At 62.6% G+C, this 51,900-nt stretch carries 46 protein-coding genes and 1 pseudogene (1 of these 47 cut by a window edge); 24 read left to right on the top strand and 23 right to left on the bottom strand.

Features of this window, described 5'->3' with window-relative positions; genetic code table 11:
• Positions 1–870: 870 nt before the first annotated feature.
• Positions 871–1,611: an ion channel gene (locus tag FQ755_RS16695; RefSeq protein WP_144155957.1), complete on the top strand. Its 741-nt coding sequence runs from the start codon at positions 871–873 to the stop codon at positions 1,609–1,611.
• Positions 1,604–1,993 (top strand): hypothetical protein, encoded by a 390-nt coding sequence (locus FQ755_RS16690; protein ID WP_144155956.1) that lies wholly within the window; start codon positions 1,604–1,606, stop codon positions 1,991–1,993. The genes FQ755_RS16695 and FQ755_RS16690 overlap by 8 nt, the downstream gene beginning before the upstream one ends.
• 49 nt (positions 1,994–2,042) lie before the next feature.
• Here FQ755_RS16690 and FQ755_RS16685 read toward each other — a convergent pair whose 3' ends face one another.
• Positions 2,043–3,452 (bottom strand): MFS transporter, encoded by a 1,410-nt coding sequence (locus FQ755_RS16685; RefSeq protein WP_260858631.1) that lies wholly within the window; start codon positions 3,450–3,452, stop codon positions 2,043–2,045.
• A 109-nt stretch (positions 3,453–3,561) separates the two neighbouring features.
• Here FQ755_RS16685 and FQ755_RS16680 point away from each other — a divergent pair, with 109 nt between their 5' ends.
• Positions 3,562–5,385: an IlvD/Edd family dehydratase gene (locus FQ755_RS16680; protein WP_144155955.1), complete on the top strand. Its 1,824-nt coding sequence runs from the start codon at positions 3,562–3,564 to the stop codon at positions 5,383–5,385.
• A 49-nt stretch (positions 5,386–5,434) separates the two neighbouring features.
• Here FQ755_RS16680 and FQ755_RS16675 read toward each other — a convergent pair whose 3' ends face one another.
• On the bottom strand, positions 5,435–6,496 hold the full coding sequence (locus FQ755_RS16675; protein ID WP_144155963.1) for a LacI family DNA-binding transcriptional regulator: 1,062 nt from the start codon (positions 6,494–6,496) through the stop codon (positions 5,435–5,437).
• Positions 6,497–6,648: 152 nt separating this feature from the next.
• The gene (locus FQ755_RS16670; RefSeq protein WP_144155954.1) at positions 6,649–7,131 is read right to left on the bottom strand and encodes a hypothetical protein; all 483 of its coding nucleotides are present in this window, start codon (positions 7,129–7,131) and stop codon (positions 6,649–6,651) included.
• Between the two features lie 247 nt (positions 7,132–7,378).
• Between FQ755_RS16670 and phaP the strand changes: the two genes are divergently transcribed.
• Positions 7,379–7,873: a TIGR01841 family phasin gene (gene phaP, locus FQ755_RS16665; RefSeq protein WP_144155953.1), complete on the top strand. Its 495-nt coding sequence runs from the start codon at positions 7,379–7,381 to the stop codon at positions 7,871–7,873.
• A gap of 169 nt (positions 7,874–8,042) precedes the next feature.
• Here the strand turns inward: phaP and FQ755_RS16660 are convergent, their stop codons facing one another.
• A complete protein-coding gene (locus FQ755_RS16660) occupies positions 8,043–8,648 on the bottom strand; it encodes a J domain-containing protein (RefSeq protein WP_144155952.1) in 606 nt (201 codons plus the stop codon).
• A gap of 178 nt (positions 8,649–8,826) precedes the next feature.
• Here FQ755_RS16660 and FQ755_RS16655 point away from each other — a divergent pair, with 178 nt between their 5' ends.
• Positions 8,827–9,228: a RidA family protein gene (locus FQ755_RS16655; RefSeq protein ID WP_144155951.1), complete on the top strand. Its 402-nt coding sequence runs from the start codon at positions 8,827–8,829 to the stop codon at positions 9,226–9,228.
• A 47-nt stretch (positions 9,229–9,275) separates the two neighbouring features.
• Here the strand turns inward: FQ755_RS16655 and FQ755_RS16650 are convergent, their stop codons facing one another.
• Both FQ755_RS16650 and FQ755_RS16645 read right to left on the bottom strand, forming a co-directional pair.
• The gene (locus FQ755_RS16650) at positions 9,276–9,929 is read right to left on the bottom strand and encodes a hypothetical protein (RefSeq protein ID WP_144155950.1); all 654 of its coding nucleotides are present in this window, start codon (positions 9,927–9,929) and stop codon (positions 9,276–9,278) included.
• 122 nt (positions 9,930–10,051) lie between these two features.
• Positions 10,052–13,543, bottom strand: a complete 3,492-nt coding sequence (locus tag FQ755_RS16645; protein WP_144155949.1) for an ATP-binding protein — start codon at positions 13,541–13,543, stop codon at positions 10,052–10,054.
• Positions 13,544–13,849: 306 nt separating this feature from the next.
• Here FQ755_RS16645 and FQ755_RS16640 point away from each other — a divergent pair, with 306 nt between their 5' ends.
• The gene (locus FQ755_RS16640; RefSeq protein WP_144155948.1) at positions 13,850–15,502 is read left to right on the top strand and encodes a PAS domain-containing methyl-accepting chemotaxis protein; all 1,653 of its coding nucleotides are present in this window, start codon (positions 13,850–13,852) and stop codon (positions 15,500–15,502) included.
• A 219-nt stretch (positions 15,503–15,721) separates the two neighbouring features.
• Here the strand turns inward: FQ755_RS16640 and FQ755_RS16635 are convergent, their stop codons facing one another.
• Positions 15,722–16,264: a methylated-DNA--[protein]-cysteine S-methyltransferase gene (locus FQ755_RS16635; RefSeq protein WP_144155947.1), complete on the bottom strand. Its 543-nt coding sequence runs from the start codon at positions 16,262–16,264 to the stop codon at positions 15,722–15,724.
• A 545-nt stretch (positions 16,265–16,809) separates the two neighbouring features.
• Between FQ755_RS16635 and FQ755_RS16630 the strand changes: the two genes are divergently transcribed.
• The 4 genes from FQ755_RS16630 (at position 16,810) to FQ755_RS16615 (ending at position 21,390) form a co-directional block, all read left to right on the top strand.
• On the top strand, positions 16,810–17,061 hold the full coding sequence (locus tag FQ755_RS16630; protein ID WP_074293959.1) for a hypothetical protein: 252 nt from the start codon (positions 16,810–16,812) through the stop codon (positions 17,059–17,061).
• A 246-nt stretch (positions 17,062–17,307) separates the two neighbouring features.
• Positions 17,308–18,294, top strand: coding sequence for a DedA family protein/thiosulfate sulfurtransferase GlpE (locus FQ755_RS16625; RefSeq protein WP_144155946.1), 987 nt, complete (start codon positions 17,308–17,310; stop codon positions 18,292–18,294).
• 159 nt (positions 18,295–18,453) lie between these two features.
• Positions 18,454–20,163 carry an FAD-dependent oxidoreductase gene (locus tag FQ755_RS16620; RefSeq protein ID WP_144155945.1) on the top strand — a complete coding sequence of 570 codons (1,710 nt, stop codon included), beginning with the start codon at positions 18,454–18,456 and terminating at the stop codon, positions 20,161–20,163.
• A 3-nt stretch (positions 20,164–20,166) separates the two neighbouring features.
• Complete coding sequence (locus tag FQ755_RS16615) at positions 20,167–21,390, top strand: winged helix-turn-helix domain-containing protein (RefSeq protein ID WP_144155944.1); 1,224 nt, start codon at positions 20,167–20,169, stop codon at positions 21,388–21,390.
• Positions 21,391–21,412: 22 nt separating this feature from the next.
• Here the strand turns inward: FQ755_RS16615 and FQ755_RS16610 are convergent, their stop codons facing one another.
• From FQ755_RS16610 to FQ755_RS16600, 3 genes are all read right to left on the bottom strand, one after another.
• On the bottom strand, positions 21,413–21,670 hold the full coding sequence (locus FQ755_RS16610; protein ID WP_144155943.1) for a hypothetical protein: 258 nt from the start codon (positions 21,668–21,670) through the stop codon (positions 21,413–21,415).
• Positions 21,671–21,767: 97 nt separating this feature from the next.
• Complete coding sequence (locus FQ755_RS16605) at positions 21,768–23,915, bottom strand: hypothetical protein (protein ID WP_260858634.1); 2,148 nt, start codon at positions 23,913–23,915, stop codon at positions 21,768–21,770.
• A 369-nt stretch (positions 23,916–24,284) separates the two neighbouring features.
• A complete protein-coding gene (locus FQ755_RS16600; RefSeq protein WP_144155941.1) occupies positions 24,285–25,181 on the bottom strand; it encodes a DMT family transporter in 897 nt (298 codons plus the stop codon).
• 160 nt (positions 25,182–25,341) lie between these two features.
• On the opposite strand from FQ755_RS16600, the gene FQ755_RS16595 reads away from it, so the two are divergent.
• On the top strand, positions 25,342–26,265 hold the full coding sequence (locus FQ755_RS16595; protein WP_144155940.1) for a helix-turn-helix domain-containing protein: 924 nt from the start codon (positions 25,342–25,344) through the stop codon (positions 26,263–26,265).
• Positions 26,266–26,314: 49 nt separating this feature from the next.
• Here FQ755_RS16595 and FQ755_RS16590 read toward each other — a convergent pair whose 3' ends face one another.
• From FQ755_RS16590 to FQ755_RS16575, 4 genes are all read right to left on the bottom strand, one after another.
• Positions 26,315–29,371: an FAD-binding and (Fe-S)-binding domain-containing protein gene (locus tag FQ755_RS16590; protein WP_144155939.1), complete on the bottom strand. Its 3,057-nt coding sequence runs from the start codon at positions 29,369–29,371 to the stop codon at positions 26,315–26,317.
• Positions 29,372–29,390: 19 nt separating this feature from the next.
• Positions 29,391–30,155: a 2-keto-4-pentenoate hydratase gene (locus FQ755_RS16585; protein ID WP_144155938.1), complete on the bottom strand. Its 765-nt coding sequence runs from the start codon at positions 30,153–30,155 to the stop codon at positions 29,391–29,393.
• Between the two features lie 47 nt (positions 30,156–30,202).
• A complete protein-coding gene (locus FQ755_RS16580; protein WP_144155937.1) occupies positions 30,203–31,489 on the bottom strand; it encodes an MFS transporter in 1,287 nt (428 codons plus the stop codon).
• Between the two features lie 214 nt (positions 31,490–31,703).
• On the bottom strand, positions 31,704–32,924 hold the full coding sequence (locus FQ755_RS16575) for a pyridoxal-phosphate-dependent aminotransferase family protein (RefSeq protein WP_144155936.1): 1,221 nt from the start codon (positions 32,922–32,924) through the stop codon (positions 31,704–31,706).
• A 168-nt stretch (positions 32,925–33,092) separates the two neighbouring features.
• On the opposite strand from FQ755_RS16575, the gene FQ755_RS16570 reads away from it, so the two are divergent.
• The 3 genes from FQ755_RS16570 (at position 33,093) to FQ755_RS16560 (ending at position 35,990) form a co-directional block, all read left to right on the top strand.
• Positions 33,093–33,818 (top strand): GntR family transcriptional regulator, encoded by a 726-nt coding sequence (locus FQ755_RS16570; protein WP_144155935.1) that lies wholly within the window; start codon positions 33,093–33,095, stop codon positions 33,816–33,818.
• Between the two features lie 369 nt (positions 33,819–34,187).
• Entirely contained in the window at positions 34,188–35,147 is a 960-nt protein-coding gene (locus FQ755_RS16565) for a GlxA family transcriptional regulator (RefSeq protein WP_144155934.1), read from the top strand.
• Between the two features lie 87 nt (positions 35,148–35,234).
• Entirely contained in the window at positions 35,235–35,990 is a 756-nt protein-coding gene (locus FQ755_RS16560) for an SDR family oxidoreductase (protein ID WP_144155933.1), read from the top strand.
• A 284-nt stretch (positions 35,991–36,274) separates the two neighbouring features.
• Here the strand turns inward: FQ755_RS16560 and FQ755_RS16555 are convergent, their stop codons facing one another.
• The 3 genes from FQ755_RS16555 to FQ755_RS37805 form a co-directional block, all read right to left on the bottom strand.
• Entirely contained in the window at positions 36,275–36,844 is a 570-nt protein-coding gene (locus FQ755_RS16555) for a hypothetical protein (RefSeq protein WP_313957461.1), read from the bottom strand.
• A gap of 23 nt (positions 36,845–36,867) precedes the next feature.
• On the bottom strand, positions 36,868–38,652 hold the full coding sequence (locus tag FQ755_RS16550) for a ShlB/FhaC/HecB family hemolysin secretion/activation protein (RefSeq protein ID WP_144155932.1): 1,785 nt from the start codon (positions 38,650–38,652) through the stop codon (positions 36,868–36,870).
• An 84-nt stretch (positions 38,653–38,736) separates the two neighbouring features.
• Positions 38,737–38,859: a hypothetical protein gene (locus FQ755_RS37805; RefSeq protein WP_222105739.1), complete on the bottom strand. Its 123-nt coding sequence runs from the start codon at positions 38,857–38,859 to the stop codon at positions 38,737–38,739.
• Between the two features lie 333 nt (positions 38,860–39,192).
• Between FQ755_RS37805 and FQ755_RS37385 the strand changes: the two genes are divergently transcribed.
• Positions 39,193–39,342, top strand: a complete 150-nt coding sequence (locus FQ755_RS37385) for a hypothetical protein (protein WP_186308546.1) — start codon at positions 39,193–39,195, stop codon at positions 39,340–39,342.
• A 42-nt stretch (positions 39,343–39,384) separates the two neighbouring features.
• Here the strand turns inward: FQ755_RS37385 and FQ755_RS16545 are convergent, their stop codons facing one another.
• The 4 genes from FQ755_RS16545 to FQ755_RS16530 all read right to left on the bottom strand — a co-directional run bounded on the left by FQ755_RS16545 (position 39,385) and on the right by FQ755_RS16530 (position 41,416).
• On the bottom strand, positions 39,385–39,633 hold the full coding sequence (locus FQ755_RS16545) for a hypothetical protein (protein ID WP_144155931.1): 249 nt from the start codon (positions 39,631–39,633) through the stop codon (positions 39,385–39,387).
• A 178-nt stretch (positions 39,634–39,811) separates the two neighbouring features.
• Complete coding sequence (locus tag FQ755_RS16540; protein WP_144155930.1) at positions 39,812–40,270, bottom strand: hypothetical protein; 459 nt, start codon at positions 40,268–40,270, stop codon at positions 39,812–39,814.
• A 65-nt stretch (positions 40,271–40,335) separates the two neighbouring features.
• Positions 40,336–40,854 carry a hypothetical protein gene (locus tag FQ755_RS16535; RefSeq protein ID WP_260858627.1) on the bottom strand — a complete coding sequence of 173 codons (519 nt, stop codon included), beginning with the start codon at positions 40,852–40,854 and terminating at the stop codon, positions 40,336–40,338.
• A gap of 286 nt (positions 40,855–41,140) precedes the next feature.
• Positions 41,141–41,416 carry a hypothetical protein gene (locus tag FQ755_RS16530; RefSeq protein ID WP_144155929.1) on the bottom strand — a complete coding sequence of 92 codons (276 nt, stop codon included), beginning with the start codon at positions 41,414–41,416 and terminating at the stop codon, positions 41,141–41,143.
• A gap of 316 nt (positions 41,417–41,732) precedes the next feature.
• Between FQ755_RS16530 and FQ755_RS16525 the strand changes: the two genes are divergently transcribed.
• Positions 41,733–42,035, top strand: a complete 303-nt coding sequence (locus FQ755_RS16525; RefSeq protein ID WP_144155928.1) for a hypothetical protein — start codon at positions 41,733–41,735, stop codon at positions 42,033–42,035.
• A gap of 555 nt (positions 42,036–42,590) precedes the next feature.
• On the opposite strand, the gene FQ755_RS16520 is transcribed toward FQ755_RS16525, so the two are convergent.
• Positions 42,591–43,508 carry a hypothetical protein gene (locus FQ755_RS16520; protein WP_260858626.1) on the bottom strand — a complete coding sequence of 306 codons (918 nt, stop codon included), beginning with the start codon at positions 43,506–43,508 and terminating at the stop codon, positions 42,591–42,593.
• Positions 43,509–43,872: 364 nt separating this feature from the next.
• A pseudogene (locus tag FQ755_RS16515) lies at positions 43,873–44,547 on the bottom strand (filamentous hemagglutinin N-terminal domain-containing protein); the annotation flags it as partial.
• A 567-nt stretch (positions 44,548–45,114) separates the two neighbouring features.
• On the opposite strand from FQ755_RS16515, the gene FQ755_RS16510 reads away from it, so the two are divergent.
• From FQ755_RS16510 to FQ755_RS16475, 8 genes are all read left to right on the top strand, one after another.
• The gene (locus tag FQ755_RS16510) at positions 45,115–45,831 is read left to right on the top strand and encodes an OmpA family protein (RefSeq protein WP_144155926.1); all 717 of its coding nucleotides are present in this window, start codon (positions 45,115–45,117) and stop codon (positions 45,829–45,831) included.
• A gap of 492 nt (positions 45,832–46,323) precedes the next feature.
• Positions 46,324–47,184 carry a polysaccharide deacetylase family protein gene (locus FQ755_RS16505; protein ID WP_144155925.1) on the top strand — a complete coding sequence of 287 codons (861 nt, stop codon included), beginning with the start codon at positions 46,324–46,326 and terminating at the stop codon, positions 47,182–47,184.
• Between the two features lie 277 nt (positions 47,185–47,461).
• Positions 47,462–48,163, top strand: coding sequence for a beta-ketoacyl synthase chain length factor (locus FQ755_RS16500; protein WP_144155924.1), 702 nt, complete (start codon positions 47,462–47,464; stop codon positions 48,161–48,163).
• Positions 48,147–48,941 carry a lysophospholipid acyltransferase family protein gene (locus FQ755_RS16495; RefSeq protein ID WP_144155923.1) on the top strand — a complete coding sequence of 265 codons (795 nt, stop codon included), beginning with the start codon at positions 48,147–48,149 and terminating at the stop codon, positions 48,939–48,941. Before FQ755_RS16500 ends, FQ755_RS16495 begins: the two co-directional genes overlap by 17 nt.
• Entirely contained in the window at positions 48,916–49,215 is a 300-nt protein-coding gene (locus FQ755_RS16490; RefSeq protein ID WP_144155922.1) for a phosphopantetheine-binding protein, read from the top strand. Before FQ755_RS16495 ends, FQ755_RS16490 begins: the two co-directional genes overlap by 26 nt.
• Before the next feature lie 3 nt (positions 49,216–49,218).
• A complete protein-coding gene (locus tag FQ755_RS16485; protein ID WP_144155921.1) occupies positions 49,219–49,470 on the top strand; it encodes an acyl carrier protein in 252 nt (83 codons plus the stop codon).
• Complete coding sequence (locus tag FQ755_RS16480; RefSeq protein ID WP_260858625.1) at positions 49,470–50,258, top strand: hypothetical protein; 789 nt, start codon at positions 49,470–49,472, stop codon at positions 50,256–50,258. Before FQ755_RS16485 ends, FQ755_RS16480 begins: the two co-directional genes overlap by 1 nt.
• On the top strand, positions 50,255–51,900 hold the 5' portion of the coding sequence (locus tag FQ755_RS16475) for an AMP-binding protein (protein WP_144155920.1). 58 nt of this gene lie beyond the right edge of the window; only the first 1,646 of its 1,704 coding nucleotides appear in the window; it begins with the start codon at positions 50,255–50,257; its stop codon lies beyond the right edge, outside the window. The genes FQ755_RS16480 and FQ755_RS16475 overlap by 4 nt, the downstream gene beginning before the upstream one ends.

Here is a 51,900-nt window from a genome sequence, read left to right as displayed (position 1 = left end):
CTTTCAGTTTTGTTCACCGGCATGAGGGGCCGGACAGAGACGTTTGCGAACTATTGATTTGAGATATGGCAGTACCCCCTGGAAGGTGAAACGCGTCGTGAGACGCGTGATCCGGGCGGCAATCCTTTCTTCAGTACTCAATCTGCCCGCGCAGCGTCTAGTGCAGGTCGTCGTTTCGGCGATGATCGTCATTCAAAAATTTCCAAAGCAAGATGACTTGTCCGGTGGACCGATTTTCGATAGCCGACACCTAGTCTAGTCGACTAGATGACGAATCGCCGCATCCAACGCGGCAGTTACGGGTCCTCGTTCATTCACTCCCCGACGGCAAAAGATAATAGCCGCTGTGCCGCCCCCGGACAGGACCGCTGCCCACTTCAACTTCAGTTGAACGACCACTTATCAAGCTGGTCACCGACTTCGGCGACTACATAGGGCCGTTATACGCCCCGCGGTCAGAGGAGGATTTCGATATAGTACGTACAACAGTCGAACTTCGGCCGACATCGTGCAACCAAGCTTTAATATTGCTGTTGCCCGCATGAGGGCTATTCACTTCGAGCCGCAATCCAACTTCCGCTACTACGCTTCTATCAACGAGCATCAAATAGTTATCCTATATTCATGCACGACGCATATTAATAATGCGCCACGCATTCCACCGAACCCCTATTATTCCGACATAAACCCTACCTGCATCTTTCGTGCGAATAGTAGATTAAAGTTTTCTCACACAATACCGTTATTTACTCTGCCAGGCGCAGTCATCAGGAGTGCCTGAATCGAAGACGCACGCGGACGATAATGGTCAACCAGCGACGTCATAAACATGCAATGCGGCACGCTTTCTAAAAATGGAGCACCGATACAATGAGACGTCCGGATATCTCTGATTTCGATGAACTTGACCCCGACAGCATCTCGCAACTGTTGCTAAAGGCTGATGAGCCCGTAATTCGGCAAATCGGGCAAAACGCGGCACTAGCGTGGCCGTTCTGGTTCGTACTCATTATCTGGTTTGCCATCGCGACCCTCTTCTGCCAATACGGCTTCGGTGACATTCAACCGAAATTTGCCGTTTCCGTGGTCGACGAAACACATCCCGGAAAACTCGGTACCACGCAAATCGTCTATACGAAGCTAAAGCGTCCGACCGCACTGTATTTCAACGCGGCAATGCTAACTTCCGTCGGTGCTACGGATATAACACCGCTCAACAGGCCGGCAAGAGCGGTATCGCTTATCGATTCCGCGGTCGGTTATTTGCTGCTTGCGTTGATTATGTCCGTCGTTGCCTTGTCCTTTGAAGGAACAACTTCAATTGGCCGCACCAACATTCTTGGCGCAATGATGGCCTGGTTTTCGTTCCGCAAAAAGAAGGAGGAAGAGAAAGCGCCTGCACCGGCAAACGCGGCAGAAAATGACGAACCGATAAACTTTCACGACCAGATCACCCGGTTGGTCCGCCAAATCCGCGTACCTGATGCCGAAAATGACCAGCAAGCGCGTACGCGCGCTCGGGCGCTAACGGCAAGGGCATATCTCGATCTGGCCACCGCCGCTCTGGCGGGTGCGCTGGACCCGCGCGAACTGGAGAATAACGATGAGTGACGTGTCTTTCAGCGAAAATCCCGGATGCCTTTGGAAAGCATTGGAACGTGTACGCAACCAGATAGCGCCCTACTCCTACGCCCCAATGCCCGAGAGCGTTATCGTCCCGCTTTGGATTCAGCAGGATATGACGATGTCGATGACGCTCGCGTCCAAACTGCTGGATTCAGAGGTACAGGCCAATACGGAGGCCGAGATCAATAATCTGATGCAAGCCACGATACCGTTGGGCGCAGATGCGCTCGTACAAAGCGCAGCCTTGAAGCGTGTCTGTGCTCAGCTTGCCACATTGGAAACGTCAATCGGTAGACTGCATCTGGACGCCGTCATCGAAAATCCGGCAGGCGACGGCTGTAAATGTCCGGGCAAGTTGAAAATTTGACGATACAAGCCGATACCGCACGCCGTCGGCTTACATCCCCCACACCGCCCTAAGAAATCGCATCCCTCAGATCAGTCAGATCACGCCCACGCGTCTCCGTCGAGAGAAACACCCCAATCAGCGTCAGCAGCGCCAATACCGCGGTATAGGCGCCCATAACCCAATACGCCCCGCCTGCAAGCCCCACCAGATAGATTCCGAGCACCGGCGCGAGACCGCCCGACAACACCGCGCCAATCTCGCGCGCCAGCGCAACGCCGGAATACCGGCAGCGGTTGCCGAACAGTTCGGCGAAATGCGCGCATTGCGCGCCCAGCATGCTGTTGGCGCCGAGCGCCAGGCCGCCGAACATCGCGAGCGCGATCCACAGCGGATTGCCCGTGCTGACCATCCACCACGACGGAATCGACCACAGCAGCATGAAAATCGCGCCCGTGCGATAGACCGCGATCCGCCCGAGCCGATCCGACAACGCGCCGAACAAGGGTGTGGTTATCGCGCTTGCCAGCGTCGCAATCAACGCGCCCGTCGTGCCGATCGCCGCAAGCGCCGCCGACTGCACGCCAAGCCGTGTCGCCACCGTGCCGCCGAGGTAGGCGATCACGATGGTCGTATAGATCGTCGAGCCGCCCTGCTCCGCAAAGCGCATCAGCACCGCGGCGAGCACTGGCCGACGCGCGGTTTTCAGCACGGTTCTCATAGGAGAACGCACTACTTCGCGCGCTCCTTCGAGATTCAGAAACACCGGGCTCTCGCGTAAGCGTAGACGGATCCACACCGCCACACCGATCAGCACGACGCTGGCCAGAAACGGCACGCGCCAGGCCCAGGCGAGAATCGCGTCGTTGCCGAGCGTGTGCTGCATCACGCTGAAAGTGGCCGTGGCGAGACCAAAGCCGGCAAAGATGCCGACGAACGGCAGCGCCGCGTAAAAACCGCGCCGCGGCACCGGCGAGACTTCCGCCATCAACGTGGAAGCGCCTGCCTGTTCGGCGCCCGCGCCGAAGCCCTGCACCAGCCTCAATGCAACCAGAATGACGGCGCCGACCGGACCGCTCGGCAGCAGGCCAACCAGCATCGTGGAGACGCCCATGGTCGCGATGGTCAATAGCAGGACGAACTTGCGTCCTTTGCGGTCGCCGAGCGAACCGAAGAACAAACCGCCGAAGGGTCGAGCGAGAAAACCCGCGCCATAGGTGCCGAAACTCGCCAGCAAACCCGCGTTTGCACCCAGCGTCGGAAAGAAGATGTGCCTGAAGACGAGCGCCGTTGCCAGCCCGAAGATCGCAAAGTCGTAGTATTCAAGTGCGCTGCCCACGCCGCCGGTGAGAATCGCACGCCTCAACTGCTCCGGCGAGACCGGTGCCTTGCTCGCCGCTTGAGCGGGCTCCGCGTCGTCGAGCGAGACGCTCTGGAGCGGCTGCGCTGCATAGCCGGATCCATATGCTTTCATACCCATTTGCTGTCTCCTTGGCAAACGTATGTGCAGCTGGGCGGGTGGACACCGGTGTTCGATTAAGTTATGGTTACCGGTAACCCGCGCGACCACTCTAACATGAGGAGATAGCATGCACAAGGCTGACTCACCCTCCCACGACGCCCCGAACGGCGACGAAGCCGGCAAAAAACGTCTGCGCAGCCGCCGCTGGTTCGACGACCCGGCGGACCCCGGCATGACCGCGCTCTATCTCGAGCGCTACATGAACTACGGCATCACGCGCGAGGAACTGCAATCGGGCAAGCCGATCATCGGCATCGCGCAGACCGGTTCCGATCTCGCGCCGTGCAATCGGCATCATCTGCAACTCGCGCAGCGCGTGCGCGACGGCATCCGCGATGCAGGCGGCATTCCGCTTGAATTTCCCGTGCATCCGATCCAGGAAACCGGCAAGCGGCCCACTGCCGCGCTCGACCGCAATCTGGCGTATCTCGGCCTCGTCGAAATCCTGCACGGTTATCCCATCGACGGCGTGGTGCTCACCACCGGCTGCGACAAGACCACGCCCGCATGCTTGATGGCGGCCGCCACCGTCAATATTCCTTCGATTGTGCTGTCCGGCGGACCGATGCTCGACGGCTGGTGGAAAGGCAAGCTCGCCGGTTCCGGCACCGTCATCTGGGACGCGCGCAAGCGCCTGTCGGCAGGCGAAATCGACTACGAGCGGTTTATCGAAGAGGTGTCGTCTTCGGCGCCGTCCGCCGGACATTGCAACACCATGGGAACCGCGTTGTCGATGAACTCGCTCGCCGAAGCGCTCGGCATGTCCTTGCCCAACTGTGCGGCGATTCCGGCTCCGCATCGCGAGCGCGGCTGGATGGCGTATCAAACCGGTAAGCGCATCGTCGACATGGTGGCCGAGAATCTGCGCCCGTCCGACATCATGACCAAGGGCGCGTTCGAAAACGCGGTCGTTGCCGCGGCGGCGCTCGGCGCGTCGTCGAACTGTCCGATTCACATGATCGCGATTGCGCGCCACATGGGTGTCGAACACACGCTCGACGACTGGCAGCGCCTCGGTCCCGACATCCCGCTTCTGGTGGATTGCCAGCCCGCGGGCCGTTTCCTCGGCGAGGCGTTTCATCGCGCGGGCGGCGTGGCTGCCGTGATGCGCGAACTGCTGCTGGCCGGCAAACTGAACGGCGACGTGCGCACCGTCACAGGCCGCACGCTGCAAGAGGATCTCGCCGGAGTCGAAGAGCCTGATCGCGAGGTGATTCGCGCCTATGACAAACCGCTCAAGGAAGCGGCCGGCTACGTGGTGCTGTCGGGCAACCTGTTCGATAGCGCCGTCATGAAAATCAGCGTAATCGATCAGGCCTTCCGCAAACGCTTTCTTTCGGACCCCGAACATCCCGATGTATTCGAAGGCAAGGCGATTGTCTTCGAAGGACCGGAGGATTATCATGCGCGGCTCGAAGATCCGGACCTGGGTGTCGATGACCACTCGGTGCTGGTGATTCGCAATTGCGGCCCGGTTGGGTATCCGGGCGGCGCGGAGGTCGTCAACATGCAGCCGCCCGCGGCGCTGCTCAAACGCGGCATCGACACCCTGCCGACCCTGGGCGATGGCCGGCAAAGCGGCACGTCCGCGAGTCCGTCCATCCTGAACGTGTCGCCGGAGGCCGCGGTAGGCGGTAACCTGGCACTACTGAGGACCGGTGACCGTCTGCGTATTGATCTCAACTCACGCAAAGTCGACGTGCTGATTGCCGACGAGGAAATGGCGCAGCGCCGGGCTGCCTACAAGCCGGCCCGGCTGGAGCACAAGACGCCATGGGAAGAGATTTACCGCAGCATGGTGGGTCAGCAAGGCTCGGGGGCGTGTCTGGAGCCCGCCACGCTGTATCTGAACATCATCGAAACGCGTGGGGAGTCGCGGCACAATCATTGATTGACGCAATCACGAGCGCCGCGCTGCATGGCTCTGCGCGGCGCTGTCGTCACGCACTCTCGCGTTGCACGACTTCGTAGTGGATCTTGACGAGCTTCGGCGTTTCCCGCCGCTCACGCGGCGGCACGTCCTTCTCGCGACGTGATTTGCTCGGGCTCTCGCCGTGATCGATCTCGTCGATTGCGGTGAGGAGCGACTCGCCGGCCGCATGACCGATGCCGTAAGCGTCGACGGACACCGTCGTGATGGTCGGATAGCAGTGCCGCGACACCTCGAAGTCTCCAAACCCCGCCACCGCGATATCGCGAGGCACGCTCAAGCCACGACGATGGCACGCCATGATCAAACCGAATGCGTGGATATCGCTCGCGCACATGACGGCGTCGGTATCCGGCCAACGTTCGAGCAACTGGGCGAGCGCCGCTGCGCCATGTCCCATTGCGGCGCCGTGGGCCATGTTGGTGGTCCACTCGGTGTGCGTGATATCGCGCGGTTCGTGGCGGCCCGCCGCGCGCACCGCTTTCAGATAGCCACGCCGCCGCGCGATGCCGCGCAAGTCCAGTTTCGACGCACTACTAACGAATCCGATGCGCTTGTAGCCGCGCTCATAAAGATAATGGGCCATGGCGCTCGCGGCTTCGGCGTTCGAGAAGCCCACCACCCGGTCGACCGGTCGCCGCGGCAATTCCCACGTTTCGATCACCGGAGTGCGCGCCCGCGTGAGCAGCGAGCGGGCTTCGCCGGTATGGTGGCCGCCTGCCAGCACGATGCCGCGCGGCTGATAGCGCAACAGCGTCCTGAGCAGCGCTTCCTCGCGCTCCAGCAGGTAGTCGGTATTGCCGAGCAATAGTTGCATGTTGCGCGTTTCGACGACGTCGTTGATACCGCGCACCATGTCGGAGAAGTTCGAACTGGACAGCGACGGCACCAGCACCACCACGAAATTCGACCGCCCCGACGACAACGCGCCGGCACCGGCATCGGCAACATAGCCCGTTTCCTCGACGACGCGCAGCACGCGCGCGCGTGTTTCGGAGCCGACATGTTGCCCGGTGAGGACACGCGAGACCGTCATCTTCGACACCCCCGCGAGGCGAGCGACGTCTGCCATCCGGACCGGTCCGGACGGCGCAACCAGAATCGGGGACTTGCTGTCTGTACTCATGCCAGGGTCAATGGAATTCGATCGAGGAATGGTACCGGAAGGTTTCGCAAGACCGAAACGCACACGCCATGCCGGCTATGGCCGACCGGGTTACGCCTTCATTTGCAGAGCGAAAATGCTTCGCGCGCGGCGATATCGCTGTTGCCGTAAATGCCGACCACCGTGCAATCCGCGGCCACGCACTCATAGGTGCTGTCCTGAAACGTGAACACGTAATGGCGAAAACCCTCTTCGGCGGCGTCCGGACCCCACGAGTCGGCCACCAGCGACGAATTGACGATCTCGTGCGCCGAATATGCACGCAAGCCCTGCGCCGCCAACGGATGCTCATGCAGCCCATGGTCATTAGGGGGACCGAACTGATGAAACGCGGCGGATGAAAATTCCACCGCGCAAAACGGGTCATCATCCTCGGCGAACGGACCGAAGCGCTCGAAGTCCGCCCTGGCGATCCGGTAGGCCACCACCACGCGTCTTTCGTTGGCCACTACAAACGGCTCTGGCGTATCGACGGCCGGACTCGGCACGCCGTCCAGCAGGACAACCTGGTCCTGCTGCTGGGAATCAAGGGTGCTGTTCATCGACGTCGCCCGGCTCCTTCCGAAATCGCTGGTGAATGCGTCGCACTATGCCACGGCGGCGCAGCGAGGGCTACGGCCTGTTGCCACGCCCTGCGAAATCGGTTGACTTCTCAAAATTCCCCCGTACAATGGGTTTTGTTGCACCGCAGCAATTCACGGCGCAGCCCCCCTTTCAGCCCTCGCGGCGCGCGGATCTTGTTTTAGTCAGAGCCACCTCGCACTCGCCGCCTTACCTTTTGGAGCAGTGATGAGCACGCCTACCCCCCAACAATTGATCGCCGCACAGCAAGCCAGCCTCGAAACCCTGTTCGGTTTTGCGAATCAGGCGTTTGCCACGTTCGAGAAGCTGGTTGCCCTGAACCTGCAAGTCGGCAAGACGAACCTGGCCGAAACGCAAGCTATCGCCACCAAGGCAGCCTCGATCAAAGACCCCAGCGAACTGGTCGCCCTCTCGGCAAGCCTGTCGCAACCGGCATCGGAAAAGGCCGCCGCTTACGGCCGCCACGTCCATGAAATCCTCTCGGACGCGCAAGCTGAATTCTCGAACGCAGCAACGGCGCAATTCCAGAAGGCTCAAAAAGAAACCCAAGGCTTCATCGAAAGCCTCGCCAAGAACGCCCCGGCTGGCAGCGAAGGCGCGGTAGCCGCGTGGAATTCGGCTTTCTCGGCAGCGAACGCCACCTACGAATCGGCCAGCAAGGCCGCCAAGCAATTCGTGGCAACCGTTTCTGCGGGCGCATAAGGTTTTTTTAGCCGCGGTCTGATCCGCGGCCAGCAGTTGATCGGTCATTTCAAAAAGCGAACTTCGGTTCGCTTTTTGTTTTTGTGCGGGTGGAAAGCGCCGAGCGTCGATGACGCCGCTCATGCTCGCGCGAGGCTCTTTTTGCCAGAAACCTGGCTGGCCAAGCGGACTACAGACGCAGACTGTTCAGGAATTGAAACCACAAGCCGCCGAGCGTGCTGCCGTTCGCGGCCGTGGCGTGATCGTCGCGTGCGCCGGCATGCTCGTCCGGCTGCGCCGGGTCTTCGGTGGCCGGTGCGTCGCTGGTGGCCACGGTCTCTTGCTGGCGCGACGCGTGCAGCGCCAGCACGCTATCCGCAATCTGCGCCGCGCGGCTCGCTTCGCAGGGCTGCGCCAGCAGCACGCCGAACACCACGTCGCGGTTGTAGCCTTCGTCCGCGAAACGCATGGCGAGCGAGACCAGCTTCGCATACGCGGCCTGGTCGGCGGCCCGCGCCGTTTCCTCGCGTTCGGCCCGCTCGCGTTCCTCGCGCTGATGATGCGCTTCCCACTCGCGCATCTGCTCGGCGAATACGGCGTCGTAAACCTGACGCTGAGCCGGATCGGACAGAATGCCATACGCGTCCTTGATGTCCTGGAACGCGGCGCGCGCCGACTCTTCCGCACCGGCATTGCGATCGGGATGCCAGCGCATCGCGGCCTTGCGATACGCCTGCTTGATCTCCGCCTCGGTGGCGTTCGCCGGAACACCTAGCTTGTCGTATAGGGTTGACATCGTCCGCTCGCCCCTCAGTCACGTCGCGGATCATCGTAGCATGCGAAAAATGCCGTCCGCGTGACACGGCGCCCGCAGTGGCGCCGCGCCTGCCTCGCGCATTTTGGCGAGTTACTTTGTGGACGCAGCCGGCGTGCCCGGCCCATTCAACGTCAACGATGCACATGGAGAAAGAGGTATGACGCAAGGCCCGACATTCTGGATGATCCCGAACGCGCCGACACCCGTGGCCCCGTTTTCGCACGCGAGCGAAAGCGACGGCTGGGTATTCGTGACGGGACAAATGCCCACCTCGCCCAGCGACGACGCCGCCCCGCTGCCCGACGGCGTGGTCGCGCAGACACGGCGCGTCATGGACAACCTGAAAATCGTGCTCGAAGGTCTTGGACTCGGACTCGAACACGTGCTCGTCGCGCGTATTTTCCTGACCGAGTTCAAGCGCGACTATGCGGCGATGAACGACGCTTATCGCGCCTACTTTCCGCAAGACAGGTTGCCCGCGCGGACCTGCGTCGGCGTGACAGGGCTTGCTCGCGACGCGCTGGTGGAAATCGATTTTGTCGCGAAACGGCCCGGCTGAAACCGGGCCGCGTGGGGTATGTCAGAAGCAGGCGCCTGCGTCGAAAATCAGAAATGGTATGTAACACCGATCTTCACGATCGGATAAAAGCGCAGGCGGTCCGCCGTGTTCTGCAGCGACTGCTTCTCCGCATCGACGTTGGCCTGTCCCGCTTCGGCCACGATGTCGGCGGGCACGTCGAAGTCCACGTGCGGCTTGCCGTAGGCGACGCCCGCATCGAAGAACATCGAAAAGCCCTTCGTCGCCAGCGGCGAATGGCCGAAGCCGATGCCCAGATACGGACGCAGCACCGGAAACGAGGCCTTCGCGTGAATGCTCTGGCCGAGCGTCGAATAGGCCACGCCGTTGATGGTGTAGCTGCCCGACGTGCTGGTGGCGTCCGCATCCACCTTGTCGCCGCCAATCAGCACACCGGCCGTAAAGCGAAACGGCACGACGCTCGGTGCCGGGAAAAAGTCGCCATAGAGACCGCCATGCGCGAGCGTGGCGGTGCCGTCATAGTGCAGACCGCCCGAGTTAAAGCTGTGGGAGAAACTAAAGCCGTTGAATTCCGCCCGAACGTTAGCCAGTGAGCCGAGCCCATGACCGTAGCCAATGCCGGCGCCTTCGGTGCCGATCTGCCCATACACTTCATCCGCCATCGCGAGCGGTCCATACAGCGCGGTAAGACCGGCGAGCACAGCGACAACCAGGCGTTTCATCGAAAGATTCCCGTGAGGTTGGGTCAGGCGTGGCGAGATGACTGAGGCGGGCAGGATTACCCGCTGAAGATGGCCGCATGCGTGATGCATACGCCCCAGACAAGCTCGTTTACGACGCGCCCTTAGGAATCTTGAGGGTTGGGTTGGAAAAGACCGTAGTGATCGCGCAGACCATCATGCAGTGCGATGGCGAAGCCAGCCATCTGTTCACTCCACTCGCTTTGCTGCTGACAGTAATTTTGCAGCTCGCGGCATTGCGCCGCGAAACGCGGTTCGCCCACGATCAGGAAGCCGCCCGCTGCACTGTGAGCCCAATCGCGCAGCGCGAGGCGATCGCAGGCCTCGATGATCGCGGACAGCCTCGGCAGATCCGCGGCAAGGTGCTCCTTTAGCATCGCTACATAACGTGCTCGTGTCTGCGCGTCGAGCGAATCGGCGAAATCCGGCGTGCTTTGTGGCTCGGCCGCTGGCTTATCCTCCATCGTGCTCAACGCGCCGAGCGCCGCTTCCAGTTCCTTGAGCGAAGTCGGCTTGGGGATATAGCCGGCAAAACCACGCTCGCGCCACTCGGCGGCTTGCTGCGTATCCGTGACAGCGCTAAACGCCAGCACCGGCAAACCGGGATGACGTTCGCGCAGCGTCGCGAGCAATTCATAGCCGCCCATGACAGGCATGTGAATGTCCGTCAATACGACATCAACTTCGTTCTCTTCGAGCGCGGCGAGTGCCTGGCGACCATCGCCGGCAAGAATCGGCTCACATCCTAGTGCCTGCAACTGTTCGAGAATCAAGGTCTGGTTCAACGGGTTGTCTTCGGCGACCAGAATCGCCAGACCTTGCAAGGCCAACTCCGCCGACGACGCGGATGACGCGGATGACGCGGATGACGCGGGCGCTGCCAGCGCGGACGGTGACCCGGCCGCGCGCTCATGCGGCGCGGCAACCGCAGCGGCAGCCGAGTCAGGCCGATCATGCATCTGGCTCGCCGCACGGTCCGCAGCCGACAGAATCGCCACGTGACTAAACTCGCTCACCTCCAGCACACCGTCGCCGCGCGGCGTCGGACGATCGAGTCCGGTGCGCGTAATCCATACCGCGTTCACCGGCCGCACCGCGCGCAGCGCGGCGATCACGTCGAGCCCGTATTCGCCGGTCACGACCAGCACGTCTGGCCGGTTGCCGCGCAGCCATTCTTCAGCGGCGGCAATCGACGTGACGCTATGGGAGAGCCATCCGTCACGGCCAAGACACCCACCGACGATCTGCCCGGACACGCTGTCCTGGCACAGCACCAGCACGTTGCCGCGACGCGTCGGTACAACCAGCGGCGCGCGCTTTGCCTCGGGTGGCAGCGTGAGCGGAATCGAGACGGTGAAAGCGCTTCCCACACCTTGCACGCTTTCGACTGAGATATGCCCGCCCATCAATTCGCACAGGCTTGCGCAGATCGACAGGCCAAGGCCCGTGCCGCCATAGCGGCTGGACGTGCTCACCTCGGCCTGCACGAACGGATGGAAGATACGCGACACAAGCAGCGGGTCCATGCCGATCCCCGAATCGCAGACGCGGCAGGTCAGGATGCTGCGGCCTTGTGTATCGATCACCACCTCGGCGCCCAACGTGATCTTGCCGAACGACGTGAACTTGAACGCGTTGCTCAGCAGGTTGTTGACGATCTGCGCGATGCGGGTCCGGTCGCCGCACAACGTTTGATCGAGGGTCGGCGAAAGATGGGCGTAGAAGCGGATCGGCCGCGTTCCGGGCATCGGCGCGTAGGAGAGCGCGAGATTCTCGAAGTCGTCGATGGGTCTGAAGGACTCCGTAACGATCTTCATCTCGCCGGCATCGATCTTCGAGAAATCGAGAATGTCGTTGACGATGCGGCGCAGCGCGTCGGCCGCCACGCCCAGTGCTCGCAGACGCTGTTCATGCGCATCGAGGCCCGGCGTGCGCGAGAACAACTCGAGGTTGCCCAGCAGCGCATTCAACGGCGTGCGAATCTCGTGGCTCATCGAAGCGAAGAAATTCGACCGCTCGCGCATGGTCGTTTCGGTCGCCCGCTGCGCGGCACGCAATTGCGCTTCGAGTGTGCGCTGCGCGGTGACATCGAGAATGGCGCAGAACAGCACGGCTTCGCCGCCGTGGCGCGCCGGGGCACAGTTGAACTGCAGAAAGCCGGCGTCCGCCTTGCCACTATGCTCCGGCAACGCGGCGACGGTAAACACGGAGATCCTGGCCGCGTCCGGGGCCGCGCCCGGCCCTGCGTCGAACTGGCCCCTGAGCGCCGCCGCGATATGCGCGGGCAAGCGGCTCGCCAACGGCTCGACATGCAGCAGTTCGACCGCGGTCTCGTTGGCCGTGAGGATCGAATAGTCGCTGCGTCGCACGATGCACAGGCCAATCGGCGTGGCGCTGACGAGGACATGGTTGATCGCTTCGTTTTCGAGCGCGCGCGCCGTTTGGTCGTGCGTGAGGCGCAGCAGGCGCAGTCCCCAGAAGCGGGTGGTCAAGGCGATGCCCGCCAGCAGAAATATCGCGGCGCAGACGATTGCCCAAAGCTGCCAGCCCAGCACAACAATCAGCCCATGCCACGAGAGAAACCCCACCAGCGAGGCAAAGCCGGGAGCGACGGATTCACGCAGGATGACGCCCTCGCGCGTGTAGCGATAGGTGTCGTCCTGCATCTGTGCCGCGCTCGCCTGCAGCATGCGGCCGGTCTCGGAGTCCAAAGCGGTGGAGGAGACCACCGCCCGGCGGTCGGCTGTCATCAGCAGCAGCACGCCCGGACGGGAGCGGCGGGAAAAACGGCTGAGCAGCGCATCGACGGGGATGCTCGTGGACACGAGGGTGGTCGGCGTGTCGCCGTCGTAGTAGGCGCTGAGCAGGGTCATCACCGGCGCATGCAGCAGGGGATCGGTGTACGGGCCGATCCATAGTCTCTGGTTTTTGGCCGGCACGCGCTGGCCGGTCTGCGCCTCGACCTCGCGCAGAAGAAACGCGCGCAGCCGGGTGGCGTCCCTCGCTTGCAGCGGCGCGACATTGCCCTGCGCGTTCGCTTCGACCGCCGGCACGATTGCCGCGTAGTCGTCCGTCAGACCAATCAGCATCGCCCGATGGCCCAGTTCGAAGGCCTGTTGGGTTACCAGCGTGGACTGCCCGGCGGCGTAAAGCGCGAGCAGTTTCGCGCCCAGCGCAGGCCCCCAGGCCTGCCGCGTAGCCTCGGGCACCAGCAGGTCGAAGTGCGCGCCGGTTGCGTCTGCCGTACACAGCGCCATGCCGCTTTGCCGGATCGAATCTTCGACGCCGGGCGGCAAGCTGCGCAGATCGCCGCTGTGCTGGTAGTACGCCACCGTGAGTTCGGTGCGCCGCAGGAACGACATCTCACCGTGCAACAACAGCGAGATATCGGCGGCGTACTGATTGGCGAGATTGCGGCGATAGTCCAGTTGCTTGCTGGCGGCAAGCCAGACGAGCAACAGCGCGGAGACGAGCACGATCGCCATCAGCGTGATCATCGCCGTCAGGTACAGCGCCTGCTGACGCCGGGCGTTTTTCGCCAGAGCGGCAAATGCTTCGGTGAGCGAAGCCTGGGTACGGTCGAGGATCTTCTGCATCGGGTCAGCTGGTTGACGTCGTTTGCACAGGCCGATCGCCGCTGAAGATGTTTGCTAGCAGGATCGTCTGCGGCCGCACCGCACTCTTCGGCGCAGTGTAGCGCGTTCGGGGCCGCCGGCAAACGCCGCGGTCAGCGCCTGCAAACCGTTCAGGACGCCGCCAGGCTAACTCTGCGATAACGGCAGATGGCCGGCTAATCCTGAGTGGAATACCAGGATAACCCTAAAGACCTCGGGGTTAATGCCGTTAAGCCTTGAAGCGACTTAAGGGTTGCGCCGTGTGCGCGCCCAACTGCAAGGAATGCCATGCGCAACAATCAGCCCGTCACCCAGCAAGAGTTCGAATTTCCCTCGTCACAGATGCTCGTCTCCGCGACCGACCTGAGCGGCCGCATCGAATACTGCAACCCGGCCTTCATCGCCGTGTCCGGTTATGCGAAAGACGAGCTGATCGGCCAGCCGCACAATCTGATCCGCCATCCGGACATGCCGCGCGAAGCCTTCGCCGACATGTGGGCGACCATCCGCGGCGGGCGGCCCTGGACAGCGTTGGTGAAGAACCGGCGCAAGAATGGCGACTACTACTGGGTACGCGCCAGCGTCACACCGGTGGTCGAAAAAGGCACGGTGGTCGGCTATCTGAGTGTGCGCGTCAAACCGGACCGCGCCGCCGTGCGCGCCACGGAAGCCCTATACGCGAGAATCCGCGCGGGCAAATCGCGCTCGCACAAACTGCATCGCGGCACCGTCGTGCGGACCGGTTTCGCCGGACGGCTGCAGGCCATGATGCGTCTGCCGGTGGCGAGCCGCGCGGCCTTTGGCTATGCACTTGCGCCGCTCGCCCTGCTGCTGACGGGAATCGCCGCATGGGGCGGACATCCGCCGCTGCCGTTCTGGATCGCCTTCGGCGTCACCGCGCTGATTAGCGTCGGCTCGTGGCAATTGCTGGCGCGCCATCTGGCCGAACCGGTGCGCGAGATGTCGGGATTCGCGACGCGTCTCGCCGCCGGCGATCTCACCGCCGATCTGGTGATCGCACGTCACGACGACCTGGGCGAGGTGCTGCAGGCGCTGAACCAGTTGAAAGCGAATCTCGCCGCGATCGTCTCCGATGTGCGCGCGCAAATCGGCGGCATGCTCGACGCGGCCCGCGAAATTTGCAGCGGCAATGTCGACCTGGCGCGCCGTACCGAACTGCAGGCGGCGTCACTCGAAGAAACCGCCGCCACCATGGAGCAGCTCACGACCACCGTCCAGGCCAACGCCGACGCCAGCGTGCGCGCGCTCGATCTGGCGCGAGAAGCGCAAGCCGCGGCGGCGGTGGGCGGCAAGATCGCGGGCCAGGTGGAGCACACCATGGCGGGCATCACCGCCGCCTCGAAGCGCATCGCGGACATCACCGGCGTAATCGACGGCATCGCGTTTCAGACCAATATCCTCGCGCTGAACGCGGCCGTCGAAGCCGCTCGCGCGGGCGAAGCGGGCCGCTCGTTCGCGGTCGTGGCCGGCGAGGTGCGCATGCTGGCGCAACGGTGCGCGGCGTCGTCGAAGGAAATCAAGTCGGTGGTCGAGGCGAGCGTCAGCGAAGTCGCGCAGGGCACCGAACTGGTGGCGCGCACCTCGTCGCAAATGCGCGTGATCGATGAAGCCGTCAGCCGCGTCTCGTCGATCATCGTCGAAGTGGCGAATGCCAGCAGTGAACAGGCCGAGGGGATCCGTCAGGTGAATCAGGCCGTCTCGCATCTGGACGGCGCCACGCAGCAGAATGCGACGCTCGTCGAGCAGGCCGCGGCGACAGCGCAACGCCTCGCCGAACAGGCCGACGTGCTGGACGAAGCCGTGCGCCTGTTCACGGTCGCCGACGTGGCGTCTGCCATGCCTTCATCGACGCCTGCCAGGCCCGCTAGACACGCGGCAAACACGCATCGGAACGAGTCGCGGGAAAGCACTTTGGTCTGATAGATCGGCGTTACTCCCACCTCGACAAAGGCCCGCGCGCGGCTCACGATGAGTCCGTCAGCGCCCTGGTTGTGCGGGGTTGGCTGACCCGAGTAATAACGGCGTTTTAGCGGCCCGTCCCTTCAGGGATGGGCTATTTTTTTGTCTGCGGTTTTGCGTGCTTTTGTCTGCGGTTTTGCTTGCGGTTTTGTCCGCAACTCACGCGAGAGCGGCGGCCGCTTATTGCATGTCGAGCGCATCGAGCAATTCAAGCTGCCGGGGTTGCGCCGCAGCGGGCCGCTCGAGCGTCAACAAAGCGGCCTTGCGTTCGATTCCACCGGCGTAGCCAGTGAGTTCGCCCGCACTCGATATCACGCGATGACACGGCACGATGATCGACACCGGATTGCGTCCGTTCGCAGCGCCCACTGCGCGCGCGCTGCCCGCAGGAAGACCGAGGCGCAGGGCAAGTTGTCCATAGCTGGCAATCTCGCCGAACGGAATCTTCACGAGTTCGTCCCACGCGCGCTGCTGGAATGGGGAGCCGGCCATCCGCAAACGCACGTCGAAGTGCTGCCGCTCGCCGGCGAAGTATTCGGCGAGTTGCTCCGCGCTTTGTGCCAGCACGCGTGACGGCGCACTGGCCGCCACGATGTCGGCCGCGCCCGGCGCATCCGGCGGGAAGTATTTCTGACCGACGAAGTACAGGCCGGTGAGCGCGTCCTCTTCGGCACGCAATAGCATTGCACCGAGCGGACTGGGAATGGTCAGGTAGTGTTTCATGCGGCGGGCGTCTTCTCTTTCTGGATGAACACGAGGCGCGCTGCGGCCTGCGCGCAAACCGGCAACTTGCGAACCTGAAAGGCCGCACGGGTGATCGGAAGCGGCAATAACTACCTGTCGGCGGCGCGGTCGAGATCCAGGTTGCCAATGTAGCGCATTGGCGCGCACGCGGCTCGCCGCATTTATCGATGCCTGCACGACTATTGCAGCGCGCCGGTCAACGGCCGCGAGGCCCGCATCGTTTATAGAAACAGCGCAGCCGGCGTGTGCCGCTACGCGCGAGTCATCGCCCTAACCCGCCCACGCGTCAGGGCCGTGACAATCGCGTGGAACCGTTGCACCGCCGCGGGGCACGAAAAATGCATCAATGCGTCGCGAAGAGTCGCGTTAAACTGATCGACACGACGCAGCCGCATCGCGCATAACATTGCGTGGCGCGGCTCTCCAAGGTGCGAGGGGTGTCGCGGCAGCGGTGACGCGCAAAAGCGCGGCGCGCCGCCTGCCCGTACAATAGTTTGATCAACAACGGAACGAGGACAACTTCGATGCGCACTACCGGGTCTTCCGGGTCAATGGCCCTGCTCACCGAATACGACGACGCAACGGCGCGCGAACTTCGCTCGCTGCGCCTCGAGTCGACAGAAGACGGCAAGGGTATTCTTCTGATCGAAGTCGACGAGCGCAAGCCGGGCATCCACCGCGAAGTGCGTTATGAAATCACGCCGGCGGAACTGATTGCGGCCATTCGCGCGCACGGGGCCGAGCTGCCGGGCGAACAACACAACCATCGTTCATAACAGGATGGCGGCATGGGCGCACGCACATGCCGCGCGCCGCGCCGTCGAAGTTCATCAGCACAGGTAACCGGCCAGATGGAGCGCCGCCGCACGCGCGTGCTGGCGTCCGTCCGGCCTGATCTGGCAAGGCTTTTCCCGCCTCATTCCCGCACCACATTACCGGACGCTTGCACGTCGCGCAAATGCGTCCATAATCGTTAAGTTCCCTCTTCTCTTCCTGCCGGAAACGGTTGCGGAAGTAAGCCGATGCTACATGACCTCGTCGAGCAGTACGGGCCTGCACTCGTGTTTGCCAATGTGCTCGCCGCATCGCTCGGGCTGCCCGTGCCCGCGATGCCGTGTCTCGTGCTATTCGGCGCGATGGCGGCCATGCATCCGGCCACGGTCGGCTCGCAACTCGCCTCGGTGCTGGTGCTGGCGATCTTCGCCACGTTGATCGGCGACAGCGTGTGGTATCTCGCCGGCCGCATCTACGGCGGCAACACGCTGAAAACGCTGTGCAAGCTGTCGCTTTCACGTGACACATGTGTGAAGAAAACCGAGCGTTTCTTTGGCCGCTGGGGGGTTCGCGTGCTCGCGGTGGCGAAGTTCGTGCCGGGCCTGTCGATCGTCTCCATCCCGATGGCCGGCGCCATGGGCACGACCTATCGCATGTTCCTGACTTACGACGGCATCGGCGCGACCCTGTGGTCGGGCACCGGTCTCGTTATCGGCGCCATGTTCGCGCCGCAGATCGACATGCTGATGGCGGGCGCGGGCCGGCTCGGCCGGATGGCGGGCGTCGTGGCAATCGTCCTGCTACTGCTCTACGCGACGTATCGCTGGATCCGCCGGCGTCAGCTCATCAACAAGCTGGCCACGGCGCGCATGGAAATCGAGGAACTCGACAAACTGATCGAAGCCGGCAAGCCGCCGGTGCTGTTCGACATCCGCTCGCGCGAGAAGCGCAAGCTCGACCCTTTCGTGATTCCGGGCACGCAGTTCGCCGACGAGCGCCAGCTCAGCGACATCATCGCCAGGTACGCGCCGGATCAAAAACTCGTCATCTACTGTTCCTGCCCGAATGAAATTTCGGCGGCGTGGATGGCCAAGCAACTCAACGAAGCAGGGTTCATCGACGTGCTGCCGCTGCGCGGCGGTCTCGACGCGTGGCGCGACTCGGGACGGCAACTCGAACCGCTGGACGAGGAGCCGGAGTCCGAAGTGCATCACGGCGTGGCGCCGGCGGTATAACTCGCGCCGGCGAGCTTCTCGCGGGACATCTGGCGGTTGCCGTTCGGCCGTTTTTTGGCCGCGCCTGGCCGCATTTAGCCGTGCTGGGCATTTAGCCTGCCGCGCCTGCCCCTGCCCGCTGCACCCCATGCTGAACCAAAAGACAGAAGGAGCGGTTTGATGGTTGAGATTCAAGAAGCTCAAGGACAAGAAACCGTGGTGGCCGACGCGCCGTTCTCTTCACTGGCGACGCGGGAACACCAGATGTTCCCCGAACTGACGTGGGAAGAAATCAAGCGGCTGAGCAAATTCGGCGAAGTACATCACTGGGAGCCGGGTGAACTGCTGTTCGAAACCGGTCGCATCGGGCCGGGCATGTTCGTCACGCTCACGGGGCGCGTCAAGCTCTATCAGCGCGATGGCCTCGGGCGCGAGCGCCTTGTCTCCGAGCGCGGCCCGAAGCAGTTTCTCGCCGAGGTGGGTCAATTGTCCGGGCGCGTCTGTCTCGTCACCGGCATGGCGACGGAACCGGTCGACGCGCTGCTGATTCCTCCGATCAAACTGCGCGCGTTGATCGTCGCAGAGGCCGAACTCGGCGAGCGCATCATGCGCGCGCTGATCCTGCGGCGCGTCTCGCTGATCGAAAAAGGCGCAGGCGGCCCGATCCTCGTGGGCAAGAGCAACGACGCGAGGCTCATCTCGCTGCAAGGCTTCCTGGCGCGCAACGGACATCCCCATTCGGTGATCGACGAAACTGACGACGAAGCGCTCAGCCTGATCGAACAGTTCAGCGCGCGGCCAGAAGACCTGCCGCTGGTGATCTGTCCGGACGGCACCGTGCTGCGCCATCCGAGCGATCCGCAACTCGCCACTTGCCTCGGCATGCTGCCTCCACTCGACGCCTCGCTGATCTACGACGTGGCCATTGTCGGCGCCGGCCCGGCGGGACTCGCCACCGCCGTGTATGCGGCCTCGGAAGGCCTTTCGGTGATCGTGCTCGACAGCCGCGCGCCGGGCGGCCAGGCGGGCGCCAGTTCGCGCATCGAAAATTATCTGGGCTTTCCGACCGGCATCAGCGGCCAGGCGCTGGCCGGCCGCGCCTTCGTGCAGGCGCAGAAATTCGGCGCGCACGTCGCCATTCCGGTACGGGTCAAGGCCTTGCATTGCGAGGAATCGCCGCACCGGCTCGAACTCAAATGCGGCGGCAGTGTGAAAGCGCGCAGCATCGTGATTGCAAGCGGCGCCGTGTACCGGCGGCCCGCCATCGAAGGGCTCGAACGCTTCGACGGCAAGGGCGTCTATTACTGGGCCTCGCCGGTCGAGGCCAGGCTCTGCAAGCGCGAGGAGATCGTGCTGGTGGGCGGCGGCAATTCCGCCGGCCAGGCCATCGTCTATCTCGCCACCCACGCGGCCAAAGTACACGTGCTGATCCGCCGCAGCGGTTTCGAAGCCACCATGTCGCGCTATCTGATCGACCGGATCCGCTCGTTGCCGAATGTGATCGTGCATCCGCATTCGGAGATTGGCGACCTCGAGGCGGACGACAGCGGGCTTTCGTCCGTGGTGCTGAAACGGCCGCTCGAGGACGGCACGGACCGGTTCGACACGCGTCATCTGTTCCTCTTCACCGGCGCCGATCCGAACACCGATTGGCTGCGCACCTGCGGCGTCGAGCTCGATCCGAACGGCTTCGTGATGACCGGCGCGCGCGGCCTGAACGCCACCTGCGATCTCGGCACGTCGGTTGACGGCGTGTTCGCGATCGGCGACGCCCGCGCCGGCTCGACCAAGCGGGTCGCGGCGGCGGTCGGCGAAGGGGCGGCGGTGGTCTCGCAGATCCACCAGATGCTGGCGGTATCCGAAGGAGAAGCGGTCGCGTTGGGGGCATAACGCGTGAAGACTCTGCCGTTAGCCGCCGCCCGCACCCTCCATCTGGCCGCTCAAGGTCTCCTGACCCCGCCGCGCCGCAAAGCCACCAAGGCCGACGTGCTCGACGCGATTCGCCGCATGGCGCAGTTGCAGATCGATACGATCCACGTGGTGGCGCGCAGTCCTTATCTCGTTCTGTTCAGCCGCCTCGGCGCCTACACGCCGCAGTGGCTGGACGAGCATCTGGCCGAGGGCAATCTGTTCGAATACTGGTCGCACGAGGCCTGCTTCGTGCCGATCGAGGACTACGGCCTGCTGCGCCACCGCATGCTGGACCCGAGCGGGATGGGCTGGAAGTACGCCGCCGAATGGCACACGAAATACCGCAAGGAGATCGAGAGCCTGCTCGAGCATATCCGCGCAACCGGACCGGCGCGCTCGGCGGATTTCGCGCGCGAGGCGGGCAAGAGCAACGGCTGGTGGGACTGGAAGCCGGAGAAACGCCACCTCGAAGTGCTGTTCGCCATCGGGCAACTGATGGTGGCCGAGCGGCGCAATTTTCATCGGGTCTACGACCTGACCGAGCGGGTGCTGCCGGGTTGGAACGACAAGCGCGATCTGCAGCCGGCCGAGGCCGTTGCGCAGGAAGTGCTGCGGCGCAGTTGCCGCGCCCTGGGTGTGGCGCGCGCCGACTGGGTGGCCGATTACTATCGCCTGCCGCGCCGGCCATATGTCGACGCGTTGCATGCATTAGCCGACGAGGGCGAACTGATTCCGGTTCGCGTGGACGGCTGGAAGCAGGACACCTTCGTGCATCACGAGTTCGCCGCGCTGATCGACGACGCCGCGAGCGGCAAACTGACCTCGACCGTGACGACGCTGCTCTCGCCGTTCGATCCAGTGGTATGGGACCGCAAGCGCGCCACTGCGCTGTTCGACTTCGACTATGCGATCGAGTGCTATACGCCCGCGGCCAAGCGCAAATACGGCTATTTCGTGCTGCCGATTCTGAACCGCGGCAAGCTGGTAGGCCGCGCCGACGCGAAGGCGCACCGCGCAAACGGCATTTTCGAACTGAAGGCGGTTCATCTGGAACCGGGCGTGCGCGTGAGCGGCCGTCTCGCCGCCGATCTTCAGCGCGCCTTCCAGCGATGCGCCGACTGGCACGGCACGCCAACCGTGCAGATCACCTCGGCGCCCGACGCGCTGCTGGAAGCGCTCGCGGCGCAAGAAGGCGTTGAAGCCTGAACCTCCAGACCAACCTCAATGCTTAATTATCGAGCTTGACCCGTAATTCACGCGCCGTTTCGAGCAGGCCTTCGTAGCCGGAACGGGCGTGCTCGGGCAGATCCGGGTCGCCCACCAGGGTGCCGAGCGTCTCGATCAGGCTATACAGCAGCCCCCTGGCCGCACCCGATGCAATGCCGCCCGAACTCACCAATTGATCGACGTGGCTGATGGCTGCGTCGAGGTGTTCGAGGTCGGGCCTTTCGCCCGTTTGCTGATTTTGCGAAACATCACGCGTCATGATGGAGCGTCTCGTGCTGTGGTAATGGCTGTTGTTATATACCCATCGCGGCGGGTCGTCCATTCGTCCATCCGGCTAATGGCCGCATTCGCAGGCGCTAGGGCGTCCAGCGGTACAGCAGGATCTTGGCGCGCGCATCGTCCTCCACCAGCACGTCGTATTCGCCGTTGGCACGCTCCACGGCATTGATGCCCAGATACACGTCGACCCAGCCACTCGTGCTGCCCACGCTCGCGCCCGGCGTCATGTAGCCGACCGCCTGGCCGGAGCGCGCATCGTACACATCGATTTTCTGTGTGAACAACTCGGCGACGAAAATGTAGTTGCCCGCCACCGCGACGCCCACCGTGGTCACCTGCGGATCGCTTTGCAGATTCCATGGCAGTGCGACGGTGTAGGTCAACGACGGGTTGCCGCTGCTCCAGTTGTCGTAGCGCGCGAGCAGCGGACCCGCCTCTTTCCACAGCGTCGAATCCCACGGATTGGCGCTCGTGAAACCGGTCACGTACATGGTGTCGGTCTGCGCCACATAAACGATGCGCCCAAGCCGCGTGAACTGCGGCGGCATCGCGAAGGTCTTTGCGCCGGTGTACTGGTAGATCGGGTTGCCGAATGAATCCAGCCCCTGCAAAGGCATCTCGCGGATCCCGCTCACCGGCGTCGCAAGCCAGACATTGCTCGCGCTGTCGACCCACCAGAAACCGTCGCCGACCGTACTGCCCGTCGACGGATTGGCGGTGATCTCGTTCGCGTCGACTACGCCGTCGCCATTGCCGTCGCGCCACATCCACTCGCCATACGCCGGTTGTCCGGCCGGCCAGTTGCCGGGAATCGGGTTCTCCGCCAGCAAGCCGGAAGGAATCGCGACTTCGCCGTGCGCCGTGTCGAAGCGATACACGCTCAGATAGTGCGAGTACGGATCGAGCGTGTACAGATACGGCTGGCCGTTGATGCGCCGCATCATCGGCTCGCCGCGCACGTTGCGGGTCAGATAGAACGACGGGTCGTTGGGGAACGCAAAGCGGTTCAGCGTAAAGCCTGCATACGACCATTCCTGACCGGCGGGCTGGCTGTAATCGATTGCAAAGCGTTTCGAGCCGCTATACACGCTGGCGGGGTTGGCGGGATCGAAGTCGCCGGTGTCGACGAAAGTCAGCCCGTACAGACGCCAGTTCAGTTGCTGCGACGCGAGCCCGTAGCTTTCGAGCACCGCGCCCTCGCCGACGGTTGCCGAGCCGACGGGCCGCGGTCCTTCGCCGTTTTGCCCCACGTACAGATTGCCGTTCTGATCGAAGCCCATGCCGGTGATGCCGTTAAAGCGCCAGTTCCCGGGCGTGCCTTCGACCGCATGGAAGATGCCGTTGACCGTGCCGAGCGCGGTATCGAATTGCGTCTGGCCACCGGCGATCTTGTCGAATACGAGGATCTGTTGCGAAGGGCCGTCGTCCGCGACGAAAATCTGCCCGGACGGCGCAAGGGCAAGCGCGGCGGGGATCGTGCCGGCCGGCAGCGGCAACGTGCCCGCGAGCGGCGCGCCGGTGTTCGATTCGTGGACGACGCTCGCGCCGCTCGCCGAGTCGAAGCCGCTGATGATCCACAGTGTCGAATCCGTATCGATCACTATGCGGCCCGGCGCCGGCACGCTCCACGAGCGCAACTGGCGCATGGTTTGCGCGTCGAGCACGACGATGCGGTTGCCGTAGGTGTCGGCGACGTACACCTCGCTGTCGGTGGCGGCGAGTCCGCGGATGCCGGCATCGACGCCGGCTGTCACCGAGTCGACGCGCAAGAAGCTGTCCTTCGTCGCGTTGGCGCTGTTGCCGATGCCATACGAAAACGGCGCGCCGGTGGCGATATTCGACAACAACCGCCGCGTGATGCCGAACCACGTCTGGTTCTGCGGCGGGTAGTCCGCGCCCACCAGCGCGTTGCTCTCGTTACCGATCGACATGGCGGCATACAGATACGTGCTGTTGGCGGCGACCGCATCGCCGCCGGCCGCGCCCCAGCCGTGCGTATTACCGGCCACGGCGAGTTTATTGCCGTTCTGATAGGCGGCAATTTCACTGCCGCTTTCATCCCATGGCGAATTGGTATAAACCGTGCCATTCGGCGCGACCGAGATGGATTGAATATCCTGCTGCATCCATTTACCGTCGCCAAATCCGAAACTATTGCCAATCCACGAGGTAGTGTAGGTGAGTTGCGATTGCGCCGGTGCGGCGCAGGGGGCGATGCTCAGCATAACAAGCACGGCCGCGCCAAAGCGGGAAGCGAGTGTCACGATCATTTCCTTGCGAGTGCAATTCATGCTCGCATATTTTTAATGGAAATTAATCGACAAAAATTCTCTTTTTTTAATTTAAACAAAATGATAATGCTAATCGCATCGTTTTTCCTAAATTAACAAGGCGCTTTGCCGGTATATATTATAAATATCCGGCATGGACAAAAGCCTTTGTGCACAGCTCCGCGCCCTCTCCCGTAACGGCTCACCTTTGAGTTCCGGCACAGGAATGACGAGAATTTGGCTCCCGGAAAACCTCACCCAGGAGGCTTTCCGGTGCGTCAGATGTATTGCAGATTTTCACCGCCATACGGTGAATTCAAATGGTCAGGCCGCCGCACGCCGCGCGAACAGTCGCCGCGTCAGATCGAAGGCCACCAGATTGCCGGCCACCACCAGCACGAGGCCGACCACCGCCAGCCAGGTCCAGTGATAGCCCTCGTAGACGGTCGACACCGCCAGCGCGACGATCGGAAACAGCACGGTGCAATAGGCGGCGCGCTCCGGCCCCATGCGCCCCACCAGCATCAGATACGCCGTAAACCCAACCACCGAACCGAACACGGCCAGATACGCGAGCGCGCCGAGGTAGCGCACATCCGGTTCGACGCTGAACGGCAGGCCGGCCAACGCGCTGCCCACGGTCAGAATGCTGGCGCCGATCAGCATGGCCCAGCTATTGGTGACGAGCGGATGCAGACCCATCGACTGCATCCGGCTCGACAACAGACTGCCGGTCGAAAAGCACAGCGTGCCGAGCAGCGCGATACCCATGCCGAGCCACGCGGCGTTGTCGCCCAGATGCCCAGCCATCTGCGGCACAAACAGGCACAGGATGCCGACCAGCCCGAGCAACGCCCCTAGAATGACCGTCGGTTGTAGCGGACGCCCCATAAACAGCCGGCCATTGATCGAATTCAGGAGTGGCGCGATCGAGAAAATCACCGCGACGAGGCCGCTCGGCACGACCTGCTCGGCGTAATAGAAGCACAGGAAGTTGCAGCAGAACAGGGCGAGGCCCTGTGCCGCCAGATACCGCCAGGCCGCGCGCGGCGGCCAGATGGGCCGGCGCATGATGCGCAGCAGTGCGAACAGGATGAGCGCGGCAAGCCCAAAGCGCCAGGCAATCGACACCGGCGGCGGCACCACGCCGAGTTGCCATTTGATGGCGATCCAGGTGGTGCCCCAGATCAGGACGGTCAGCGCGTAGAGAAACAGGTTCATGACAAGGCTTGCAAAGATGAAATCGGGAATTCGACCACCCGACTGTGCACCCGCCCGGCTGCCGTGACTTGTCCAGGATTGCGCACTTCTTTGCCACCGCGCGCAGAGCCGAAGGCGCACGCTTTATACTGCAAGCCATATCAGCCGCCATTCTTCGCCCGTGAACACCAGCCTGCCCAGCACCGTGACCGATCCCACCGGGACGCCTTTTGGCCTCCAGTCGGTGTGTCGCACGCTGGCCGATGCGAACGCGCAACTGCGGCGCTTCGCGTGGCTCGGCGATCAACTCGCCGTGGCCGAATGGACCCGCGAGACCGAGGAAGCCGAAACCGTCTATGACAACCCCGGTCATCACACGCTGTCGTGCTATATCGACGGCGGCTATCGCACCGAGCGTCAGAAAATGCCGGGCCTGTATGGCGCGCCCGCGCGGCTGTGCGCGCTGCCCGGCGACCACGAATCGCGCTGGTGGGTGCGCGGCCAGATGCATTTCATGCACCTCTACTTCTTGCCGGAGCATTTCACGCAACGCGCCGTGCGCGAACTGGACCGCGAACCGCGCGAAGTGACGCTGGCGGATCGCACCTATTTCGAAGACGCCCGCATTGCGACGCTATGCCAGTCGCTCACGGACGAAAGCTGGGACGACGCCGACGGACTGTTGCGCACCAACGAAACGGCTCACGAGGTGCTGAGCCTGCTGCTGCGCTCGCAAGGCGTGAGCCGCGCCGATGCCGGTCTGAAGGGCGGTCTCTCAGTGGCGACACGCCGGCGGCTGCGCGACTACATCGACGCGCATCTGACCCAGCCGCTCACGCTCGGCACGCTGGCCGAGGTCGCGCATCTGTCCGAGTATCACCTGGCGCGGATGTTCCGCACTTCGTTCGGCCTGCCGCCGGCTGCGTGGATCGCCCAGCAGCGGGTGGAGCGGGCCCGTTTGCTATTGCGCACCACCACGCTGCCGCTCGCCCAGGTTGCCGCGCGCTGTGGCTATGCCAACGCCAGCCACTTTAGCCACCGCTTCCGCGAAGCGGTAGGCGTGGCGCCGACCCTCTACCGGCAAGCGATCGGCGTGGCGGCTTAAGCCGCCTGCTCTACCACGCGGCTCGCGTGGCTCCCACGGCTTGCGGCGACTACTTCAGCGCCATCGCCAGTACGCGCGCCACATGCACCGCGTCGACGCCGGCGCCGTCGTGGATCTGATGACGGCAACTGGTGCCGTCGGCCACCATCACCGTATCGGCGCCGATCTTGCGCACCGCCGGCAGCAGCGACAACTCCGCCATCGCCTGCGAGGTTGCGTAATGTTCGGCTTCATAGCCGAAGCTGCCGGCCATACCGCAGCACGACGACTCGACCGTCGAGACTGTCAAATCCGGAATCCATTTCAGCACGGCTTGCACCGGCGTGAAGGCGTCGAAGGCTTTCTGATGGCAATGGCCGTGCACCAGGGCTTTTTCTGTCGGCAAAGGCTTGAGATCGAGCGTCAGGCGTCCGGCCTTTTGCTCGCGCACCAGAAATTCCTCGAACAGGAATGCCGACTTCGAGAGCCGCTGCGCTTCCTCACCAAAACCGTAGTGGAGAAACTCGTCGCGCAGGGACAGCAGGCACGACGGTTCGAGCCCGACAATCGGCACACCGCGTTCGACAAACGGCCGGAACGTGTCCAGCATGCGCCGCGCTTCCTGCTTCGCTTCGTCCACCAGACCGGCGGCGAGGAACGTGCGGCCGCAGCACACCGGACGCTCGCCTTGCCGCGTGTTGAAGTGCACCGCGTAACCGGCGGCTTCCAGTACCCGCTGCGCGGCGCGCGCATTCTCCGGCTCCATGTTGTTGTTGAACGTGTCGACGAACAACAGCACTTCCTTCACGGCGCCGTCGGCGCCCGGCCGCGCTTTTGCCGGCGCAGCCGCGCCGCTGTTTGCCGCGCTCGCCACGGCGCTGGCCAGGAACGGCTTGCCAAAGCGCGGCAGCGTGCGTTGCGGCGCAAATCCCACCGTGCGCCTGAACCACGTCGAGAGCACCGGCACGGAGTCGGCAAGCGCCATCAAACCAGGCACCTTGCTCGCGAACGGCGCATAGCGCGGCATGTAGGCGACCAGCCGGTCGCGCATGCTCAGGCCATGCCGTTTGACGCGCGCCGCGCGGGCTTCGATCTTGAACTTCGCCATATCGACGCCGGTCGGGCAATCGCGCTTGCAACCCTTGCACGAGACGCACAGGTCGAGCGTCTCCTTGACGTCGTCGCTCGCCAGGCCGTCCTCGCCGAGTTGCCCGGAGATGGCGAGGCGCAAGGTATTGGCGCGGCCGCGCGTGACGTGCTGTTCGTCTTTCGTCACGCGGTAACTCGGACACATCGTGCCCGCGTCGAACTTACGGCAATGGCCGTTGTTGTTGCACATCTCGACAGCCTTGGCGAGGCCGCCGGACAGATCATTGCCGGTGCCCGGCAGCGTCTCTTCGCCAGTGAGCGGATCGCGCGTGACGTTCCACGCAGACCAGTCGAGCGCGGTCTCGACGGCACGCTCCCGATAGCCCGGCGCGAAGCGGAAATTGCGCGCGTCGTCCATCTTCGGCGGACGCACGATCTTGTCCGGATTGAAGCGATTGTCGGGATCGAACAGCGCCTTGATCTCGCTGAAAGCTTCGTTCAGGCGCGGTCCGTATTGCCACGCCACCCATTCGCCGCGGCAGAGTCCATCGCCGTGCTCGCCCGAATAAGCGCCCTTGTATTCCTGCACGAGGGCCGCTGCTTCCTCCGCGATCGCGCGCATTTTCTGCGCGCCGTCACGGCGCATATCCAGAATCGGCCGCACGTGCAGCGTGCCGACGCTTGCATGCGCGTACCAGGTGCCTTCCGTGCCGTGACGGTGAAACACTTCGGTCAGCTTGCTGGTGTACTCGGCGAGATGTTCGAGCGGCACCGCGCAGTCTTCGATGAAGGACACCGGCTTGCCGTCGCCCTTCATGCTCATCATGATGTTCAGGCCGGCCTTGCGGACTTCCCACAACGCTTTCTGCTCATTGGCGTCCGGCATCTGCACGACCGAGTCCGGCAAGCCGAGGTCGGCCATCAGTTCGGTCAGCTGCTTGAGACCGGCGAGTTGCGCATCGCGGCTTTCACCGGCGAATTCCACCAGCAGGATGGCGGCCGGCTGGCCCACCAGCGCCTTTTCGATGACGGGACGAAACGCCGGATTGCTGATCGCCAGATCGATCATCGTGCGGTCGACCAGTTCCACCGCCACCGGGTTCAGCTTGACGATGTGCTGCGTCAGGTCCATCGCCTGCCAGAAGGTCGGGAAGTTGACCACGCCGAGCGTCTTGTGTGCGGGCAACGGCGCGAGCTTCAGCGTCAACTGCCGGCTGAAGGCCAGCGTGCCTTCCGAGCCGACCAGCAGATGCGCCAGGTTGGCGATGCCGTCGTCGGTATAAGCGCGCGGATTCTGGCAATCGAACACGTCGATGTTATAGCCGGCCACGCGCCTCAACACCTTCGGCACGCGCGCCACGATCTCGTCACGCTCGCGTTGCGCGATGCGCTTCACGCCTTCGACGATCTCCTGCAGACGCGCCCCTTGCGGCGCCTCGCGCAGCGAAGCGAAATGCGCCTCGCTGCCGTCGGCGAGAATCGCCTCGATGGCCTCGACGTTGTGCACCATGTTGCCGTATTCGATGGAGCGCGAGCCGCACGAGTTATTGCCGGCCATGCCGCCGATCGTGCATTGCGCCGCGGTCGATACATCCACCGGAAACCACAGGCCATGCGGCTTGAGCCAGGCGTTCAGGTGATCCAGCACCACGCCGGGTTCGACCGTGACGGTGCGCGCTTGCGCGTCGAAGGCGACGATGTTGTTCAGCCACTTGCTGGTGTCGATCACCAGCGCCTCGCCCACGGTCTGCCCGCATTGGCTCGTGCCGGCGCCACGCGCGAGCAGCGGCACTTTCTCGCTGCGCGCGACTTCGAGCGCGAGACGCAGGTCGTCCTGATCGCGCGGCACGACGACGCCAATCGGCGTGATCTGATAGATCGATGCGTCCGTGGAGTAGCGGCCGCGGCTCGCCGTATCGAACAGCACGTCGCCGCGCAAGACTTCGCGCAGGCGTCGTGCGAGCGGCGTCGTCATGCGCGCGCTGGATGGCACCAGATGAATCGGTTTGACGAGCAGGGGGGAAGCGGCATTCGTCATATCGTCGGCCCGAAAAAAGCTAGAACAGTGTCACGCTGACGGGCGCAAGCCCTTCGATGCGGCCACTCGCCGTGCCTGCGCCCGGCGGCAAATAGATGCCCGTATAGGAACCGGTGGTGATCACCATGTCCGGCGTAACGGCCACCCGGCGCTGCACCGTGGCGTGATTCACGAGCCACGCGAGCAAACGGCGCGGATCGCCGGCGGGATTCGCCGCGGCTTCGACCACCACGTTGCGCCCTTCAAAGCTGAAGCGCAGCGACGGCGCGACAAACGGAAAATCGTCGCGATACGGCACGAACTCGCCGACAATCAGCGCGCCGTTGTTTTGCAGATCGGCCAGTTGCGCGAGCTTGTCGACGTTCGGCCACGCCGCGTAGCGGCTCGCGACAATTTCAATCGTGGTCCCGAACGAACCGATACCGGCCAGCACTTCCTCTTCGCTGTACGGATCGTCGGCCGGCTCGAAACGGCGGCCGAAGCGAAACGCAATCTCCAGTTCGAGCCCGAGCGGCGTGAAGGACTCGCGCGGCAGCTTCACGCCGTCGTCGTAGATATCGGCGGCGGGCAGCGGCGCGCCCTGGATCGGTCCAGTTGCCGACTTGGCGCCGATCTTCCAGCCGCCGATCCGCGCGCCCGATGCACGCAGAATCTCGTGCTGGATTGCATAGGCGGCGTCGAAGTCGGCTGGGATCTGCTCCGGCGTCAGGCTATCGAGCGTCAGATGACGCGCTCGCGCATTGGCGAGGCGCTGGCCCATGGGGGAAATGTCGGTAGAAGTCATTGTTACGTCGTGACGGATCAGGTGTTAAAAACGGCTCGCGGCGCGGTTCAGACTTTGAAGCCTCGCGCCGGATGGGCTTCCGGTACCGCATTCGCTTCGAATTTGCTTTCCGGCTGCATGCGGAAGGCCAGCACCACGCCGACACCCATCAGCAGCATGCTGCCGAGGAACGGCAATTCCCAGCTACCGAAGCGATCGATCAAAAAGCCGCCCACCACCGGCGAGATAATCGCGGCCAGCGCCGAACCGGTGTTCATCATGCCGCTGGCGGTGCCCGAATATTCCGGCGCGATGTCCATGGGAATCGCCCACATCGGACCGATCGTCATTTCAGCGAAGAAGAAGCCCGCCGAGAGGCACGCCATCGAAATATAGAGGTTGTGCGCGAACATCAGCGGCACCAGCACGGCGAGCGTCAACAGCATGCAGATGGACACCATCCAGCTACGCGCACGCTTCAGGCTGCCGGTACGGGTAAAGATCTTGTCCGTGACGATGCCGCCGAGCGTATCGCCAAGCACGCCTGCGAAAAATACCGTCGAAGCGAAGATGGCCGATTTCTGCAGATCGAGGTGGTAGCTATGCAGGAAGTATTGCGGAATCCAGCTCAGGAACAGCCACAGCGTCCAGCCGTAGCAGAAGTAGACGATCGTGACCGGCGCCATGCGGCGGAACAGCGCCTTCCAGGGGACATTGGCCGCTCGCGGCTTGGGCTGCGGCAGGAATTCGAGTTCTTCGGGCGTGATGCGCCGATGGTCTTTCGGATGCTCGGTGAACGTGATCGCCCAGACGATCACCCAGACAAGACTAAAGATGCCGCAGATGTAGAACGATTCGCGCCAGCCCCAATGCGCCATCACGAGAACGATTGCGCCCGGCGCCACCGCATTGCCGATCCGCGAGGCCGCGTGGGTGATGCCTTGCGCGAAACCGCGCTTTTCCTTGGCGACCCAGCGCGCCATGGCGGCAGTCGCGGCGGGAAACGTCGCGCCTTCACCGAAGCCGAGCAGGAGCCGCGCGGCCAGCAGCGAAGTGAGGCCGCCCGCAAGGCCGGTCAGGATCGTGGCCAGCGCCCACACCGCGCCGCAGCAGATCAAGGTGCGGCGCGCGCCGAAGCGGTCGCTAACCCAGCCGCCGATGATCTGAAACACCAGATACGGATACGCGAAGGCCGAAAACACCAGGCCGATCTGCGTGTGCGAAAGCTCGAACTCCTTGCCGAAGCCGGCTGCTGCGGTACTGACGTTGACGCGGTCAAGGTAGGTAATGAAGTACATGATGCAAAGCATCAACAAAACGATACTGCTCGCACTTGTCACACGAAACCGCTTCATCGTCCGTCTCCGTTGCTGGTATCGACCGCGTGCCTGGAACGGCGCGCTGCATCGTTGATCCCTTGGCGTGCGCTGCCTTATGAGCGCGGTCTAATGGTCTATCGACCGCGGCCCTTAGATACTTGAATGGCTTTTACGATTTTTATTGCCTTTACTGCCTTTATTGCCGGGAGAAGACCCCCCGTCTTCCCCCTTCACACCTTACAGCCGTGGCTCAGGCCGCGGCCTTCAATGCGGCGCCTTGCGCCTGGCTGGTGAGCCATTCCATCGCCGCCGGCAAGCCGCTTGCCGCAATCGGCACACCGGCGAGCTTCAGACCCATTTCGCAACCGGCCAGCGTGGCCAGCAGCGTGAGATCGTTGCAGTCGCCCAGATGACCGATGCGGAACATGCGGCCTTTCATCTTGCCAAGGCCCGTACCGAGCGACATGTCGAAACGTTCGTAGATGGTCTTGCGCACGGCGTCGGCGTCGATTCCTTCCGGCATCATCACGCCCGTCAGCACCGGGCTATACACCGACGGATCGGCGCACTGGATCTCCAGACCCCACGCCCGCACGGCGCGGCGGCTCGCTTCGGCGAGACGCTCGTGGCGCGCAAAGACGTTGTCGAGCCCTTCGTCCAGAATCATGTCGAGTGCTTCGGACAAACCGTACAGCAAGTTTGTGTTCGGCGTGTACGGCCAGTAGCCGGACTTGTTCATCTCGTTGATTTCGGTCCAGTCCCAGAAGCTGCGCGGCAGCCTGGCCTGCTTGCTCGCGGCGACGGCTTTCGGCGAGACCGCGTTAAAGCTGATGCCCGGCGGCAGCATCAAGCCCTTTTGCGAGCCGGACACGGTGACGTCCACGCCCCAATCGTCATGGCGATAATCCGCGCAGGCGAGACCCGAGATGGTGTCGACCAGCAGCAAGGCGGGGTGACCGGCGGCGTCGATCGCGCGGCGCACGGCGGCGATGTCCGAAGTGACGCCCGTCGAGGTTTCGTTGTGGACCACGCAGACGGCCTTGATGGCGTGCTGTGTGTCTTCACGCAGACGCGCTTCGATCATCTGCGGCTGCACGCCACGGCGCCAGCCTTCGATGCCGGGCAGACCGAGAAACTCCGGCTTGAGCCCAAGGCTTTCCGCCATCTTCTTCCACAGCGTCGCGAAATGGCCCGTTTCGAACATCAGGACATGATCGCCAGGGCTCAGGGTGTTCGACAGCGCCGCTTCCCACGCGCCCGTACCCGATGCCGGATAGATAATGACCGGCTGTTGAGTCTTGAAAATCTTCTTGATACCTTCGAGCACTTTCAGGCCGAGTGCGCCGAATTCCGGACCGCGATGGTCGATGGTGGGGTAGCTCATCGCCCGGAGAATACGGTCCGGCACGGGGCTCGGCCCCGGAATCTGCAGGAAGTGGCGGCCAGCAGGATGAAAGTCGAGTTTCAGCATGGGTCTTCTCCGATTGAATTTTGCATGCAAAAAACTATATCAGCAGTTCGGTGACGAACCCAAGGCAAAACTGTCGCATCCGGACCGGTGTTTACCCGCTATCTTAGCTAATGCCTTTCTGCATCGGGTTCCGATAAAATCGGTTCAAATGGGTATGAGGATTTTTGTATGCAAAATTCAGATTTCGAAGCGGACGCCCCGAGCTCCCCGCTCATGCCGAAGGTTGAGCGGCAACGGCTGCACGACACCGTAGTCGAACACATTCGGCGCTTCATTGTCGAGGGCGTGCTGGAACCGGGCAAGAAACTCAACGAGCGCGAGTTGTGCGAGACGCTCGGCATCTCGCGCACACCGTTGCGCGAAGCATTGAAGGTGCTCGCGGCGGAAGGGTTGATCGAGATCTGGCCGAATCGCGGCGCATCGGTATCGAAGATGTCGGAAGCAGAGTTGCGCGAGACTTTCGAACTGATGAGCGGACTCGAAGCGTTTTCGGGCGAGCTGGCGGCCGAACGGATCACGGCGGTGGAACTCGCCGACATCAAGGCGCTGCACTACGCGATGCTGGCATGCCGCGCGCAAAACGATCTGGCGGGGTACTACAGCCGCAATCAGGCGATCCACGACAAGATCAACGAAGCGGCGCGCAACTCGGCGTTGCGGCAAACGTATATCTCGGTAAACCGGCGCTTGCAGGCGCTGCGCTTTCGCTCCAACTTCCAGATCCCGAAGTGGGACCGCGCAATCCACGATCACGGCGAGATGCTGGAGGCGCTGGAAGCGCGCGATGGCAAGCGCCTGAGTGCGATCCTGCGGCAGCATCTGCTGGATAAGCGCGACGCGGTATTGCAGGTGCAATCGCGCGAGGATGTGGCGGGGGGGACGTTGACGGCGTGAGGTTGCTCCATCCTCCGTCGTCGCCTTCAAACTTGTTTTGCTGTCGCTCGTCGCCATGATCGGCTGCGCTCCTCGCGCAGCGTCGGCGCGGCGTGGACGCGCCGCTGACGCAAAACGCGAAGCGTCGCGCTTAAGGTGAGACTATTCGGGACGTCGGAAGCGTGAGCGCCGGACTCATCCGCATCGTCACCTTTGCAGCAAAACCGATTCCCTGGAAATCCTCACCTTTTCGTTTTTCCCACGTCGAGAAAATTCGACGCCCAAGGCGCGGGGCGGTGGTTTGCTATGCTGTCCGCTGACCGGCCTGCCCTATGGCCGCGCACGTCGCCCCTGGATGCGAGCAGGGCGTGTATTCAACGAGGTCATTCGATGCCAACCGTCGCCGTTGCGATCTTTCCTGGAGTTCAGGCGCTCGACGTCGCGGGACCTGTGGATGTCTTCTCGGAAGCCAACCGGTTTCTGCCCCGCGACGCGCATTACGAAGTGACCTTGCTGAGCGCAAAGCCCGGCGCATTGCGCGCCTCCAACGGCATGGCGCTCGTCGCCGACGAAACCTTCGAAGGACCTTCACGCCATTTCGATCTCGCGCTGGTAGCCGGCGGCCCCGCCCTGCCGGAAAGCGAGCCGGAGCCGCAACTGATCCACTGGCTCAACGGCGTCGCCGCGCATTGCAAACGCTACGGCTCGATCTGCACCGGCGCGTTCGCACTGGGCCATGCGGGTCTGCTCGACGAGCGCAGCGTCACGACCCATTGGCAACATGCCGAGCAACTGGCCACGCAGTTTCCGCGCGCACGAGTGGACTTCGACCGCATCTATCTGCGCGATGAGCGCCTCGTCACGTCAGCCGGCGTGACGGCGGGAATCGATCTGTCGCTCGCGCTCGTCGCCGAAGATCACGGGCCGCGCACCGCGCTTGCGGTCGCCAAGCGCCTCGTGGTCTTTGCGCAGCGCCAGGGCGGCCAGTCGCAGTTCAGCCCTTATCTGACCGCGCCCGCGGACGAAACCTCGGCGGTCGCCAAAGTGCAGGCGCATGTGATGCAACACATCGGCGAGCGCTTCACGGTGAAGCAACTCGCTGACGTGGCGACCATGAGCGCGCGCAATTTTGCTCGCGTCTTCGTGGAGGAAACCGGCGTCACGCCGCATGAGTTTGTCGAACGTGCTCGTGTGGACGCCGCCCGCAAACTGCTCGAAAGCAGCCCCGCCGCGCTCAAGGCGATTGCCTATGACTGCGGATTCGGCACCGCCGACCGCATGCGCATCGTGTTCGCGCGGCGCATCGGCGTGACGCCGGTGCAGTATCGCGAGCGCTTCCGCTCGACCTGAGGGGCGCGCCGCTGCAGACCCGCGCTGCAGACCTGGTGTGCATCGTGAGAAAATGCGCGCTCTTATCGGCCTTCCCCGTTGATCCTCATGACCTCACCTATCACTCGCGCCATCGTCACCGGCCATACGCGTGGTCTTGGCGCCGCGCTCGCAGAACAACTGCTGGCGCGCGGCATAGCTGTTCTGGCGCTCTCGCGTTCGCGCAACACGGCGCTCGCGCAGCGTTATCCGAAGACCCTCGCGGAAATCGAACTCGACCTCGCCGATCCGGCGCGCGTCGCGCAATGGATCGCGGGTGACGCGCTGCGACGCTTCGTCGATGGCGCCGATAGCGTGCTGCTGTTCAACAACGCAGGCATGGTGCAGCCGATCGGGCCGCTCGACACGCAGGACGCCGCCGCCATCGCCGGCGCGGTGGGACTGAATGTGGCGACGCCGCTGATGCTGGCAAGCGCCGTCGCGACGACGAGCGTCGGCGCAACCGACCGGCGCATCGTGCACATTTCAAGCGGCGCGGGTCGCAATGCTTATCCCGGCTGGAGCATCTATTGCGCGACCAAGGCCGCGCTCGATCATCACGCGCGCGCGGTGATTCTCGACGCAAACCGCGCGCTGCGTATCTGCAGCGTGGCGCCGGGCGTGGTGGATACCAACATGCAGGCGGAGATTCGCGGCAGCGGCATCGAACAATTCCCGTTGCGCGAGAAATTCGAAGATCTCAAACGCAACGGACAACTGGTCTCGCCCGAACAATGCGCCACACAGTTGATCGATTTTGCGCTGAGTGATGGGTTTGGAGAGACACCTGTTGCCGACATCCGTGAGTTGGCGGCGCACGACTGACTCACCTGAGCGCTGCGGCGCCCAGGTCCCGAATATCCTCACCTTTCGTGAAATTGCACGCGGCCCGGCGCGTCAGTCGTGATGTGCGTGCAAGCGGCGAATGCACGCGGGGCGTGGGTTTTGAGCCGGCGTGTCCGCGCGTTGGCGTGGGAATAACGGTTGACCATACGCACTCCCGAAAAGACTCACCTTTGGAAAAACAATGGGGAGAGGCCCGGCTTGAACGCGTGGCGCCGGTGAATCACCGGCACCACGGTGTGCGGTTAAGTGAGCGTGAATGCTGCTTAATGCGCGGTGTTTTGTTGCGATGGCCTGGCCGGCCGCCCCGTCTTGACCGTCTCGACAGCGGCGATCGCGCCAAGCAACTGATCAAGCGACACCGCTTCGAGTAACAACAGGCCGGCGCGCAACAATTCGCTTTTCTTCACGGCTACGCCCGCGCTCAGGCACTTCTGTTTCAACTCCCCGAGCTTTTCGTAATCGGCCTTCGGCATGGTGAAGCTGTCGCGAACCACCTTCTCCTTTTTCACGCGCTTTAGCCTGGTTTCGACTGGCGCGTTGACGGAAGCGATTTCGACTGGCTTGCTACGCGCTGCGCGCGTCGTGTTCTGCGTGGCGGGCTTGACTGTCACGGCCTTTTTCTTCGATGCAGTAACCGGCGCGGCTGCCGGCTCTGCTATGGGCCTGGCACTGCCGTTGGCGGAGGCGGTTGATGGAGCAGCTTTCTTTGCCGGTTTCTTCGTGCTGGGTGCGGGCATGGCGATCGTCTCCGTGTGGGGAATCCGGAAAACAGTATATATCGTTTGTTTTGTTTTATTTGCGGCTGGGAAGGGCGCGCGGCTTGCGCCGCTCACGCCACCCACATCCATGCGGCACGCTAGAACTGCGCGGTGGCCTGCACGCCCGCCGTCACGCGTGAAGTTGGGAAACCGCCGGGCTTGTAGATGGGGGTTCCCGCAAAGAGGTCATACGAGAATCCCGCGTATTTCACCGGCAGACCGCCGCGGATGCCGATCACCGCACCCGCCAGTTGTGTCCCTGCCAGAAACGCCGTGTTCGGCCCGAACACGCGGCCGTAGTCGATCCCCGCATACAGGGCTTGTCCCGTCTGGCCGACGGGCCATTGCAACTCGTTGCGCCAGTAGAAGCCTTTCTCTGCCGCCAGCATGGTTTCGCCGTCGAAGCCGCGCACCGTGTAACGGCTGCCGATGGTCAGGTCGTCCAGATAGAACAGCGCGTCGTTGGTGAACTGCGCGTGAATAGTCGCCACGTAGCGCAGGCTCTGTTGCGCGACCGCGAACGGCACCGACAGGTTCGCATCCAGCACCGCCATGTGGTAACGGTAAGTGGGACCGTCGGGGTACGGATCAGGCGTCGCGCCCAGGCCGCCAATCCCCTGGCGGTATGCAAGCGTGCCGTCGAACTGCGACGCGCCGAAGTAGTGACGATCGGTCAGGCCCGCTTCGATGAACGTGTTGTTGCGCTTCTGTTGCGCGATGTCGGTGTCGTCAATGAAGCTGTCGCCGAAGCGCTTCGAGAGCTGGAACTCCGCGCCCAGTACGTCGCTCTGGCTGCGTCTCAGGACACGTGCGAGCTTGAGCGCGGCGGTCTGCGAATTGCCGCTGGACACGAACGTCTGGTTCACGCCCGCTATGGCCTGGTAGTAGGTGTTCGTGTTGCCGGACAGCGTGGCCGTCCAGTAACCCCATGGCACGGAGTACGAACCATTGAAGCCGTGCGAGCCGAGCGACTTGTTGCCGAACGACAGGTCCTGATTCGCGCCGACCGTGAAAATGTCGTTGAGTCCCAGCGGATTGTCGATGCCGAGGCTCAGGTTGCCCTGCCACTTGCCGGTCGCATCCGTACCCGAGTTGTCGACGGACGCGACGAAGCTCCACGGCTTCGCGCGCTTGACGGTCACGACGACATCGCTTTCGCCGGGTGTATCGGTCGGCTCGATCTTCATGTCCACGTCTTGCGACGCCACACGCTTCATCTGCTCCAGCCCTTGCTCGAGGTCGCGCAGGTCCAGCAGGTCGCCATCACGAGCCGGGAATGCAGATTTAAGGGTGCCTCGTGTCTCAGCGTCCGCAAAACGGAGCTGGTGGACGACGCCAGGAATGAGAGCGAACGCGAGCGCGCCTTTCGACAGGTCTTGTTGCGGGACGAGCACGCATGTCGTCACGTAGCCGCGGCTCAGGATGGCTTGCTGCAACCCCTTCGTTAGTGTGTCGATGCCGGACTTGCCGATGCATTGGCCTTTGTAGTGGTCTAGCCATTCGCGCGCGAAGGCGAATGGGTCCAGTGCCAGGGCCGAGGCTCCTTTGTTGCGCACGGCGGCGGGTAGTGTCGTCGGGACATCGAGCGCGAATGTGGCGATGCGGAAGCATGGTGTTTCGACCGGCAGCAATGGATAGCCGTCAAACTCCGGCAGCGTCGAGCGCACGGGTGGTGACTGCACGGTTGCGTCGCGCTGCTGTGCGTCGCGCTGTTGTTGAAGCATCTGGTTCTGCAGCGCGTTGGCTCGTGCCGCATTGGCCGCACCTGCGGCAGAGTCCTCCGCGGCATAAGCGGGCGTGCTGACTCCGGAACAGGACAGCGCGCAGATCACGCTCGAGACGACACATAGCCGTTTCCATCCGCTGGCCAAAACCTGATTCATGACCGGCCTGGTCGTGGTCGTTTTTATAGTTTGGTACTTCATGCTCAATGCTTCAGTGGAGTTGGGACAGGAGTTGGTCGGCAATCAGCCTGTTGGCGAGTCGGAAATGTGGTCGCCGTCGCTGTAGAGGAACTTGCCGTCGCGGCTGATCGAACAAATGCCTTTTTGCATATCGCACGGCGTGGGGACAGGATCGAAGATCAGCACGTGCGAATGCAGTTCTTCACGACAGATTTTTCCCCGACGCAGGTTTTAGTCAGAAGGCGCGAGTCTGCCAGAGGACGCATTCCGTCCATCTCAATTACATCGCATCACGAAGCAGTTTCATCGGGACAGGGCTGCTTGTTGTGCTCCACTGATTCACGACAACTGCGCAAATCTTCGGTATGCGGCAACGGCGCTTTGTCGGCCGCGTGCGCTTTGCTCCGCCAAGGTTCTACGCGCGGACTTGCGTTGCAAGACGACACGGCGGCTTTCCGTGGATGCTGATCACCAATGCCACGCTCGGAACGCGTGGGCTTCCTGCCCGGAGAGCAAGTCATGTTCAGCATCGATCACCGGCTCGGTCACGCCACCATTACCCCGGACTATGACTACCGGGTCGCCAGCAGGTGGCAGGTGGCAGGTGGCAGGTACATGACCGGGCAAGAAGCCGAAGACACGCGGCAACGACGCAACCGACGCAAATGACCAACCCACAAACAACAAACCCGGCCACAGCCGGGTTTGTTGTTACAGATCTTCGCTGCTCGTAGATTCCTCCGCTTCACGCTCCTCATACTTCGGCGCACGAAGCTCCTTGGCAAATTGATAGGTAATTGCGCCGAAGAATGTCACATATGCTGGCAAGCCCACAAGCACTGGACGCCAACCAGCACCTTTCAACGACACAAGAAGGATAAAGAATGGCAATGCACAAGCAGCAACATAGGCTATAGCCGCTCGGCGATATATGTTGCGCCGCTGTTCTACCTGCGTCATTTGCCATCCTTCTTATCACCTGTTTTGGCAATTGCGTTCTGCGTCGGTCCGGATAGGATTTGATTGATCTGGTTTAAGAAGTTGCCTACTGAGCCAGGCATCATCGTCGTCATTACCGCCCCAAGCACAGCGGAACCTGCTCCTATACCACCAGATAAATCCGCATTCCCGGAATTCGTTATAGCTGTTGCCCCGAACGCTCCTGCCGCGCCTCCCGCAGCGTTGTACCCCCAACAGCAATCTTGCTATCCATACCTGTGCCTAGAGCATCGAGTGGCAACAGAAGAGGGGTCATCGCCCCTGTTATCCCACCAACCGTGAACGACTTCGTAAAGTCCGGCGTATCGGATGATAGTCCCATCGCATGACTGATCGCATCGCCCACAAAGTCGTATGTTGTACCCAGCCCCCAAGCCGTAGCAACCGCTGGAGCAACAGCACCGAGTGCGACCAAGCCAACGCCCGCGTCTGCCGCCACACCGATCTGTGGATGCGCGTCGTGGCCTGGCAATGCATTCTGTTCCGGTGTCAGCGAACCGTCCTTGTTGCCATACAGGAACTGACTGTTGTACTCCGCTGGCGTCGCCGTGAACTGTTTGGCGTTATCTTTCGCCCATTGCCGCTTATCTGGATGCAACTGTCTGTTGAAGCGGTCGACCGGGACCGGAGCGATGCGATAGCAATCGCTCCAGCCGCGACACGTTATCCTCGATGCATATCGAGCTCGACCTTCTTCAATACCCCGGTTTTATCGTCAAAATAAAAATTTGCGACTTTCTTCGCACCTGTCGGAACTGCAGCAAATGCCACCATGACGTAAGCATTCGATGCGTATGAATATGTCCAAACCTCCAAGGACCCGGCCGTTATCTTTTTGTCGGGCGGCCCCAGCTGGCTTACAACGTCATCTCTAGTTGCAATGTCAGGCTTGAACTGACTAGCCAGCGACTCCTGACTCGCGTTCTCAAGCTTTAGATTGCCACTTCTTTCGCCTGAATTGAAGGCGCAAGCAGAAAGTGCAGCGATTAAGAGAATGAATGCCAAGTTTTTGAACATGAACAGCTTCCTCGTTTTCCATTGGGGTGAAACATTCTGTTGTGACATCTGGTTTTGACGGTCGGTTTCGCGGGGCCATCCATACATCTGTTTGGACCAATCCACGCTCACTCCCATCGAAATAGCGCCGGTGTTGGCAAGGTGCATGTCGATGCTGGATAGCATTGGCTTGAGCACCTTTCGCTAGCGCGGCAACGCCGGTGTGGATGCGAAATATGCCCGAAGCAATACGCCGGACTAAGCCTGTACATCGATTCACGCACCGAGCCATCAAGGCGTACCTGACGTAAAATAAAGTATCTTGGCGATCGCATTATTGGTCGTCGGGATGCGCTGCGTTGTCGAGGCTTGCGGGGCGAAACCAAAGGGAATTACTACGGTCTCCGCCATTAGCGCCGCAGGATCGAATACAGGTGGAGTACCAGCTGTGCTACGCCGAATTTCGTTCGGTTCATTTCGGTTCATTCTGCTTATCGTCTTCGGTTTTGTAGCTCTCGCGCGCCTTCTTGTAGCTGTTGTCGAAGGGCTTAAGACCAAGCGCTTTTGCACGACCTGCATACCCTCCTATTCCCGCGACGGGAAGGCCGAGAACAAACATCGCAATTGCAACCGGCCGGGGAAGCCATTCCACGGGTTGGCCGAAATAAATCATTGCCACGCCGAACGCGATGAGAGCTACCTGTGCCCAACCCGCTAAGTTTCCATCAACAATCACTCTGAGTTTCATTTGCTTGTGCTAAGCCTAGGTTTTCTCCTGACGCGACAGGAACTTGCAAACCGGTTTTCCATGATGCGCGTTTCCATCCGCAATTTTTTGCCCCGACACGGGTTCTGTCCAGAAGGCGCGAGTTTGCCAGAGGACGCATTGCGCCCATCTCAATTACATCACGTCACGAAGCAACTTCGTCGCCGGAGTGCCCGCACCACAGCGCAGAGGACCGCGGCAAATTAAGAAAGAGAAGGATCACTAAAGAAGCGCGGGCGATGAGTTCGCTAACACTCACCGCCCGCTGACCACTACCAGTTCACCTGGAGAACTGACCATGGCTAATACCAATCTTAAACCACGTCGCACACGCGACGAACACGTCACGCGCATTTCCGTTGCACTCGAAGCAGACTGCCCGCACGAACACGGCGGAAGCACGGCCTTTCCGTGGATGCTGATCACCGATGCCATGCTCGAACACGCTGGCTTCCTGCCGGGGAACCAGGTCCGGTTCAGTATCGACTACCGGTACCGGCACATCACCATCACACCCGACTATGACTACCTGATCGCCGGCAGGTACATGACTGCGCCTGAGACCGAGGCCATGCTGCAACGACGCGGCAAACGAAACTGAACAACCCACAAACAGCAAACTCGGCCAGCGCCGGGTTTGTTGCTTTAACGGAAGAAGATGTTTTTGAGTATCACGTACACAATAAAACCCATCATCGCTGTGAAGACGCACCAGCTGATGATCTTTTGCGCCCGTGTCTTAGGTGCTGATCCAGGAATGCCAACCATAGTTACCACCCCATTCCAGTCTTAACTTGATCGCGGCTATATCCACCGCCAACGCCGCCAATGTTGGTGTTTTTCCCAGCACTAACTCCACCGCCAATCCCGAGGATTGTCGCTGTTCCATTGCCTGGCGAATACATAACCCCTCCACCAAACAAGCCATAAGCACCCGTGGCACCACCTGCGTATCTGCCAGCGAAGTTGTTCGTCTGACCGGGGGCAACGCTTGATTGATTAAGCCACCCAGCGATAATACTAGCGGACGCTTGAACAGGATTGGGAAGTGCCATGTTCACCCCTGTCCCGAAAAACGCATTTCCATCCCGCGTAAACGTCCCCCACGCACTGCCAACAAAGTAATCAACCTGGAAGTTCACAAAGTCCGGTGCTCTCACCAACCCAGGATTGGAACCTGTGGTCGTGCGCTGCCCTGTACACCGTTCGCGATATATGTCTGTAAATCAGGATCGCCCGGCCCCAGGCTCTGGGCCCAGACCTGCTGCCCCGCCTTGTTCACACCATAAGACTGCCAGTCCGTCCCATCCTGCGGTTGTGCGCCGGTGGTTACCCGAACACCGCCCGACTCGGTCTGGCCATCCACCGTCAGGTCCATCCGCGCCATCTGGTTTTCGATATCCTGCTCGGTGTACTTCCCGCCGCTCTCATCAGCCAGCTTCTTCGCCAACGTCTGCTCCTGGGCCTTGCTGTCCTCATGCAATTGTCGGTTGAACCGGTCTGTGTTGTAGCCTTCGAACGCACCCGCATTGCCACCGACAGCCGCGCCCGCGCCGGTAGCAATCGCGTTTGCCACTATGTTGCCGAGCGTGGTGTCGATGTCGGCGTTACCGGTCGGGTTCGATCCTGCAATTGCGCCACTAAGTTCGTTCAGCCTGCCTGCAGCAATCGACGCGATACCCGCTCCGGCCGCACTGCCAAGCGCGTTTCCACATGCCAATCCAGTCACGAGTGCCGCGCCTGCGGCCTGCATTCCCGCGCGGTACGCACCGCCCTCCGCCCACGCCGGATCGCCCGTTGCCTTCGCCTGTGCATCGGCGTAGTCCCCAATGCGCCGCGACACCGCTTCAGCCGCCGCGCTTGCCGCCGCCATCATGTCCGCCTGCCGGTCAAGCAGATTGTTCACGTCCGGCAGTTTGGCGACCGTGCCGTTCGTGTTCGACGTGTCACGGTTCAGGCTCGCGATGTCCTGCGTCTGGCTGGCTGCATCGATGACGCTGATCGTGCCCGCGCTGATGCCGCTACGCGTGGCCGCACTGTCGCTGTCGCTGCCGCTGTCGTTCTGGCTCAACATCGGTGCGCCGCCGCCTGCATTTGTACCCGAGGTATTGCCATGCGTGCTGTAATTCGCACAACCGTCACCGCATCGATCACCGGAGCCTTGATCGCGAGCGTAGCCACGGCTCTGGATGGCCTGCTGCAGCCCCTTCGTCAGTGTGTCAATGCCGGACTTGCCGATGCATTGGCCCCTGTAGTGATCGAGCCATTCGCGCGCAAAGGCGAACGGGTCCAGTGATAAGGGCCGACGCGCCCTTTCTGCGCACGGCAGTCGGCAGCGTAGGACATCGAGCGCGAATTTGCCGATGCGAAAGCATGGTGTCTCGACCGGCAGGAGCGGGTAGCCCTCGAATGTCGGAAGGGTCGAACGCACGGCAGGTGCCTGCACGGTTGATGTTGCCGCCCGTCACGTTAAAGCCCGCGAGCGAGCCGTCCGGCGCGAAATTCGGCGTGCCGGTGGTGAGGATGGCCCGCGACGTGTTGATGAAGCCGCCACCGTTCACGGAAATCCCGCTTCCGTTCGCAATGACCACCTCGGCGCGCTGGCCCGCAACTTCAAGATGCCCGTTGATCTGGCTTGCCGCGCTGCTATTGACCTGGTTGACGATGACGCGCGCCGACTGGCCGGGGCCGAAGTTCGGATTGCCGTTGATCATGCCCGCCTGCTGCGTCTGCACGATCACCGGCGAGTTGTTCAGGATCGCACCTTTCGGCTGCACGTCGAACCGACCATAGGTGTTCATCGAGACACCGGCGCCGGACGGCCGGTTGATGTTGACCTGCGGCAACCCGTTCTGTGTCTGGATGACGGATGGAGCGTGCGCGCCACCCGGGACGATCTGCGCGCCGGACCATGAAGGCAACGCACCGAGCAGCGCGAGTGCGGCGAAGGCAATCTGTCGCAGGGAAAACAGTGCTGTGCGGCGTCCCGTTTTACCCGTCCTGCAAGCCGTGACTTGTCCAGCTTCCTTTCCTGCTGCCGTAGCGGTTTCCTCGACGGCAACCAGCATTCCTCTCAGTCGGCTGAATACCAGCCGGTAGCTCTTATGGTTCATCTAGCCCGTTGGTTCTACTAATTTATAACGACGCGTAAACTAGCGTCAGACGCGGACGGTGGGGGAAAACCTGCGGCCGTTCTTGAGGTGAAAACAACGGATCCGAAAAATCGGACTACTCCTATAGACCGATTCCCCGAACCAACTTGTCCACAAAAATCGTTCATAAGGGTGTGCATAACTTGCGGGCAAGCAAGGCAAGTGCTTGATGACGTTGAAGTTATGACGCAGGAGTCAGGCGCGAGCACATTCTCGTCCACCATCCCTCAAAGGTGAACGCGAAGTGCGCCCCTGACCGCACCTGTTCATCCTCATGCGCCGCTCCCGAATATCCTCACCTCTCACGGACGTGCAGCAATCGAAAATGCGCCACGCAATCCCGCGTGTGCGGTCGTACTTAACCATTGTTTGCAATTCACGCGTGCTTATCGCCGTTTTAAATCACGAATCCGTAACGCCGCACACGTCTCGTTACAAACCGAGAGAGCTTGTCATACGCGGTCTTTCTAGAATGCGCATGTGCCTCCCCCAACTCAAGGCGGCCCCTAACAATCTGGAGTTGTCCTGATGACGTTTCCACAATCACAATCGGTTGAAAACCACTCGCTCGCGTCACGCAAACGCGCATCGCGCTCACGCACCGTCGTGCGGACGTTGATCGCCGCGGCGGCGCTCATCGCCGCCGCGCCCGCTGCCTTTGCGCAAGTCGTGCTCGTTCCCACGCCTGGGCCCGTCTATGAGCGCGTTCCGCCGCCGCGCCCCGGGCACATGTGGCATCAAGGCTATTGGGCATGGGCGCATGGCCGCTACGTGTGGGTGCCGGGTGGCTGGGTAGTCCAGGGACCGGTGGTCTATGGCGCTTATCCGGCGCAGGCGCAACCCGCGGCTGAACCGCCGCCGCCTCCGCCGCGCGTCGAGCGTCTGTCGGCGGATGCGCTGTTTCCTTTTGATCGTGGCGACGTCAACGACATTCGTCCCGCAGGCAGGTCGGACCTCGCGCAGATCGCAGCACGCCTGCGCGCCAGTCCGTTTGGTCACGTCGAGGTACGCGGCTACACCGACAGGCTCGGCTCCAGTTCGTATAACCTGGAACTGTCGAAGCGGCGAGCTGAAGCTGTGAAAGCCGTGCTGGTCCAGCAAGGCGTGCCCGCAGACAAGATCCGCGCCGAAGGGCTAGGCAGCCAGGACCCGGTGACGCAATGCGGAAACATGGACAACAACAGCCTCGTCCGCTGCCTGCAGCCGGATCGTCGCGTGGAAATCGTGACCTATGTGCGCGGCTAGTCGCATGTGAACGATCGAGTGATTCGTAAATGCGGCTATAAAGACCGCCTCGAAGCGGCAGCGCGGCAAATCCTAAGCCGCGCTGCCATCTGACCATCGCTACGCGTTGCGCGCCTATAAAACACGATTTCGCCGCGCTTCACGCGTATCGACACACCTCGATCCGGTCAGGCCAAATCTCGACGAAGTATGGGGCATCGCGCGAGCCGCAGCCAGTAAAAAAGGACTCCTGGAAATCCTCACTATCCCGAATCCTCTCACCTTGGGCGAAGCGCAAAAGATCCGCGCAAGGCCGTACCCCTGTAAGCCTTGTAACGAATTAAACCGCCCCAAGCCTTACACGGCGTTTAACCCTACACCAATCCGCATTCATGCAATAAACTTCGGGTTTTCGCGAATGCGCGGTGAATGCCGTCCGCCATCTCGTCTGTTTGAATCGCGTCGTAGAAGCCCGCTGCGCGCAACCGGCGGTTTATTGAAGAGTAAAGCAGGATGACCGAGCCCATCTCGCGGGTCCCAACCGGATTGGACGCGACGCCCCCACGTCGCTGGCCTGTCACCGGCCACCCCAACGCGTTGAAGCTGACCACCGCGTGGCATGCGGCCGCGTTGGCCGGCTGTGCGATCGCGCCATCCACGTGGCCGTGGTGGCTCGCCGGCACCGCCGTCAATCACGCTGCGGTCACGCTCGCCGGCTTGTGGCCGCGCTCGACCGTGCTCGGGCCGAACTGGACCCGACTGCCAGATGTCGCCGGCAACGCGAATTTCATCGCCTTGACGATCGATGACGGTCCTGACCCCGTTGTCACGCCGCAAGTGCTCGACCTGCTGGATCGACATGGCGTGCGCGCGACTTTTTTCTGCATCGGCGAGCGTGCGCGTCGATACCCGTCGCTCGTGCGCGAGATCGTGGCGCGCGGCCACGCGGTCGAAAACCATTCGCAGAGGCACCGTCACACGTTTTCCGTCAAGACGTCGCGCGCGCTGGCCCGCGAAGTGGAGGCAGGACAGCACACGCTGACCGAACTCACCGGCGAACGCCCCGCGTTCTTTCGCGCGCCGGCCGGGTTCCGCAACGTCCTGCTGGAGCCTGTGTTGCAGGCGCAGGATCTGCGGCTGGTCGCGTGGACCCGACGCGGCTTCGACACGCGCGAAACGGACCCGGAGAAGGTACGACAACGTTTGCTCCGCGATCTCGCGGCGCGCGACATCCTGCTCGTGCACGACGGCAACGCCGCCATCACGGCCAACGGCGAGCCGGTTTTGCTCTCCGTCTTGCCGAGCGTGTTTGAAATAGCGAAGCAGCAGGGATTACGCTTCGTTACATTACGTCAGGCTTTCGTCGGCGAGTAAAAATCCGCCGGGATCCAGTTGTAAAAATAAATCAATTCGCAGTGCACGTTAAAACATGGTCAGCGTGGAAGTGCTATTCGGATTATTTCTATTCTGAGCACTATATAATTCGCGCCATATGCCGTTAACGAACCTGATCGCTGTACTCAACCCATAACAATTTACCCACACTCTGCACATAGTCAGGGCCATGACGAGCCGGGTTTCAACGCCTGATGCATGGCTCCGGCGGGGAGACCTGAAAAGCAGTTGCTGTCCTCAACCGAAGACCACCGATATGCCCGATTTGCGCTGGACCATGCCGGTTGCCCACTGGTCTTCCTGGTCTGTTACCTCCAAGACGCCGCCCGACGCCAGCTTCATTGATCCCATGGTGCGCCGTCGCCTGAGTTCCCTGTCGCGCGCCGCGCTCAAGGTCGCGCACGACTGCGCGCATGGACACGAAGCACTGCGTCTCGTGTTCGCCTCGCGGCACGGCGAACTGCGCCGCACCACGGACATCCTGCACGCCATGACCGCAGACGAGCCGGTCTCGCCGAATGCCTTCAGCCTGTCGGTGCTCAACGCCATGTCCGGCATCTTCGGCATTGCGCGCCGCGACCGCTCGCCGGCCACGGCTATTTCGGCAGGCCCCGAATCGCTCGGCTACGCCTTGCTCGAAGCCCATGCGCAATACATGAAACAGCCGGCGCCGCCGGTGCTGGTAGTCTATGCCGACGAGCCGGCCAACCCGCTGTACGGCAAGGTCGAAAACGAGGTGCAGGAAGGCGCCGTCGCCGTTTTGCTCGACGCCGCGACGGCGCGCGGTCAGCTCGAATGCACGATCTCGGGGCCGGATGACTCCGGCTCGTCCGACTCCCCGGCGCGCTTCGCCACCCAAAGCGAAGCTCTGCAGCACTGCCTCGATTCTCGGCAGGCTGCGACGTGGCATGGCGCCAGCGCTCAATGGCAATGGAGATGGCATGACGGCACGGCTTGACTACGGCTGGCGGCTGTTCGCCACCGGCATGAGCTTCGTCGTGTTCGGCGTCTGCGGCATGCTGTTTTCGCTGGTCGCGTATCCGCTCGCGCGGCTATGGCCGCATGCCGCCTCGCGGCAACGTGGGGTCACGACCCTGATTCACTGGTTCTTCCGCGCGCTGGTGGCCACCCTGCAGCGCGTCGGCGTGATGGAGCTCGACGTCGAAGGCGTGGCCCGTCTGCGTGCAAGCGGCGCCTCGATCGTCGTCGCCAACCATCCCACTTATCTGGACGTGGTGGTGCTGCTGTCACTCGTGCCGTCGGCCTGCTGTGTGGTAAAGAACGCACACTGGGGTAATCCCTGTTTCTGGGGGATCGTGCGTGCCGCCTCGTATGTGAGCAACGCGGATCCTGTCGAATTCGTCGCTGACTGCGCGCGCCAGCTTGCCGCCGGCCACACCATGATCATTTTTCCCGAGGGCACGCGCAGCCCCGCCCCGAACCGGATGCACGCATTTTCACGCGGCTTTGCCTATATTGCGTTGAGCGCAGGCGCACCGATCCTGCCGGTTCTGATGAATTGCGATCCGCCCGCATTTACCAAGGAAATGCGCTGGTACGACGTACCGCCGCGGCCGTTTCGCATCAGCGTGAACGTGCTGGCTCCGGTCGGCATCGAACGGCTCGATCTTCAGAATGAACCACCGGCCCTCGCGGCACGCAGCGTGACTCACGCTATCGAAACGCACATCACCCAGCACCTGTTCGAATATGGATTCTTTAAAACTGGAAATTAAGCAGCTCCTGATCGAGGCCTTCGATCTGGAACACCTGACCCCCGCCGATATCGACGACGACGCACCGCTCTTCGAAACCGACGGCGTCGGACTCGATTCGATCGACGCGCTGGAGATCGGCATCGTGCTGCGCAAACAATACCAGCTGACCATCTCCGCGGATGACACGCGCATGCGCGAGCATTTCCGCTCCGTCAGCAGCCTCGCCGCGCTGATCGTCAGTCAGAGGGAAGCAGCAACCGCGGTCGGCGAAACCGCAAGCACAGGGGAATAAATCGTGAGCGAGGCAGAAATTCTGGAGCGCATCCGCGCAATTTTCAAAGAGAACTTTGCCATCGAACCCGAACGCGTGACGCCGCAGGCGCATCTGTTCGAGGAACTCGATCTGGACAGCATCGACGCTGTCGACCTTGCGATCAAGCTGCAGGAAATGACCGGACGCCGGATCAAGCCGGAGGAGTTCAAGCAGGTGCGCACGGTCGGCGACGTGATCAGCGCGATCGAGTCGCTGCTCGCGGCACAGGACTGATGCTGTCCGTGTCCTCGTGCGAACCGCAGGCAGCCGAAACCGCAGCAGCGCACGATCTTGCCGCTTCCGGCGCCCCGAGCGGATCAACGATTGCAGCCGCGGCGCCCAGCGGCGGCTGGCTGGCCGGAAAACTGCGCGGCCATGCCCAAGGCGAACCCGGCGGCAAACAACCAGGCAACACGCGGGCCAAACTGCCCGGTGCATTGCGTATCGGCTTGAGCGTCGCCACCAAGCTGGCCTATCCCGCGGTCATTCTGTGCGCGTGGCACTGGGACGCGCCGCGCTATATCGGTTGCATGCTGTTCGTGTTGCTGTGGTTGCAGCGCTGGGGCGGCACCGGCGCGGTGGCCGAGTCGTTGCGCCGCCTGACGCCGGTCGACTGGTGCGTCGCCGGCATGCTCAACTGCGCCTCGGCGGCGATCGTCTTGACCAATAGCGAATTGCTGCTGCGGCTCTACCCGTCGCTCGTCAACCTCGGACTGCTGGTGGTGTTTAGCGTCACGCTCATGCGCGGGCCGTCGATGGTCGAGAAATTCGCGCGCCTGCACAATCCCGATCCGACTCCGCAAGTGGTGCGTTACACGCGCCGCGTTACCCAGATGTGGTGCGTTTTTTTTACACTGAATAGCGTGTTTTCTGTTTATACCGCTCTATGCTGGCGGCGCGAAACCTGGTCGCTCTACAACGGCGCGCTCGCCTATGGGCTGATCGGCGTGCTGCTGCTGGGCGAGATCGGCTGGCGTCATCTGATCGTGCAACCGAGGGCCGCTCGTTCGGAGGCCTTATGATTGCGTTGCACGACCTGCTGGTCGCAGCGCGCGCCGGCCATACGCCCGTCTGCCACGATAACGGCACGACGCTCGACTTCGCCACGTTTCACGCGCGCACCACACGTCGCGCGGCGGCGCTGCGCACGCGGCCTGAACAGCGCTACGCGCTGTGCATCGACGACCCGTTCGAATTCGCCTGCACGCTCTTTGCCCTGTTTGCATGCGGCAAGGAACCGGTGATTCCGGCCAATGCGGCGCCCGGTTATCTCGCGGACCTGGCGAGCGCCTACGATTGCCTGCTCACGGATGCGGACCTGCCCGCGCTCGACCAGGGCACGGACACCGACGCCGTCGCGCGGCACGTCCCCGCTAACGGCTGGACGATCGACCCGAATGCGCCCCTGACGCTTTTCACCTCGGGCAGCAGCGGCACGCCGAAGCCGGTACGCAAGACGCTCGCCCAGTTCGACGCCGAAGTCCACACGCTCGAACAGCAATGGGCCGACGTGCTCGGCCAGGCGACGATTCTCGCGAGTGTGCCGCATCACCATATCTACGGCATTCTGTTCCGCGTGTTCTGGCCGCTCGCGGCTGGCCGCGCGTTCGACCGCAGTGTCAGCGCCGATCCGTTGGCGCTGCAGGCGCGCATCGATCGATGCGTGGCGACGGTGGTCGTGTCGACACCCGCGCAACTGTCGCGCTGGCCCGAGCTGCCTGGCTTCGCCACGCTTGCGCCCGCGCCGCTCGCCTTCTTCTCGTCCGGCGGCCCGCTGGCGGCAACCACCGCCAGCCAGTACGCGGCGCGTTTCGGCGCCGCGCCGTTCGAGGTGTACGGCAGCACCGAGACCGGCGGCATTGCATGGCGCCGGCAGGACATCTCGGATGCGTGGCGCGCCATGCCGGGCATCCGCGTGCAGCGTGCCGACGACGGCGCGCTCATGGTGCGCTCGGCGCATCTCGGCCACGACGACTGGCATCGCAGCGACGACGAAGCCGTGTTCGACGCCGACGGACGCTTCCGTCTGCGCGGCCGCCTCGATCGCGTCATCAAGCTCGACGGCAAACGTCTTTCGCTGGTGGAACTCGAATCGCGTCTCGTCCAGCATCCGTTTGTCGGCGAGGTGGCGGTGACGCGGCTCGACGGCACCACGCGCGAACGCGCGGGGGCCGTCGTGGTGCTGAGCGAAGCGGGCAACGAGGCGCTGCGCGCCCATGGCCGCGTATCGCTCGTCAAGACCTTGCGCCGTCATCTCGCCGCGTATTTCGATCTCGTGGTGCTGCCGCGCCACTGGCGCTTTCGCCTCGCGTTGCCGTTCGACGCGCGCGGCAAGCTGCCCGCCGCCGCCCTCGCCGCCACCTTCGCGGCGAGCCCCGAAGGGTTCGAATTGCTGGCCGAAGTGCAATCCGGCAATGAGTTCGTCTACGAACTGCATGTGCCGGATACGCTGGTTCACTTCGCCGGACACTTTCCCGGTTTGCCGATTCTGCCGGGCGTCGTGCAGGTCGACTGGGCCATCCGGTTCGCGGCCGCTCATGTGCCCGCAGCGGGTTCGCCGGCGTCGATCGATCGTCTCAAGTTCATGGCGCCGGTCCCGCCAGGCGCCCTGCTCAAGCTGACCCTCGCGCACGACGCCGCGCGTCAGCGGATCCAGTTCACCTA

The sequence above is a fragment of the Paraburkholderia sp. BCC1885 genome (assembly GCF_900996235.1).
Taxonomy (GTDB): domain Bacteria; phylum Pseudomonadota; class Gammaproteobacteria; order Burkholderiales; family Burkholderiaceae; genus Paraburkholderia.
The sequence above is the reverse complement of the archived record's forward strand: the minus strand, read 5'-3'. Positions and strand labels throughout refer to the sequence as shown.

Coding starts and splice junctions, on each gene's coding strand:
- FQ755_RS16695 (WP_144155957.1), top strand. CDS start 871: ATGAGACGTCCGGATATCTCTGATTTCGATGAACTTGACCCCGACAGC.
- FQ755_RS16690 (WP_144155956.1), top strand. CDS start 1,604: ATGAGTGACGTGTCTTTCAGCGAAAATCCCGGATGCCTTTGGAAAGCA.
- FQ755_RS16685 (WP_260858631.1), bottom strand. CDS start 3,452: ATGGGTATGAAAGCATATGGATCCGGCTATGCAGCGCAGCCGCTCCAG.
- FQ755_RS16680 (WP_144155955.1), top strand. CDS start 3,562: ATGCACAAGGCTGACTCACCCTCCCACGACGCCCCGAACGGCGACGAA.
- FQ755_RS16675 (WP_144155963.1), bottom strand. CDS start 6,496: ATGGCAGACGTCGCTCGCCTCGCGGGGGTGTCGAAGATGACGGTCTCG.
- FQ755_RS16670 (WP_144155954.1), bottom strand. CDS start 7,131: ATGAACAGCACCCTTGATTCCCAGCAGCAGGACCAGGTTGTCCTGCTG.
- phaP (WP_144155953.1), top strand. CDS start 7,379: ATGAGCACGCCTACCCCCCAACAATTGATCGCCGCACAGCAAGCCAGC.
- FQ755_RS16660 (WP_144155952.1), bottom strand. CDS start 8,648: ATGTCAACCCTATACGACAAGCTAGGTGTTCCGGCGAACGCCACCGAG.
- FQ755_RS16655 (WP_144155951.1), top strand. CDS start 8,827: ATGACGCAAGGCCCGACATTCTGGATGATCCCGAACGCGCCGACACCC.
- FQ755_RS16650 (WP_144155950.1), bottom strand. CDS start 9,929: ATGAAACGCCTGGTTGTCGCTGTGCTCGCCGGTCTTACCGCGCTGTAT.
- FQ755_RS16645 (WP_144155949.1), bottom strand. CDS start 13,543: ATGCAGAAGATCCTCGACCGTACCCAGGCTTCGCTCACCGAAGCATTT.
- FQ755_RS16640 (WP_144155948.1), top strand. CDS start 13,850: ATGCGCAACAATCAGCCCGTCACCCAGCAAGAGTTCGAATTTCCCTCG.
- FQ755_RS16635 (WP_144155947.1), bottom strand. CDS start 16,264: ATGAAACACTACCTGACCATTCCCAGTCCGCTCGGTGCAATGCTATTG.
- FQ755_RS16630 (WP_074293959.1), top strand. CDS start 16,810: ATGCGCACTACCGGGTCTTCCGGGTCAATGGCCCTGCTCACCGAATAC.
- FQ755_RS16625 (WP_144155946.1), top strand. CDS start 17,308: ATGCTACATGACCTCGTCGAGCAGTACGGGCCTGCACTCGTGTTTGCC.
- FQ755_RS16620 (WP_144155945.1), top strand. CDS start 18,454: ATGGTTGAGATTCAAGAAGCTCAAGGACAAGAAACCGTGGTGGCCGAC.
- FQ755_RS16610 (WP_144155943.1), bottom strand. CDS start 21,670: ATGACGCGTGATGTTTCGCAAAATCAGCAAACGGGCGAAAGGCCCGAC.
- FQ755_RS16605 (WP_260858634.1), bottom strand. CDS start 23,915: ATGCTGAGCATCGCCCCCTGCGCCGCACCGGCGCAATCGCAACTCACC.
- FQ755_RS16600 (WP_144155941.1), bottom strand. CDS start 25,181: ATGAACCTGTTTCTCTACGCGCTGACCGTCCTGATCTGGGGCACCACC.
- FQ755_RS16590 (WP_144155939.1), bottom strand. CDS start 29,371: ATGACGAATGCCGCTTCCCCCCTGCTCGTCAAACCGATTCATCTGGTG.
- FQ755_RS16585 (WP_144155938.1), bottom strand. CDS start 30,155: ATGACTTCTACCGACATTTCCCCCATGGGCCAGCGCCTCGCCAATGCG.
- FQ755_RS16580 (WP_144155937.1), bottom strand. CDS start 31,489: ATGAAGCGGTTTCGTGTGACAAGTGCGAGCAGTATCGTTTTGTTGATG.
- FQ755_RS16575 (WP_144155936.1), bottom strand. CDS start 32,924: ATGCTGAAACTCGACTTTCATCCTGCTGGCCGCCACTTCCTGCAGATT.
- FQ755_RS16570 (WP_144155935.1), top strand. CDS start 33,093: ATGCAAAATTCAGATTTCGAAGCGGACGCCCCGAGCTCCCCGCTCATG.
- FQ755_RS16565 (WP_144155934.1), top strand. CDS start 34,188: ATGCCAACCGTCGCCGTTGCGATCTTTCCTGGAGTTCAGGCGCTCGAC.
- FQ755_RS16560 (WP_144155933.1), top strand. CDS start 35,235: ATGACCTCACCTATCACTCGCGCCATCGTCACCGGCCATACGCGTGGT.
- FQ755_RS16550 (WP_144155932.1), bottom strand. CDS start 38,652: ATGAATCAGGTTTTGGCCAGCGGATGGAAACGGCTATGTGTCGTCTCG.
- FQ755_RS37385 (WP_186308546.1), top strand. CDS start 39,193: ATGTTCAGCATCGATCACCGGCTCGGTCACGCCACCATTACCCCGGAC.
- FQ755_RS16545 (WP_144155931.1), bottom strand. CDS start 39,633: ATGACGCAGGTAGAACAGCGGCGCAACATATATCGCCGAGCGGCTATA.
- FQ755_RS16535 (WP_260858627.1), bottom strand. CDS start 40,854: ATGCTATCCAGCATCGACATGCACCTTGCCAACACCGGCGCTATTTCG.
- FQ755_RS16530 (WP_144155929.1), bottom strand. CDS start 41,416: ATGAAACTCAGAGTGATTGTTGATGGAAACTTAGCGGGTTGGGCACAG.
- FQ755_RS16525 (WP_144155928.1), top strand. CDS start 41,733: ATGGCTAATACCAATCTTAAACCACGTCGCACACGCGACGAACACGTC.
- FQ755_RS16520 (WP_260858626.1), bottom strand. CDS start 43,508: ATGTTGAGCCAGAACGACAGCGGCAGCGACAGCGACAGTGCGGCCACG.
- FQ755_RS16510 (WP_144155926.1), top strand. CDS start 45,115: ATGACGTTTCCACAATCACAATCGGTTGAAAACCACTCGCTCGCGTCA.
- FQ755_RS16505 (WP_144155925.1), top strand. CDS start 46,324: ATGACCGAGCCCATCTCGCGGGTCCCAACCGGATTGGACGCGACGCCC.
- FQ755_RS16500 (WP_144155924.1), top strand. CDS start 47,462: ATGCCCGATTTGCGCTGGACCATGCCGGTTGCCCACTGGTCTTCCTGG.
- FQ755_RS16495 (WP_144155923.1), top strand. CDS start 48,147: ATGACGGCACGGCTTGACTACGGCTGGCGGCTGTTCGCCACCGGCATG.
- FQ755_RS16490 (WP_144155922.1), top strand. CDS start 48,916: ATGGATTCTTTAAAACTGGAAATTAAGCAGCTCCTGATCGAGGCCTTC.
- FQ755_RS16480 (WP_260858625.1), top strand. CDS start 49,470: ATGCTGTCCGTGTCCTCGTGCGAACCGCAGGCAGCCGAAACCGCAGCA.